Below are 57,671 nucleotides of genomic sequence, written 5' to 3'. Positions count from 1 at the left end.
TATGCGCCACCGAATGGGCATGCGCGATCCGGTCCTGCGCCTGCTGCGTCCAAATCGGGTCGTTGCTCAGCAGCTCAAGCGCGGCCCGCACGAGGGCTGCATTAAAGGGCGACGGGGCGGTGGCAAAAATGAACGGGCGCGCGCGATTTATCAAAGTGTCGATCATCACACGCGGACCGCAGATCAATCCGCCCGCAACACCCAGACCCTTGCCGCAGGTGTGCAAGGTCAGCACATCCGCGTCCAGCCCATGCGCCAGCCCCCGGCCCTGTGGACCAAAGACGCCCGTTGCGTGGGCCTCATCCACCACCAGCACCGCATCGTGGTCCCGCGCCAGCGTTGCGAAATCGACCAACGGGGCCAGATCGCCTTCCATAGAATAGACACTTTCGACCGCAACCCAAACTTGACCCGAACCACCCTCGGTGCGCCATTGCGTCAGAACCCGGCGCGCATCGGCCAAGTCATTATGAGCAAAGCCCCGTGTGTCGGCACGCCCGGTGCGCATCCCTTCGAACGCGCTGGCATGGACCAAAGCGTCATGCAGGATCAGATCCCCCGCGGCGGGGAGGCTGGAAAAGATGGCCTGATTGGCCTGAAACCCGCCACCCATGAACAGCGCGGCCTCGGCCCCAAAAAAACTGGCAGCGAACTGCTCCAAAGCCTCGTGCTCGGGATGGTTGCCACGCAACAGGCGCGACCCGCCCGACCCCAACGGCACCCCGCGCGACAGCGCGTGCTGCGCGGCCTCGGCCAATTCGGGTGACTGAGCCAGCCCCAGATAGTCGTTCGACGCGAAATCCAACCCCCGGCGCGGTGACAACACCCGCCGACGATGCCGGTTGTCCAGCACCTCAAGCATCGAGGACAAGCGCGCCGTAACCGTCATTCGGCCGCGTCAGCCCGGCTGTCCTGCGCAGCGACCTCGGCCTGAAGCCCCAGCTTGGCAAAAAGAACCGCGTCGGTGTCTTCCTCAGGGTTTTCCGCCGTCAGCAGCGTTTCGCCCACAAAGATCGAGTTCGCACCGGCAAAGAAACACATCGCCTGCAGCTCATCGCTCATGTCGCTGCGCCCGGCAGACAGGCGGACATAGGATTGCGGCATCATGATCCGCGCCACAGCGATCACCCGCACAAAGTCAATCGGATCAATCGGCTTGGCATCGGCCAGCGGTGTATCCTGCTGCGGCATAAGCATGTTGATCGGAACTGAATCCGGCGCAGGCGCCATGTTGGCCAGCGTCACAAGCATGTCCATGCGGTCCTGAACGCCCTCGCCCATGCCCAGAATGCCACCTGAACACACCTTGATCCCCGCCTCTTGCACCCGGTTCATCGTGTCGATCCGGTCGGCAAAGGTCCGGGTGGTGATCACTTCGGAATAATAACGCTCGGACGTGTCGATATTGTGGTTGTAGTAATCCAGCCCCGCATCACGCAGTTGCACCACCTGCGTGTCACTCAGCATGCCAAGCGTCATGCAGGATTCCATCCCCATGTCGCGCACGCCTTCGACCATGGCAACCAGCGCAGCCATGTCGCGGTCTTTGGGCTCGCGCCACGCGGCCCCCATGCAGAACCGGGTCGCGCCGCCCTCTTTCGCCTTGCGGGCCTCGGACAGAACCCGCTCGACCTCGATCAGTTTCGAGGCCGACAGCTTGGACCCATTGCGCGCCGATTGCGAGCAATAGGCGCAGTCTTCGGCGCAGCCTCCGGTCTTGATCGACAAAAGTTTCGAGGTCTGGACCTTATTGGGATCGAAATTGGCGCGATGCACTGTCTGGGCGCGAAACAGAAGATCCATCAGCCGCAGATCATACAGCGCCTGAGCCGCGTCACGAGTCCATGAGTTTGGTTGGGTCTGCATTTTATCTATAATCTTTCGTGTAACCCGAGATTGCGGTCATTTTTTATCGATAAATTTTGTGGTTGCAATATTTTTCACTCAAACCAAGTCAGGGCAAATGGACGCGGGCATCGTAAAAATGCGAGCGCCCAATATGCGCACGGGCAGTCAAATCACCGCTGTTTTTGCTGATAAGCTCGTGAGGCTGAACGATCTGCATATTTTTCCGAATGATACGCAATTTGACGCCGGGCCGGCTTGGATAGGCTGGTGTCACATAAACCCGCCCCAAATTCCCGGGCGACGTAAATTTCCAAGCAAGAGGACATCAGCCATGAGAGTATTGAAAATCCTAACATTGGGCGCAGCGATGGGTGTTGCAGCGCTTGGGATCAGTCAGTTCAGCACATCGGTCAACGCGCAAGTGTCCGACGACTGGCAGCCTCAATGGACCGAGGATGGTCAACTGGTTCTACCGACAGGCTACAGGGAATGGGTGTTCCTGGGCTCACCCCTGACGCCGAACGCACTAAACGGCGGGCAGGCCGGGTTCCCGGAATACCACAATGTTTACATGCATCCGACGGCCTATGCTCAGTACAAGGAAACCGGGGAATTTCCCGAAGGCACTATCTTGTTGAAAGAGCTGCAACTGACCCAACCCGGCGAGGAAGCGGACGGATCGCGGCTTGAGGTGTCGGGACAGGGTTATTTCCCGGCCGGGTTCAACGGCATCGACATCGCGGTCAAGGATTCCTCGCGCTTTGCGGAAAGTAACAACTGGGGCTATTTCAACTTTGGCCACCATGCCCCACCCTATGCCGAAACCGCCGCCTCCGCCCCAATCGAGGCCTGCGCCTCGTGCCATATCGACAATGCGGACGAGGATATGGTTTTCACCCGCTTTTACGCGATCCTCAGCGCGAACTAAGCGGATCGACCTCTGAATGCCATCGCGTCAGGTCGGCGCGGTGGCCAATACATTCGCACCCCAAAAACCTCTCTGGATCTTCACGTGTCACATAAGCTCTTTCTCGTCGCCTGTTTTGCAGCCTGCCCCGCTCTGGCGCAGATGGGGGCTGCGGTCGATCACTGCGATGCCCAACCAGCGCCGCGTATGGACTGGCACGGCTGTGATCTGGCGCGTCAGGATTTCTCGGGCTTGGATCTCAGCCACGCCAACCTCAGCGGCGCAAAACTGACTGCAGCCAAGCTGCGCGGGACCAACCTGTCCCATGCCGATCTGACCGGCACCATCCTGATTGGCGCGGATTTGCAACAAGTCAATTTCGCGGGCGCGGACCTGCGCGGCGCCTTCATGACCAAAGCCCAATTGGGGGGCAACAATTTCGAAGGTGCCAGATTTGACGGGGCCTATTACAACGACGCGCGACAATGCGCCGTTGGGTCCGTTGGCAGTTGCAAGTAAACAGACCGCCATGATCTCGCGCCGCCAATGGATGCGGGTTGCGGGCTGTGCCATGCTGTCGGCACTGGCCCGTCCGGCGCAGGCCGATGCGCCGCAACTCGACCGTCACCCGGCCCCAGAGGTCGGCTTTTTCGCCAATGCCTGTCTGATCGAAGGCCCTCAGAGCTGTGTGTTGGTCGACGCAAATCTGAACGTGAGCGAGGCGCAGGATCTGGCGCGTCTGGTCCGCGAAACCGGCAAACCTTTGACCCATATCGTGATCACGCACCCGCATCCCGACCACTATCTGGGCCTGCAATTTCTGGGGCCACAGTTTCCACAAGCAATTGTCGCAAGCGCAGCACAGTCTTTGACATTCATTGAAACCGCGGCCTTGGACTGGCCCAACAGGGGATGGCCAAATCCGAGCGTATTGCTGGCATGTTGACCCGCTACCCCGATCACGTCTTCCCTTTGGCTCCGCACAACAGCATCCTTGCCAGCCGATCCTGACGCTATGGCAAAAGGCAAACGCGCAAGGACCGATAATGGTTTACTTGCGGGGCGGATGTGACAAAGGTCCGACATGACACCATCATCCCCAACAGATTCGCACGACCAGGCCACAACTCATTCGTATCTGTCTGCGCTTAGGGCGACGCTGGGCGAAGCCGCCGTCCTGACCGGTTCAGATATTTCCGAGACCTACACCCGAGACTGGACCCGAGACCGGCACGGACAATGCCTGGCCGTTGTCAAACCCACCACTTCAGCCGAGGTGTCGCAGGTCTGTGCCCTCAGCCACGCCACAGGCATCGGTATCATCCCGCAAGGGGGGCATACCGGTCTGGTCGGGGGCGCGCAGCGCAATCGGGGCGATTGCATTCTGATTTCCACCCAACGCATGACCGCAATCGAAGAGATCGACGCCGACGGCATGACATGCACGGTGCAGGCGGGCGCCGTCCTTGAAACAGTGCAAACGACCCTAGGCGAGCAGGGTTTCCAGTTCGGTGTTGCCATCGGCTCTCAGGGCAGCGCTCAGATCGGGGGGCTGATATCCACGAATGCGGGCGGAGTGAATGTCCTGCGCCACGGCATGATGGGTGCTCAGGTTCTGGGGTTGGAAATGGTGCTGCCCCAAGGGCAGATCCTATCGTCGATCACAGGATTGCACAAAGACAACCGGGGGCCGGACCCGTTGCGGCTTGCTATCGGCGCCGAAGGGGTATTTGGCGTGGTCACCCGTGCCTGCCTGCGCATTCTTCCCCGCCAGACACATAGCGCCACCGCATATGCCGGCTGCACCTCGATGCAGGGCGCGCTGGACCTGCTGCGGCATATTCGCAGCAACGGGCACGAGGTCCTGTCGGCCTTTGAAGTGATGTCCCAAAGCTGTATGCCATTGGCCCAATCCGTTGACCCCTCGATGATCCTGCCGGTCGATGCGCCCGTCCATGTGCTGATCGCGTTTTCATCCGCGATGGACCTACCGCTGCAAGACCATCTGGAGGCACTTCTGGCCTCAGCATTTGAGCAAGGGGTGGTGCAGGACGCCGTCATCGCTCAATCGCAATCTCAGGCCGCCCGGTTCTGGTCCATCCGCGAAGGCCTGGTCGAAGGACAGATCAAGCGCGGCTACCACGTGCGCAGCGATGTGTCGGTTCGCTTGGGGCATGTGCCCCAAGCCGCGGTCGCGCTCGAAACCATGCTGGCTGAGGAGTTTCCGGGCTGGATACCGCAGACCTACGGCCATTTGGGCGACGGCAACCTTCACTTTAATGCCCTACCCCCGGAGTCCAAGTCCGAGGAAGAGGCGCGCGCCGTCGGAAAGACCATCGAAGCGCGCATATTCGACATTGTCACAGAGCTCGGCGGCTCATTTTCAGCAGAGCACGGAATTGGCCGCACCAAGGCCGGGTGGTTCCGAAAAACTCTTCCTGCACGTCATGATCTGTTGGCTCAGTTGAAATTCACGCTCGACCCTAAAGGCATCATGAACCCTGGATGCCTTCTCGTCGAAAACCTGACGCATCCGCCCGACCGGGAAGATCCTAAAACAACCGGCGCAGGCAGTCCTGCAACAAGGTGAGGCCCTCTTGGGCCTCACCTGAGATAAGCACGCGATTGCGCTTTCGTTATTTCAACAGACCCTGCTCGCGGTAATATTTGAGTGCTCCGGGATGAATGGGCGCGGACAGGCCCGCTGAAACCATTTCTTCTTTGGTCAGATTTGCGAATGCCGGGTGGAACGTACGGAAATCGTCGAAATTCTCAAAGATCGACGACACCAGCGCATAGACCGCCTCGTCCGAGACCTTGGCCGAGGTCACAAGCGTCGCACCGACCCCGAACGTGTCCACATCCCCGTCGGTGCCGCGATACATGCCTCCGGGAATGGTCGCTGCCCGGTAATAGGCGTTGTTGTCGATCAACCCGGTCACGGCGTCACCGGTCACCGGAACCAGTTTGGCATCGCAGGTCGTCGCGGCTTCGGTCAGGTTGCCGGACGGGTGGCCCGCAGTGATGATGAACGCGTCAATCTGGTTGTCGCACAGGGCGCTGGACTGTTCCGCCGATTTTAGCTCGGCCGCCAGTGCAAACGTATCCTTTGTCCACCCTTTGGCGTCCATCAGCACCTCCATCGTGCCGCGCTGGCCCGATCCCGGATTGCCGATATTAACCCGCTTGCCTGCCAGATCATCGAAATGCTCAATCCCGGAATCGGCGCGAACCATCACGTTGAACGGCTCGGCATGGACCGAGAATACCGCGCGCAACTCTTCGAATGGCCCGGCCTCTTCAAATTTTGAGGTGCCGTTCAGCGCGTGGAACTGCCAGTCGGACTGGGCCACGCCAAATTCCAGTTCGCCCTCGCGGATCGTATTGATGTTATAGACCGAGCCACCGGTGGATTCGACCGTGCAACGCACCCCGGTTTCCTTGCGATTCTTGTTCATCAGACGGCAGATTGAGCCACCGGTCGGATAGTACACACCGGTCACGCCGCCAGTTCCAATGGTCACGAACTCTTCGGCCAAAGCGGCCACGGTGCCAAGCGCAAGCGTCAGGGTCGACGCCAAAATCAGTTTCTTATTCATAATTTCCTCCCTTTGAGATTGTCTTGAGTGTCGTTTGGTCAGGTTGGTTCAAGCTGGTCCTGATAGCCGAACAGCGCGGGCAAACCGCCCGTGTGCAGCATCACGACCTTCTGGCCCTTGCGGATCGCGCCGCTGTCCAGAAGCCCCAAAAGCCCTGCAAAGGTCTTGGCGGTGTAGACCGGGTCCAGAAATATGCCTTCGGTCTGGGCCATAAGCTCCAATGCCGTGCGGGTCCGGTCCCCAATTTGACCATAGCCGGGGGCAAGCGCACCGTCCCAGACGTGGATGTCTTCCTTCACCAAAGCCGGGTCAAAACCCATCAACGCTGCCAGCTTGCCAAGAACTTTCTCCATCCGGGCCTTCTGCTGGGTTTGGTCACGGCGGACGCAGATGCCGTAGACTTGCGCGCCATGACCTGACAGGCGCAGCCCGGTCAGGAACCCTCCATGGGTCGCGCCACTGCCGGAAGGCACCACCGCCACATCAATTTCCGCCATCTGATCGGCCAGCTCCGCGCCGCCCTGCACATAGCCCAAGGCCCCCAGCGGTGGGTGATCGACGCCAAGATGAATGACATAAGGTGTTCGCCCTTCGGCCCTCAGGCGCGCGGCGCGATCGTGCAACGCATTGTCCGCTCCGACCTCGTCCTCGCCCACCGGAAAGTGCATATGCTCGGCCCCCAGAATCTGCGCCAGCAGAACATTGCCCGAGCGGTAATAGGCCGGCCCCATCCCCGGTACGCGTTCTTCCAGTTGCAGCACCGACGTCATACCCAACCGCGCCGCAGCGGCGGCGGCAGTGCGCACAAAATTGGACTGCACCGCGCCCGTGATCAAAACCGTGTCAGCCTTCTGATGCAGGGCTTCGCCAAAGTAGAATTCAAGCTGCCGGGTCTTGTTGCCGCCAAAACTCAACCCGGTCAGGTCGTCGCGCTTTAACCACAGGTCGATGCCCAACCGGTCCGACATCCGGTTCAGCCGCTCGACCGGAGTGACCTCGGTCATCAACCGGACGCGGGGAAATTCGGTCAGTTTTCGGTCAATCTGCATGTGCATGGTCATCCTGTGTCATCCCATCATCCAGGCCCGTCGAATGAGGGCCACGCAGGCCAGAACCGAAATCATCCGGATCGCCTGCCCAATTACGCGTTGCGGTAACTTCGGGCCAATCAAACGACCCAAAACGCTGCCCAATACCGTCGCGGCGGCAAAAGGCACCAACCACGGCGCACCAGCAAAGGCCGTCCAATCCAGCGCCAAATGCAGCGCAAAGGCGCTGCCATAGGCAATCAGAGCAACGGGTTGCACCAGTTTGCGGGCAGCTTGCGGCGACCGGCCCACCGCCAGCAGACCAAGCACCATCAACGGCCCCGGCGTGGCCGCCCAGACAGTTGCCAGGCCGGACAGACCCGAAATGGTGCGGAATCCTGATGGTCCGATGTTCTGCCCGAATGGGATCAACGAAGTTGCAACCCCAATCAGCAGCAGCGCGGCGGTCAAAAACAGAACCGCGCGTTCGGACAAAAGCGGATAGATCAGCAGCCCCAGCGCGATCCCAGCCAGGCAGGCCAGAACCGCGTCCCGCACAAGCCCCCGGTCGCGCCGCCAGACCTGCGGGTCGGTGGCCACAAGCGACACAAGCGTGTTCAGCATCAACAGCACCGGCACCGCCGTCGCCGTGCCCAGCAACACCATCATCACCGGGGCCACCACGATGCTGAAACCGATCCCGACCCCAACCTGAAGCCCGGCCCCTAAAACGATGGCAATCAGCAAGATCAGCAAATCAGCCGACACGGGGCAAGGTCCTTTCTGCGGTTCGCAGCGATGACCCTAGCGCTCATCTACTATGATGAAAAATCATCTTATTGTATTTATTGATGCTCAAATGTTATCAACTTGCATGCGCATTACCGCCCGCCAGATTGAGCTGTTTCAGATGGCCTACCGCCACAGGTCCACCCGAAAAGCCGCCGACGCCCTGCACATCTCGCAACCTGCAATCAGCCGCGTTGTGGCCGAGCTCGAGGTTGAGATGGGCGTGGCCCTGTTTGACCGCGCCGGACGAAAATTCGAACCCACGGCCGCGGCGCATAGTTTGCAGCAGGCGGTTCAGAAACACTATCAAGGGCTAGATCGCATCCGCGACACCGCCACCCAGATCGCCCTTGGGACCGGAGGGCATTTGCGCGTGGCAACAGTTCCGGCCGTGGCCGATACGCGGGTGGCCATTGCAGCCGGACGGTTGATGGCCGAGTTTCCGGCCTTGCGCGTGGATGTGGTCGTTCTGAATGAAAGGGCTGGTCTTGCGGCCCTACGAGAAGGACGGGTGGATTGTGCGGTCGTCTCCTCGGACCCCGGAGACCCCAACCTCGCCTGCACCCGCCTGACCGATCTGGACCCGGTCGCAATCGTGCCGCGCACCGATGCGCTGGCCGACAGAACCGAGGTTTCGGCGGCTGATCTGGCGACAAGACCGCTGATCACGCTGACCCCGCACAGCCCATTTCGACGCGCGGTCGAGATGATGTTCGACCGCGCCGGCACATCGTTTCAGGTCCGGGCCGAGGCCGAGACACAGACCGCTCTGGTCCATATGGTGGCGCATGGGGCCGGGTGCGCCATTGTCGATGCAAATATCCTGCGCAGCTCGGATACCGCGGGCGTTGCGACGTTGCGCCTAACATCGCCCCTAAGCTGGCCGACCCGAATTGCGACCTTGTCCGCGTCACAAGACATCCCCGGCCTGCGCCGGTTCACCGCAGCGGTTCTGGACACCCAAGCACCCGGATCGTCACCCTAGATTCCGATCATAGCGGGCTCGTCTTCGACGACGATAAAGTGGTTCGCATCCAGATCGGCAACATCGACCCCCTCCAGCAACAGGCTCGAGTCATCGGCATATTGCAACAGCGCACCCTCGCTGGTCTGGATTAAATCGACCATGGGGTCGTAGGTTTCCTGATACCCCACATTGATCACTACGGCGTCAAAGTTAAAGTCGAAATCATCCACCACATCATGACCAAATCCGCTGATCCCGTCCGCTGAGGCATTGCGCGCAACACCAACCATATCGTTACCTTCACCGGTACTGATCGTGTCATTGCCAATATAGCCAGCAATCAAATCGTCCCCGGCGCCGCCCTCAAGGATATCATCCCCGGCACTTCCAAAGATCAGATCGTTGCCTGCGCCAGCTTTGACCGTAGCCGCCGCGCCAGCGGACAGATCAATATGGTCGTCCTGCGCGGTCAATATGAGGGTTTCAAAATTGATGTATTGCGCCTCGGTCGCGCCCTGTTCGACCAGATACTGAGGGTCCTCGGGATCGAAAACGAAATCATAAGCCAATTGCACGCCTTGTGCCCTGCCCGAGAAGTCCAGCGTATCGACCCCGTCGCCACCATCTACCGTGTCCAGCCCGCTCCCGGCAAACGCGATATCGTCGCCGCCCAGCAGATCAACACTATCACCGCCCGCAGTGCCGACCCAAACGTCATTTCCTTCGGTGCCCACGGCGGACCCTCCGATCAGGGTGACGTCTGCGGTGCCACTATTGTTAGACGAGTCCACCTCATTCTGGGCATCCGCCACTAGAATGACCTGATAGTCCCCGGCGGAAAGACCCGCATCCAAACTGGCCGATCCCGTGAGAGTCGCCGAACCTCCAGCCGTCAGAGTGGCCGAACCGCTCCAGATCACAATATCGTCGCCTGACACAGTACCGTCCGTCGACAGATAGGCCGTGAAGCCCGTATTGATTGCCGGGTCAGAGCCCAAGTTCGAGACGTCAAAGCTGAAATCAAGCTGCCCGCCTGTCGGGCCAGACAAATATCCCTCGGGTCCCAGATCCAGATCCGAGGACGCGGCGATGCTGAGCATTCCCAGCGACAGGTCCACCACGGGCGCGGGCGGAGGGGTCAGGGTGACGGTATGCACAATGGTGTTGTTGTCAGGCTGCGTATCGGTCGATCCGTCATCCCATTCGACGACGCTTATCAGGTGATAGGTGCCCGGCGCGAAGCCTTCGGGCAGCCAATGCGTTCCAGTCACATTTGTCGTCATCTCGGGATCGGTGCCGCCAGTGATCACTGAAATACGCTGATCATCTTCGGAAATCGTTGCATCGGTCGAGATATAGGTGGCGACCGTATACCCCGACACATCCATGTTCGAGGCGTCCTGAATGACATAGTCGATCTCGATCCGCGCGCCGCCGTCCAAATCAAGGTCCGATCCGTCGCCAACCGAGGCCGAAAGCAGTTGCAAATCGGTGCTGGGAGCCTCGACTGTGATCTGAACCCACTCTGTCAGGTTGTCGGTCTCATCCTCTTCGGTCAGGGCATCGCCACTGTCCACGCGTACCGCAACCCAATAGGTGCCGGGCTGCAACGCGCCGGGATCAAGCGTGAAGGAAACCGAGCCGCTGCTGCCTGTCGCCAAAGCACCCAGTTGCGCCGTGTCAATTGTGTCGATGATCGCCCCTTCGTCCGGAGCGGTGGCAGTCACAAGGTCAACACTGGACGCGGTAGCGTCGATCACACCGTCGGAAGCGATCGAAACGCTCACATCCGTCACCTCACCCGGCGACAGCACGGTGTCCTCGACTTGCACCGCCTGCGCGCTCAGATTGGCAAAACGAGGCAATATCACATCGGCGGCTGTTTGGGTCATATCCGCAAACTCGAACAGCTCGACATCAGACAGGGTGTCTGTCCCCTCGGGTCCCGAAATCTGAATGCGCCCGTCACCCAGCAGCGTGACCTCATAAGCATCGCGCGCATAGGCATAGACCGCCGTGTCGGTCCCGCTGCCACCCAGGATCGTATCATCGCCACCGCCGCCTGTCAGACGGTCGTTACCACCTTTGCCGTCCAGCACCTCATCCGCGCTGGTTCCGGTCAGAGTGTTGTCCCGCTTGTTCCCTGAGATGACGTTGCTGTCACCCCCGCCCTTGTTTGGCTTCGGCATCGAAAATCTCCTGCAAAAAATCACTTTGAAAGTTGAGTGCCAAGGAATTGCGTCAACAATTTGGCGTTGTGTGATATGTAGATATGATTAATCTTAGATTGTATTTGAACATATTTGTATCTGTGCTTTTCCTGCCTTGTCTGGTCCAAACAGTTTCTCTCATTCTCGGAAAACGCCTTGTTTTGTGCATGCATTTCCTTTGAACTGCTGAATAGACAGGCGACCAATATGACGGCTTCCCGGTTTTCTGGTCTCGCCACGTGGGAGAGCACATAAATGACCCGATCCGAGATCTTGCAGGTTTTGGCAGATTTGACCGCCCGGTTGCAGGACGCCGACGAACTGACCACACGTCTGCAAGCCGCCGGGTTCAGCGAAGATGAGATCGCGCTGACCCAACAGCTCACCACCCAATGCGCGGGTATTAGCCCCAGCTCCGAAAATGGCGCGGCAGAACAGACGCTGGCCCGTCTGGTGGATGCGATCAACACCATCCCCGAGGGGTTCGCCCTTTACGATGCGGATGACAGGTTGGTGCTGGCCAATCAAACATACCGCCAGATGCTGTATCCGGGCCATGAAGATGTAATAAAACCGGGAATGAAGTTTGAGCAGGTCGTCCGCAAAGCCCTCTCGCTGGGCGTGATACAGGACGCAGCCGGTCGTGAAGAGGAATGGCTGACCAAGCGGCTCAAGCGCCACTTCAACCCTGAAGGCACCCAGATGCAAAGCCGCGCCTCGGGCGGGTGGATCAAGATCAGCGAGCGCAAGACAAGCGACAACGGGATTGTCGCTATCTACAGCGATGTCTCGGACCTGAAGAAGGTCGAGGCCCGTAACGCCGAACTGGCGCAGATCCCCGAGGAAAACCCCAACCCGGTCATGTGCATCAGCAATGACGGGGTGCTGATCTATGCCAACCGCTCCAGCGACCCGCTGCTGGACGCGCTGGACCTAAAAGTCGGCCAGCGGGTCGGCCCCGACTGGCTAAAGCGGGTCGAGACAGGCCTGCGCCAGAACGAACGACAGGATTTCGAATGTAAGGCGGGCGGGATGGTCTATGCCCTGCTGCTCTGGCCCCTGCCCGATGCCAAACATGTCAACCTCTACGGCCGCGATGTCACACAGTTGAAACAGGCCGAGAACAGGATGCGTGAACTGTCCCGCATCCCCGAGGAAAATCCCAACCCCGTTATGCGCATCAGCGCCGACGGCAAACTGATCTACGCCAACCGCGCCAGTGCGGCGCTGATCTCGGCGCTTCAGCTCAAGGTGGGCGACCGGGTCGGCACCGGATGGCGCAGGCGCGTTGCCAAGGGCTTGCAAGAAGATCAACGCCAGGATTTCGAGTACGAGGCCGGCGGCTTGATTTACGCCCTGCTTCTGTGGCCCGTGCCCGATGGCGGCTATGCCAATATCTACGGGCGCGACATCACCACTCAGAAACAGGTGGAAAGCGAATTGCGCGTAGCCCGTGACATCGCTGAGACGGCGAACAAGACCAAAAGCACCTTCCTCGCCAATATGAGCCACGAGCTGCGCACGCCCCTGAACGCGATCATCGGCTACAGCGAGTTGATGCGGGAAGACGCCATTGACCAGAATGATGAGGCCAACCTCAGCGATCTGACCAAGATCCAATCCGCCGGGAAGCACCTGTTGGCCCTGATCAACGACGTTCTGGACCTGTCCAAGATCGAAGCGGGCAAGATGGAGTTCAATCTGGAATCCTTTGACATCTGCCAGATGGTCATGGATGTGAGCACGACGGTGCAACCTTTGGCCGAGAAAAACGCCAATGCGCTGGAAATCTCGTGTCCCGAGGATATCGGCGAGATGGTATGCGATCTGACCAAGGTCCGGCAGGCCCTGCTGAACCTTCTGTCCAATGCCTGCAAATTTACCGAAGACGCAAAGATCGCTCTGACTGTGCAGCGCTCGGATGATCCCGATCTGATCGAATTTGCCGTCACCGATCAGGGCATCGGCATGACACCCGAGCAAGTCGAGAAGGTTTTCGAGGCTTTCACCCAAGCTGATTCCTCGACCACCCGGAATTACGGTGGCACCGGGCTGGGGCTGTCGATCACCAAGGTGTTCTGCGAACAGTTGGGCGGCGATATCGGCTGCACCAGCACACTAGGCGAAGGCTCGACCTTCACCATCCGCCTGCCGGGTGTCTGCCGCGATCCCGCGGCCAATCTGCTGCACGGGCCGGGCTATACGGAGGGCGATCCGAACAGTGATCCGACCGCGCCGCTGATATTGCTGGTCGACGATGATCCGACCGTGCATGATCTGCTTGGGCGGCGTCTGCGCCGCGAAGGATACCGGGTGCTGGCCTCGACCAGAGGTGAGGATGCGCTGGAATTGGCGCGCAAGACCCGGCCTGACGCGATCACGCTGGACGTGTTCATGCCCGAAATCGACGGTTGGGCGGTGCTGTCCAAACTCAAGGACGATCCCGAACTGGCCGAAATTCCGGTGATCATGCTGACCTTCGCTGATGACCGGTCCCGCGGGTTGTCGCTGGGCGCAAGCGAGTATCTGGGCAAGCCGATCGACACGGTCGAATTGCTTAACGCCCTGAAACAGCATTGCTCCGCCCAACCCTCCACCCGCGTACTGGTGGTCGAGGACGAAGCCGCCACGCGCGAGATGATCTGTCGTGTTCTGGCCAAAGAGGGCTGGCAGATTGATCAGGCCATAAACGGGCTGGACGCGCTGAACCAGATGTCGAAATCCACCCCGGATGTGATCCTGCTGGACCTGATGATGCCCGAGATGGACGGGTTCGAATTTCTGGCCGGAATGCGCAAGAACCCAGATTGGGGTGAAATTCCAGTCATCGTGGTGACTGCAAAAACCCTGTCGAACGAGGACCGCGCCCGGCTGAATGGTTCGGTCCAGACGCTGATCAGCAAGGACGGGGACGAGGTTGAAACCATCTTGTCCCAGTTAAACGCCATCCTGCCCAACGCGCGAACCGGGAACCGTTAGATCATGCGCCCCGAGCCCGACAATGAAACCCAGCGCGCCAAGGCGGCGTGGCTGGCCAATCTGCGCCAGAGCCTGATCTCACCGGTCAGCGCCATCGTGGGATTCAACGAGCTGCTTCAATCCGAGGTCGACCGGCAGGCGCTGTCGGACGTGGCCTCAGATCTCGACCGGATATCGAAGGCCACCGCCGATCTGAACAAACAGGTGGATCAGCTTTTGCATCCCGAAACGGCGCTAAAACTGACCGTAGGCGGCGATGAAAGCGTGCAGCGTTTGCGCCACGACCTGCGCACGCCCATGAACGCGATCAAAGGCTACAGTGAAATGCTGCTCGAGGATCTGGACGATCTGAACGCAAGCCATCTTCAGGGTGACCTGTTAGGCCTTTTGGACCATACCGACGCGCTTTTGCAGCAGATCGACCATCTTGCCGCCCTGTCCGATGATCCGGCAGGCAATTCGGCGGACATCCCCAACGCGCCGCAGGACACTGCCGCGATGTTCGCCAACTTGGCCGACAGCATGCGCTCGATCGACCCGATTGCCGAGACCGAGCTTTTAACTGGCAACATCCTTGTGGTTGATGACGTCGAGGCCAACCGGGCGTTGCTGGCCCGACGGCTTCAGCGCGATGGTCATCAGGTCTGGACCGCCGATGGCGGTTATTCGGCACTGCAAATGGCGTCCATGCAACCCTTCGATCTGGTCCTGTTGGACCTGATGATGCCTGACATCAACGGGTTTGACGTGCTGGCCCGATTGAAAGAGGATGACGCTCTGCACGACATCCCGGTCATCATGATCTCGGCGCTGGACGAAATAGAAAGCGTCGCCCGCTGTATCGAAGCCGGGGCCGAGGACTATCTGCCCAAACCCTTCAACCCTGTTCTGCTGCAAGCGCGTATCAACGCCGCGCTGGAGAAGAAACGCTGGCGCGTACGCGAACGTCACTATCTGGATCAGATGGAGGCGGAAAAGCAGAAATACAAAGACCTTCTGCACAGCATCCTACCCCAGAAAATCGTGACGCGCCTGAACCAAGGCGAAGCGACCATCGCCGACCGACACAGCGATGTCACTGTCCTGTTTTCCGACATCGTGGGCTTTACCGAGATGTCGGCCAAACTGCCCCCGGCCCATGTGGTGTCTTACCTGAACCGCATCTTCTCGGGCTTTGACCGGACCGCGACGGAACTGGGCGTCGAGAAGATCAAGACTATCGGAGATGCCTATATGGTCGCCGCCGGTGTCCCGGATCACCGCGATGACCACGCCGAGGTGATTGTCGAGATGGCCCACAGGATGCTGGCGCAGGTCGAGGCGCTGAATCGCGAGGTCGATCATCCAATGCATATCAGGATCGGCATCCACAGCGGGCCGGTGGTTGCGGGCATTATCGGCTCGCACCGGTTTCTCTATGACATCTGGGGCGACACTGTGAATGTCGCCAGCCGTCTGGAATCAACCGGTGCACCCGGTCAGGTGCAGGTGTCTGAAGACACCGCGTGGCGGATCGCACACAGGTTTCAAGTCTCGGACCCGATCGAGACCCGCATCAAGGGCAAGGGTCAGGTCAGAACGCACTTCGTCACGGGGCGCAAACCGCCAGCGAAATAGCCGGACTTGTCAGGAGGCAGGCACCAGCTTGTCCATTTTTTCCAGCAGTCGGCTTAGCTCGACCGGTTTGGTGTCGAAATCATCGCACCCGGCCTCCAGCGCCTTTTCCCGGTCGCTGGCCATAGCATGCGCCGTCAAGGCAACAACCGGAATCGCCGCCGTCTCGGGCGTGGCCTTGATGCGGCGCGTCGCTTCCCAGCCGTCAATCTCGGGCAAGCTCATATCCATCAGGATGATGTCAGGGTTTTCCGAACCCGCCATCGACACACCCTCTAACCCGTCTTTTGCAACCACGACCTCATAGCCCTTGCGCTGCAAACGGCGCGACAGCATATCGCGGTTCATCTCGTTGTCTTCCACCAAAAGAACTTTAGTCAAAATTTCCCCCCGCGCAGCCGCGCTTTTTGACTGTGAATGATGCCGGCCAGGCACAAAGCCCCCGTTCAGTCGCCTCCCCTGCGGCTCAACCACCCTAACCTTGCCGGTGACTGCATTGTCTCATCTATTTATTTTCGCGCAACGGGTATTTCAGAGGAGATATTCAATCCTTTGCGACTATTGCTTTCGCAACGCGGACTTCGTCCACCAAAGGTCACATGCCTTCGCTGATAATTTGGTCGCCAGACCGATCCCGACCAACTGGCTTTGCGCCGGTTGTTCGATATCGCCAATGTCAATGTCGCGCCCGGCCACCTGCACCAAAAGACCCGCCCCATCCAGGCCCCTCAACTGCCCTTTGACCCGGAATAGCCCCTCGGGGCGGGCACGCAGGGCGGCTTGCAACGCCGTCCGATCAACCGGATCCGGGCCGGTGAACGACCACTTGGTATAGGCCGGGTGCGGGGTCTGCGGCAGATCAATCGGACCCTGCGGTGCGATCAGCACTTGCGCGATGTCCAGATCCTGCGTCCGGGTCAGCACCGCTGTGGTATTCAGGCCCGACAGGGTTTGTCGCAACGCCGGGGACAGATCACATTTGCTGACCGCAACGATATCGCCGCAGGCGATCTGCCCCTGAACCTGCGGTGCAATCAACGGATCAGCGCACAGCGCCTGCACCTGCTGACCGTCCACAACCGTCACGATCCCTGCATAGTCCAGATCGGGCTCTGCCTGCGCCACGTTTGCAATCCGCGCGGGGTCGGCGATGCCGCTGGCCTCGATGATCAGATGATCGGGCCTTGGGCGACGGTCCAGCACATCGCCAACCGCCAGAAACAGATCAGCGCCCATGGTGCAGCACACACAGCCATTGGCCAGCTCTATCGTGTCCTCTTTGGCCGAAACCAGCAGGTCGGCATCAATGTTGATCGCACCAAAATCATTGACCAGCACAAGAATGCGCAACCCGTGATCGCCGGACAGAATCCGGTTGATCAGTGTTGTCTTGCCGGCACCCAGATAGCCTCCGATCACCGTCATGGGCAGCGGCGTCATAACCGATGCACCTCACCGCCCAGCACCGTGCCCAAGACGGCGACATCTTTCAACGCGTCCGGGGCAACTGCGGTCGGATCCGCGCCCAACAGTACGAAATCAGCGCGCTTTCCGGTTTGGATCGAGCCGATCTCGGCATCCATTTTCAACGTCTGCGCCGCGCCCAGAGTGATGGCATAAAGCGCCTCCTCGACCGAGATACACTGCGCCGGGCCCAACGTCTGGCCGCTCATGGTGCGGCGGTTCACGGCGCACCACGCGGTAAACAGCGGCCCCATAGGCGTCACCGGCGCATCCGAGTGAATGGCGGTGATCACCCCCGCATCCAGACAATCACGCACCGCATCCATCGACTGCGCCCGATCCGGGCCGATGGTCAGAGCCGTGTGCTGATCGCCGAAATACCACAGGTGATTGGCAAAGATGTTGCAGGCAACGCCCAGCTCAGCCGCGCGGCGAAACAGGGCGTCATCCATCATCTGGCAATGCTGCAACACGTGGCGCGCACCCGGCCACGGATGTTTGCGCGCCGCCGCCTCCAACGCGTCCAGCGTCACCTCGGCCGCCTCATCCCCGTTGACATGAATATGCATTTGCAGCCCCTGGCGCTGCATCTCTTCGCACAGCTGGAAAATCTGGTCGGGCGCGGTGTTCCACAGCCCGTTCGGCTGCCCGCCCACATAACCCGGCGCCCGCACACGCGCTGTCCACCCCTGAATGGATCCATCCGTCATCAGCTTAACCGCGCCTAGCCGCAGCTTCTCGGTCGAGCGGTCGCGCATCGCCCGCGCCTGTGCCGCAATCTCGGCCGGGGTGCCGCCCATCGCCCCCAGCGCAGGGACAAGACGCACCGGGAAATCCGACCGCGCAGTCGCAGCGGCCAAACGCGCGACATCCTCATCGCCCAGCGTGGCAAACAGATCGGTCACGGTGGTGACACCCGCGCGCTTGCAGACCTCGCCATAAGACCGCAGTGCCGCATCGGTCTGCGTCAGGTCGCGAAAGTCGATCCCCGTCCGGCGCATGACTGGAAACATCGCGGCCATTTCCTGCAACTCTCCGGTCGGCTGACCGTCCGACCCCTTGATGACGCCCTCGACATTGGTGGCAGCGCCATAGCCCGCCAGTGCAAGCGCTGCGCTGTTGCCGCAGAGCAGGTGAAAATTCGAAAAGATGATAACGATGGGACGCGTGGTGCTGACCTGATCCAGATGATGGCGGCTGAGCCGCTCCGAGGTCAGGAAAATCGGATCGAACCCCCAGCCGATCAGCGGCTGCTCCGGTGCCAGGGTCGCCTCGAACTCTGACAGCCGCGCAATGACCTGATCAATCTGCGTCATACCTTTGTGCATCTGACCCTGCGGGTCGATCCGGTCGTGATAGCCGCAATAGGCATAGTCCCACATGGCCCCAGCCATCATATGCGCATGGCCTTCGACAAAACCCGGCATCAACACCGTGTCAGTCAGATCGACATGGGCCTCGGCCCCGCCCCACGGGTCCGCGCAATTCGGTCCACCTACCGCCAGAACCCGCCCGTCGCGCACCGCCACATGGCTGGCGCGCGGTTGGTTTCTGTCCATCGTGACCACGGATTTCGCATGGAAAAGAAGCGTTTTGCCCATGTCCTCCTCCTCTCGGGTCTCCTACAGCTAGCCAAGCTTGGTCACTTGGAAAAATAGAATTAGTATCAGAGTATCACACAAAAAATACAGGAATTACCCGTGCGCTTTACCCTCAAACAGCTTCAGTATTTCGATGCGGCCCTGCGCACCGGTTCGATCGCGCGGGCCTCGGTCGAAATGAATATCTCGCAATCCTCGATCACGGCCGCCATCGACATGATCGAAAGCACGACCCAGGCCGAACTGTTGCGGCGGATGCCCGCCAAGGGCATTGTCCCCACCGACAAAGGCATCGAGATCGGTGCTCGTATCCGCACCTTTCTGGAACAGGCGCGCATCTTCGAATCCGATCTGCTGACCCTAACCGGAGATCCAGCTGGCACTCTGCGTCTGGGCTGCTATGCCCCCACCGCGCCTTATGTTCTGCCGCCGATCCTCAAGCGCATTTCGCAGGATTTCCCCCAGATCAGAGTCGAGATTAAGGAGGGCGATATGCTCAGCATTGCTGAGATGCTCAACAGCGGCGTGGTCGATCTGGCCCTGACCTATCGCCGCGCCGCGCCCAAGGCGCAGCCTTTCTTGCCCATGTTCAAGGCGGCACCAATTGCGATGATCCCCGATGTCTCGCCCCTGGCCCAAAAGGACCAGGTGGCGCTGTCCGATCTGGCCGACCTGCCGATGATCCTGCTGGATCTGCCTGGTGCCCCGGATTATTTCGAGGCACTGTTCACCACCGAAGGGCTGCGCCCGCGTATTGCCCACACCACCAAAAGCTCCTCGGTTCTGCGCGGGATGGTCGCGGCGGATCTGGGCTATGCCATTCTGAACATCTGCGGGCCGCTGGACCGCAAAGGTCAGAACGGCTATGTCGCGCGGCCGATTTCAGGGGATCAGGATGCGCCTTTTTACGGGGTAGCCTATACCGGCGCGGGCAAACGCTCGGCCCTGGTGCGCAAGGTGCTGGAAACCTGCCGCGAGATCTCGGATCAGGGCGGGTTTGATCACCTCCTGACGCAGCCTACGCCGTACGCGGCGCAATAAACCCAAAAAATGCAATAATACCCCCAGAAAACAACTGTTTTCTGCATCAATGAGGATTGGGTAGCGTTTCCCCGTCCCACTCACAGATCCGAGGGATCAGGCTTTAGCTGCCTGACACTCTTTGGCGCGCTGGGATTTGCAGAATTCTACCGCCCCGTAATAGGCTTACGGAATATCAACAAAATCGGGGCGGCAAACGGCAAGATCAAACAACAAGAACGCACCAACCAGGAGGACTTCATGAAACTTTGGAACTTGAAAACGGTGACGATGCCGGTACTGGCACTCGCACTCTCCGCCACATCCGCACTGGCCGCTGACATCACGATGAATGTCGGCTTTGGCGCGCCAGAGGAATCGCTCTATGGCCGGTTCGGCAAGATTTTTCAGGAAAAAGTGGCCGAGCACTCGGACGGTGCAATCGAAGTCAAACTGCGCTGCTGCAACCAGATCTCCAGCGAGGACGAGGCGTTCAAGGCCATGCAGCTTGGCACGGTTGATGGGTTCTTTATCACCGCCAACAATGTGTCACCCCATTGGCCGCTGATGGATGTCACGGTGCTGCCCTATATCTTCCAGAACGCCGAACATCTGGACCGGGTGCTGAACGGCGAAGTCGGACAGCAGATGAAAGATCAATTGCAAGCCGATACCAGCGTGCATCTGCTGGCCTTTGGTCCGGCGCTTTATCGGGATTTCTACAACTCGGTGCGCCCCGTGAACACCATGGCGGATATGGAAGGTCTGAAAATCCGCGTCCCCAAGAACGAGGTGATGATTGCCACCTTCGAAGCCTTTGGCGCAAACCCAGTGCCGCTTGCGTGGTCCGAGACCCCCACCGCGCTGCAAACTGGCACCGTGGATGGTGGCGACAACGGAACATCCTTCATTCGCGACATGAAGTTCTTCGAGTTCGAGCCGCATCTGGTCATCCTCGAGCATTTCGTGGCCTTCGCACCTCTGTTCGCGTCGGACAATTTCATGAAGAAGTTGAACGATGAACAGCGTGCCCAGATCATGGCCGCCGCTGCCGAGGCCGGGGCCGAATTTGCCGCTCAGGTCGCGACCGAAACCGAAGAGGTCCGCCAGTGGCTGGTTGACGAAGGCGGCATGGCCCGCACCGACCCGGATCGCACTGACTTTATTGCCGCGGCCCAAGGCGTGCAGCAGGAGTTCGCGGAAAAACGCGGTGATGATTTCATCGCCTTGGTGAACGCCATTCAGGCCGCCGCCCAATAAAAAAAACCGGGGCGCCACAAGGCGCCCTTTTTTCGGCCCGGCAAGCGGACGAGGGACAAAATGGCTGCACTCAAGTGGCTCGAACGGCATTTCGAGGAACTGATCTGCTGCACCTGTTTGGCGGTGATCGCCGTGGCAGTCTTTGCGCAGGTGGTGGCGCGCTACGTGTTTCAGGTGGCGCTGCACTGGACCGAGGAAACCGCCGCCATGTGCATGGTCTGGGCGGTCTATATGGGCGCATCGCTATGTGTGCGCGAGCGGTTCCACATCCGAATTATGGTCGCGGTACAGGCGCTACCCACCGGCTTCGGCAAGATCGTCATCTTCATCGCAGATATCTTCTGGGCCTTCTTCTGCCTCTTCATGCTGCGGATCAGTTGGGATTATCTGACCGTCTTCTGGCGCTTTCCCGAAACCAGCCCCAGTTTGGGCATCAACCAATTCTACCCCCAAACCATTCTAGTGATCGGCTATGGGCTGATGCTGATCCGCCTGGCGCAGACCTATGTCAATTGGTGGCGCGACGGGCGCAACGGCCTGCCCGGAATGCTGGATGAGGAATGGGAAGCAACCACCAAGGATCAGGAGCATCAGATATGAGCGCCCTGATGATCCTGGCCATCGCCTTTGTGGTGCTGACCGTCATGGGCGTGCCGCTCTTTGTGTCGGTCGGTCTGACCACGGCGCTGGCGCTGTATCTGATCGACATCCCATATACGCTGATGGCGCAGACCGGCTATGGCAGCCTGACCCCCTTCCCGCTGCTGACCATTCCGCTGTTTGTGCTGGCTGGACGGTTGATGGAAGTGGGCGGCATGGCCACCCGCATGATTTCGATCGCGACCAATCTGGTGGGGGCCTATCGCGGCTCGATGGGGCTGGTGACAGTGTTTGCCTGCATGTTGTTTGCCGCACTTTCGGGCTCAGGCCCTGCCACCACGGCGGCGATTGGGTCTGTAACCGTGCCTGCAATGAAACGCGAAGGCTATGACGTGCCCTTCGCCGCCGCCATCACCGCCAGCGCAGGCGCATTGGGCAGTCTTATCCCTCCCTCGAACCTGCTGATCATTTACGGACTGGTGTCTGAAACCTCGATCCCGCGCCTGTTTCTGGCGGGGCTCATTCCCGGCGTCATGGTCACGATCCTGCTGATGATCACCACCTATATCGTCGCCCGCCGGCGCGGATATGGCGGCGACGGCGAGCGGTTCTCATGGGGTCCTTTCCTGCGCGCGGCTTGGGACGGAAAATGGTCCATCGGCGCGCCGGTTCTGATCCTTGGCGGCATCTATGGCGGGGCCTTCACTCCGACTGAGGCCGCCGGCGTGGCCGTGTTCTATTCGCTATTCGTGGGCTTCTTCATCTATCGCGAACTGACCCTGAAAAAGCTGATCGAAGCGCTGCGCTTTACCTCGCTGCTGACCGGCATCCTGATCCTGCTGACGCCCACGCTGGCCTTCGGGCAACTGACCGCGTTCTATGACGTGCCCACGGCCGTGCAAGACGGCATCACCTCGATCACCGAGAACAAATTCCTCGTCCTGCTGCTGATCGGCGTGTTCTACATCTTCATCGGCACTTTCATGGAGTCGCTGGCTCAGATCGTCCTCTTCACCGCTGTGTTCCTGCCTTTGGTCAGCTCTCTGGGCGTTGATCCGGTGATGTTCGGTATCTTCACCGTCATCACTTGCGAAATCGGGTTCCTGACACCTCCCCTTGGCGCCAACCTGACGGTTGCGGCGCGGATCTCCGGGATATCCATCGAACGCATATCCGTCGCCGTCCTGCCGTTCATCCTCGCCTATATCATCGGCATGGTGATCCTGATATTCTTCCCCGACCTCACCACCTTCCTGCCCGACTGGCTGTACGGAGAAGCGAAATAGGAGGCACCCATGTTCGATCTTGTTCTCAAAGGCGGCACCATTGTCGATGGTACGGGACAGGACGGCTATTTGGGCGACGTGGCAGTCACAGGCGAGACCATCAGCGCCGTCCTGCCCGCCGGTGAGTTGACCGGGCAGAAGTCCGCGCAAGAGATCGACGTCTCGGGCCTGGTCGTCGCGCCGGGTTTCATCGACATGCACACTCATTCCGATTTCACGCTGATCGCTGATGGACGCGCGGAAAGTCAGGTGCATCAGGGCGTTACGACCGAGGTGATCGGCCAATGTGGTATCAGCTGCGCGCCCGTTAACAGCCCAGGCGATATCAGCCGCGTGGCCCCGTGGTACACCGATCAGGCCAAGCATGACACGTGGCTGGGTTTCGGCGACTATTTGGATGTGCTGGATCGCACCGAACTCGGCGTGAATGTCATGGCCTTTGTCGGCCACGGCACCGTGCATCGCGCGGTTCTGGGCGATCAGCTTCATCCGGGCGAGGCCGAAGACGTCACCGAAATGGCCCGGCTGGTCGATCAATGCATGGACGAAGGCGCGGGCGGGTTCTCCTCGGGTCTGGAATATTTCCCTGGCAGCCTCGCCTCGCCGGAACATCTGGTGCCGATGTGTGAGGTCGCGGCCAAATACAAACGCCTCTACGCCACCCATGTGCGCAACCGGGATACGCACTACGATCTGGGCTTTGCCGAAGCTATCGCCACGGCACGCCAATCCGGCTCCAAGCTGCAGATCAGCCATATCCAGCCCAAATTCGGCGCGCCGGACTATGCCATGGACCACACACTGGAAATGATCGACCTGGCTCGCCGCCACGACGTGGACATCGCCTTTGACGTCATCCCGCATGACTGGAACCATACCCTCATGGCGGCGATCCTGCCGAAATGGGCGCAGGCAGGGTCCGTGGACGATGTGCTTGCGCGACTGGCTGACCCTGAATCCCGCGCGCGGATCAAGGCCAACCCCCAACCCATGTGGTTGATCGTCAAGGCCGAGAAATGGTCGGACATCGTCTTGCTGAACGCCACCGTCAACAAGGACATCGTCGGCGCCGACTTCGCCGAGATCGGCCGGATGCGCAATTGCCACCCCTATGACGCAGTGCTCGATATCCTGATGGAGGAAGGCGAGAACCTGATGGCCTGCATGTGGACGTCCAAATCCTTCCGCAACTCGGATGTGGAACTCTGTCTGGAACAACCCGAATGCGCCGTGATCTCGGACACTGTCGCCATCGCCAATGAGGGCGTCCTGAAGGACCACATTGGCTCGCTATCGGGTTACGGCTGGGCCGCTCGGTTCCTGCAATACTACGTGCGGGACAAGTCGACGCTGTCTCTGGAACAGGGGGTGGCCAAGCTGACCTCGATCCCCGCCAATCGGTTGGGACTCAAGAACCGCGGGGTTTTGGCCGCAGGGCAACAGGCCGATATCTGCGTGTTCGATCAGGTCAATATTGCCAGCAACGCAACCGCGAAACACCCCCGCCGTTATGCCTCGGGCATTGCATATGTGCTGGTGAACGGGGCATTGGCGATGCGGAACGGCCTGCGCACATCCAGCAATTCCGGTCAGGTTCTGCGTGATTTCAGTGCTTCTGGTTAACCCTCCTGTCTAGCCGCTGGATTCGATCCGCACTTTTCTGATCTCGGGCGCGATGCGGCTATAGGCGGCTAGCAGACGCTCGGACCAGTTGCGATGGATATAGTCCGCCTCGAACCGCGAGGGGGCGACAAGGGTTACGGTCCCCCCTGCCCTCTCGGCCTCGATCAAATGGCGAAACCAGCTGGCCCAAAGCTCGGGATCGCGCCCGTGCAAAATGGCCTGAACCTGCGTCCAGATATCTCCATCGCTTTCCTCGGGCGCCGGAGGTTTCACTTTAAACGGCACCACATTTGTGCTGGGCTCGGGCGAGTCTGACATCCGCGCGACAAAGTCCGCGCCAATCGTCGGCCAAACCTCGGACGTGTCGATCATCACCTGTTTGAGGTCCAGCTCATACACCGCCACCCTGCCCCGCGCGGCGGGGCGTTTGACCGCAATCCAACCCATAGACCGCAGCTTGGACATCTCACGTTTGACTGTGCGTTCATTCACCGACCATAGCCGCGCAATCTCTTCCCGCCCGATCGACAACTCATTCGCGCGCCAGTTATACCGCGTGGTGATCAACGCAATGATGCGTAGAATACTGCGCTGCCGATGCTTGTCGCCTGACAAAGCGTGCACCGTCATCGCGGACAGGATATCATATTTTATGGCGGGCGCGTTTAGCCCAACCGGTTTTGCAACCTGCATTCCAATCTTACCGCTCTGTCTGCCTCGGGCGGAGTTTCCACCCCTGTTGCGCTGTTTGCCAACGCTTTTCGTCTTGATGCCCTGATTAGCGTCCAAAGCGACGATTCTGTCAAGAGAAGTTTGATTTGACCCGGTTTTTCAGCAACTCAAATCCAATTTCAAAAAAGAAAAATGGTGAAGTATTGGTGATGGGGGACATTCTGGTTGTCCCCTTAAGTGGCATATTTGTCCCCCCAAATCGACCGATAGAGAGTCTAACGCCCCCCTAAATATAGCGTTCTACCTTATTTTCCAGAGGCACTGCGAATCACCGCGATTCGGGTCCTGAAGGACGTTGATTTCCCTTGTTTATGTTACCCATGGGTAAGATCGTGATCTGAGTATATTTTCTTTTGCTTAAAGTGCAAATAGGGCGTAAATAGTGAAATCATAAAAAATAGCGTCCATAATAGTGAGACCCGAGGCATGTATACGCACGAAGACCTGAACGCATTGCGGAACCAGTCCCTTAAGTTGCAGGGCTGGATTCGGCAGCAAACCTTTAGTCCTGAGATGGAGAAGACTCTTCGTCGTTTTTCCAGCTGGGAAGTGTCCGAGCTGATCTTTCGCATTAACCAGTCGACCTTTCGGGGCAAGCTGGCTGCGGATCCCTCGCTGCCGGGTGGTGAGGTGGAACCAGACGGCCGGCAACGCTGGTTCAGCCTGGAAGAGGTGAATGAGCTCCGCCGGCGGCTCAAGGTGAACCGCAAATCTCTTATGCCGCCCCGCCCCGTTGGTAAGCGCGCGATACGTGCGGCGGTGGCAAACTTCAAAGGTGGCGCTGGTAAGTCGACCGTTGCGCTTCACTTGGCTCATGCGGCGGCGCTGGATGGCTACCGCGTGCTGGTGGTGGATTTCGATCCGCAAGCCACTTTGAGCCATTCCATGGGCCTGACCGATGTGGCCGAAGATTTCACGGTCTGGGGCATTATGGCCCGCGACCTGATCCGCGAGACCGAGCGTATGAACAACCGCCCTGTCGCTGCTGAATCAGGCACCGCCCTGCCCCGCCGCGAATTGCCGCCATCGATCACGGATATGGGCTTGGGCGATCTTCGGATTGGGGATTTCATCAAGCAAAGCTCGTGGTCGACCATTGACGTTGTCCCCTCCTGCGCCAACGCCGCCTTTGTCGAGTTCGCCTCGGCCCAGTATCGTCACTTGAACCCAGAGTGGTCTTTCTTCGCGGCTGTTTCGCGTTATCTCGATCAGATCCCCGATGATGCCTATGACCTTATCCTGTTCGATTGCCCCCCGGCGATTGGGTATCAATCCATGAACGCGGTGTTCGCGGCAGACATGCTCTATATTCCCTCAGGGCCCGGCTATTGGGAATACGACTCGACAACCTCTTTCATTGGCCAGCTGGCCGAAGCGCTTGAAGATCTTGCCTACGGTTTCGACAAGACCTTACCCACGGGTAAGATCAGCTTACCCAAGACATTCTGTGAAATGCGCTTTTTGCTGACCCGGTACGAGCCGGGCAACGCGTTGCATTCGGCTATGTTCGAAGCGTTCAAGAAAGTGTTTGGCGAACATGTGGCCGAGCATCCGGTTGAAATGACCCGTGCGGTCGAACAATCCGGTCGGTTCCTGAGTTCGGTCTATGAGATGGACTACCGCGAAATGACGCGCGAGACATGGCGCAGGGCGCGGTCTACATTTGATAACGTGTACGAGGAATTCCGGGGCGTGATGCTTTCGGCCTGGGACCAATTGGAGGATGACGCATGAGCCGCAAACGCAGAATGTTCGACATCGACATGCCTTCCATGGAGGATATCCCGGTTGGCAAAGTTCCTGACAAGGTCTTGGAAAAACGCCGCGGCCCGATGGCCGCCGCGATCTCGGAAAACGCCGAAGCGTTGCGCGGGCAACAATCGACAGAGGACACCATACGCGCCGAAAACGATCGCCTGGCCCATGAGCTTGTTCGTCTGCGGTCCGAAGGTCTGGTGACTGAGCATGTACTTCTGGCTGATGTGGTAACTGAAAAGCTGACCCGGGATCGCAAGGACGGCCCGGATCCTGAATTGGACGAGTTGAAGGATTCGATCCGCGAAATCGGATTGTCGAACCCAATCCGGTTGGAGCGTCGGGCTGATGGTCGGTACGAGCTCATTCAAGGGATGCGGAGATTGTCTGCCTATCGAGCTCTGTATCAGGAAACCGGCAATGAAGTGTATGCGGCTATCCCGGCGGGCATTTCGGAAGGCGCGGATCTGAATGACAGCTACCGTCGCATGGTAGATGAAAACCTGATCCGCAAGGATATCTCATTTGCGGAAATGGGTGCATTGGCGCGGGCCTTTGCCGAGAACCCTGCGAATGAATGCCCGGACGTGGACAAGGCCGTTGCGCTTTTGTTCAAGTCCGCCAGCTATACCAAACGCAGCTATATCCGATCTTTCGCCAGCCTGCTGATGATGCTGGACAAGGTGCTGATGCATCCTAACGATATTCCGCGCAATGTCGGCGTTGAGCTGAAACGTAAGTTGGATGCCGATCCCGGTTTGGCGCGTCATGTGAGCACCAGTTTGATGAACGAACCGGATCGCGACGGCGCGCGCGAGGTTGCTATTCTCCGCTCGTTTTTAGAGCCGACAGCTGACAACCCCAAGAAAGTGCCAGGTGCAAGCGGTGGAAAGACGCGGCGAGCGAAGACTACGTTTCAAGTTTCGGGCAGGGCAGGGGTGGCGAAGTGCTCGGCCTCAAGCGGGCGAATTGAACTGCGCTATAATCTGGACTTCACTCGGGTGAACCGTGCCAAGCTAGAGCAAGCGATCGCCTCATTGCTGGACGAGTTGCAGGAAGACGACGACCTTACCCACGGGTAAGATCAGCAACATGCTAACAAACAGAAACGCCGGGCTAGTGTCTGGCGTTTTTCGTGCGCCATTTTTAGAGCGGGTTTTCCCATAAGCTGTTTTGGACTTGATGGTAGTTGGCAGAGAATCTTGTGGCCGAGCCCAGGCACATGATGCGAGCTTGGGATTGGATGCTTGGAACGCAATGACTGGGTCTGTCTACAAAGGAGGGGTTCGTGGACCCAGTAAGCACAGCGGTCGGTAGGGCAACGGCGCAACATGTAAGGGCAGGGGGGGCTGCAGGAGGTGGACACAAGGGGATGTATTGGAGTCAAATCCTTATTTAGTAGGCTTGAATGCCGCTTTGGCTGTCTAGTTCGTGACAAGGATAGATTATGTGCTCAATCATGTAGTGCGCAAAAAGTCTCTATTATGATCATTACAAGACTGGTTGGCTGATGCATAACACAAACTCGATCAGGAGTATCAGGTGCATACTTATGGGTCTTGACGCTCATAAGAGCTACGAGTGCCAATCGCTGGGATCAGTTTCTCGTTGGCAAAAAGATTGCTATCAAATGAGAACGACTTAACGGTTCCGATCATCCGAATGTGGGAATAAATGCGCTTAGCTCTTTTCATTCTCTTTCCGATTATGTTTGTCGGTTTGGTTGTTTTTCTGATCTTTGGTTTGAAACCGCCCAACAATATTAAGCTGGCTGCTGGCATAAACGGCGGCGGATACTGGCAAGTTGGACAACTCTATAAAGCAGAACTTGCACGTGACGGCATTCAGGTAATTCTGGTTGAAACCGAGGGGTCCGTTGAGAACATTCAAAAACTTGTTTCCGGCGAAGTGGATGCCGCTTTTGTTCAAGGCGGTCTTGAACTACCTCAGGACGAAAACTTGCAGTCCCTGGGTGCCATTTTTCTTGAACCCATGGTGGTGTTCCGTGGAACGTCTAGTTCAGTTGGGGCCAATGCAGGCGAATGGGGAGACATACGTTTAGCAGCAGGAACCAAGGCGTCTGGTACTCGCGCCGCTGCTTTATCGCTAATTGAGGCCGCAGGTTTGCAAAATGTCGGCATAACCCTAGTCGATGCCGGGGGAAACGATGCAATAGAGGCGTTGTATTCCAACGAAGCGGATGCAGCGTTGTTTGTCGCACCCCTCGATGCGCCTTATCTTATGGACGCAATTTTTGATCCAGAAATCGTTTTCGTTCCCATGGCTTTGGTCGATGCTCTGGCATTGAAACTTTCAGGCGCAAATTCGGTAACTGTACCGGCAGGATCAATCACACTGGACCCTCCGAGGCCGCCGGAGGATGTCAAAATCTTAGCGTTGAGGGCTTCACTTATCGCCGCTTCCGATCTTCATCCTGCAGTAACCGATAGGTTGGTGAATGCAGCGAAGAACATTCATAGCGAAGCCACTATTTTGCAAAGTGCGCGCGAGTATCCAAACACGGCTTCACCGCCTGTGCCACTAAACAAAATTGCGACAGAACTCATAAATTCTGGGCCAAACTTTTTGCATGGCGTCTTGCCATATTGGATCGCAGCGCAATTTGGCAGTGTATTGCTGTTGTTATTGCCTTTGTTGTTCTTAGTTCCTTTTCTGCGGATCGTCCCGTCTGGCTACGTTTGGTTTCAAAAGCGTAGGGTCTGGCGTTTTTACCAGCGCATCGCTGCGCTTGAGGAAGAACTCAGCAAGACACAGACTTTGGCTGAGGTGGAAGAGGTCGCCAATAAATTCGAAGAAGTGGACACCGCACTTGCAAATCTGAACCTGCCGCTCGCATATCGCCAAGGCGCATATGATGCACGTTTGCACATAGACCTAATTCGACAGGAGATTGCACGCCGTCGAAACGCGAAATTGATGGGCCCTCAGCAATAGCAGGCAATGCGCTAAAATTTCTTTTTGATTTGAGCTTTCGATACGGTCTTGCGCTTTAGTTAGTGCGGATATGGTTGCTTTGGGCTCACAGGTAGTACCCGAGCAAACGCGGCAATCCAGGAAAACCCCTTCGCACTCCGCTGAGGTACAGAGCCGAAGTTTAGAGCGTCGTTTCCGTTTGAGTGTCATCTCAACACTCGTGGCCGGACAAGGCACGGGCGTATACTATCGTCTACTGCGCGAATTGCTGAAACGGTAAGAGCCCGGACATAATTCGCCCGTTTTTGAGCAAACTGGTGCGTGTTCATCGTTCTGTGACGCAGCGTAGGCAGAATTGCACCGCAATCGTCTTTCCCGAATCGAGGAAAAGGCGCTATGCTGCACTGCAGAAAAAGGCATGCTATGTTTCGATTGGACGGATACAAAGCAGTTGTTATCGGTGTCGCAAACGATCAGTCGATTGCGTGGGGATGCGCGCGTGCGCTTCATGCACAAGGCGCAGAGATCGCGCTGACTTATGTAAACGAAAAGGCCAAACCATACGTCGTCCCGCTGGCTGAAGAGGTTGATGCAAAAATCTGTCTGCCGCTGGATGTGCGGGATGCAGACCAGACAAACGCCTTGTTTGATGCAATTCGGGCGCAATGGGGCCGGATTGACACTCTTGTGCATTCTATTGCCTTTGCGCCACGCGATGATCTGCACGGAAGGGTTATCGATACCTCGGCCGAAGGGTTTGGGGTGGCCATGGATATTTCTGTTCATTCGTTTCTGCGCATGATCCGCATGGCCGAACCGCTGATGGCGCGTGGCGGAACATGTATGACGGTCTCGTTTCTTGGGGCGACTCGGGTTGTTGAAAACTACAATATCATGGGGCCGGTGAAGGCCGCTTTGGAAGCCTCGGTCCGCTATGCCGCTGCAGAACTGGGGACCAAAGGCATTTCAGTGCACGCGCTGTCGCCTGGCCCTCTGAAAACCCGCGCGGCCACCGGGCTGTCCGATTTTGATGCACTGCTGAGCGCCGCTGCCGAGCGTGCACCCACCCATCAGTTGGCGACCATCGAAGATGTCGGTGCCTATGCCGCGTTTCTTGCAAGCCGCGAGGCGTTCAACGTGACTGGCGGCGTACACCCCATCGACGGTGGGTACAGCATCGTCTGAGGAAGGATTGACCTATGGCCCGGAATTCAATTGCGAAAGAAAATGCGTCGCACCCTTCAACCGGTGAAAAAACCACAGCGACCGTAAACAGCAACGTGCTTGATGCGATTTCTGGTGTGCTTGATCAATCTGGTATACAGTACCAAATTTTGTCGCAAGCCGCCACTAATCAGGCACAGAAAATAACTGAGCACCATTCAAACCGGTCTACGAAATGGTCAAACGATCTGCGAGATCTTGCGGTGCAATTCGCGCAGACGAAATCCGCAGGTTCGGCATGGACGGACTATATCAAGGATGCAGGTCAGCGCGTCGCCCTGACGATGGACGTCTTGCGCGAGCGCGGAGACGTTTTCCTCGAACATGAAGCGGCCGGTTGCCCGCCAGTGCTTGTCTATGACTACGAAGTGATGGTTGACGGGAGGGAGCTCGACCGACCCTGCAACTATCAGCTTTTGCGCATTGTTCCCCCGCAAGGGATCAACGTAGACGATCACAAACGCCCCTACATCATTATTGATCCTCGTGCTGGACATGGCGGTGGTATTGGTGGGTTCAAGTCCGACAGCCAGGTCGGCGTGGCGCTGGCGAAGGGCCACCCGGTATACTTTGTGAGTTTTGGCCGTGACCCGGTCGAAGGACAGACACTGGCGGATGTGATGCATGCCGAAGCTGGATTTGTTCGCACCGTCAGCGCGCGTCACCCAAAAAGCCCGCAACCTGTTGTGACAGGAAACTGCCAGGGCGGCTGGGCGACCTTGCTGATGGCGGCCTGCAACCCCGATCTGACTGGGCCTCTGGTGCTCAATGGTGCGCCGGTCGCACCTTGGTCGGGTGAAGTTGGTGAAAATCCAATGCGCTACAATGGTGGGATGCTTGGCGGTACATGGCAGCCGATGCTCTGGTCAGATTTGGGGAACGGCAAATTTGACGGTGCCAATCTGGTGATGAATTTCGAGCAGCTAAATCCCAGCCGCAACTACTTTGGCAAGTATTTCGACCTGTACCGCGATCCCGAAGCTGGCCGTCAGCGTTTCATCGATTTTGAGCGTTGGTGGGGCGGTTTCTTTCTTCTGAACGAGGCCGAAATTCGATGGATTGTCGAACAACTGTTCGTTGGAAACCGGCTCGTCAAGAATACCGCACAACTGGAACCCGGAGTTCCCGTAGATCTCAAGGCGATCAAAGCGCCGATTTTTGTCTTTGCAAGTCATGGCGACAATATCACGCCGCCGCAACAGGCTTTGAACTGGATCGCTGAAACGTATGCGGACGAAGAAGAGATACGAGTACGCGGCCAGCGCATTATCTACATGCTTCATGATGAAGTGGGGCATCTGGGCATTTTTGTTTCCTCCAAGATTGCGCGCAAAGAGCACACAGGCCTCGCCTCTACACTTGAAACAGTTGAGGCAATGGCACCCGGTCTTTATGAAATGGTCATTGATAACATCGAAGGGGACGGGGTCGAAAAATCCTTCGAAGTTCGGTTCGTCGATCGAACGCTTTCAGATGTCGCTGCATTGGATGACGGTCGCCAGGATGAAACCAGCTTTGCCGCCGTGGCGCATATGTCGGAAGTGCAAGCGGGTGCCTATGAAACCTTTGGTCGCCCAGTCGTGCAAACAATGTCGACACCGGTGACGGCGCAGGCTTTGCGCGACGCGCATCCGCTGCGCGTACAGCGTTCTTCGATGTCTTCGAACACAGTTATGGCGAAAGGGATCGAGAAACTGGCGCAGGACGCCAGAGCGCAGCGCGCGCCAGCCGATGCTGACAACCCGTTTCTAAAATGGGAAAAACTCACCGGTGAATGGATCGAGCAATCGATGGATTTGGGCCGTGATTTGCGCGACGCATGGTATGAGGCAACCTTCTTCGCCACTTGGGGCGGGCCGTTCGCAACTTGGTTCGGGCAAGAGTATTCCAAGCGCCGAACCCTGCCGGACCCAGCGTCTTTGCGCAATTTGCCAGTGGTCAACACGGTGCTTGCGCATATACGGCAAGGAGGTCTGCCCGAAGCGGTCATTCGAATGCTGATCTTATTGGCCGACAGCCATAAAAGCTTTCGCGCTGAGATTCTGCACCGCTGGGCGCATATCTTTCGGCACGAAGCGCCGTTCAAATCCATTTCGGTTGTAGAACGTCAACGTATGTTGCACGAGCAGACTCTGGTCGTCACTTTCGATCCGAAGGGTGCAGTCGAGACGTTGCCTTATCTGTTGCCTGACGAGGAGCAGCGCACTGAAGCCGTTGATCTGGTCAAACGCATCATAGGGGAAGTCAAAACACCTTCCAAAGAACTTGAAGAAATGGCCAACTTGCTTGTGCGCGTTTTGGACTATCGTCCCGATGCTGAAACGGGGCCAAAGGCGGCGTCGCAGACGTCAATGGCAAAGTCTTGAAATCGAATGGCGACACAAAATCCAGTCAGAATTGAACTGATTTCATTGCTTTAGGCCTGCAATCTCTATTAGCTTGGAGGCAACCGGATTTACCAAATCAATATTAAACCCTCCGAGCGCACTGGTTCGGTGGGCAGTTTGAAGGTGGAAAGAAAAATAAACTCTTAATCATGCGACTTAGGGTAGGCGATGTCTCAGAGTCTCTTGAAATATACTCGTGTTCTGGAAATCGTTGGGGATACGATCAAAGTTAGGGTTCCGTTGGACGGATCGGCTGAAGCAACCGTTAGGTTCAACGATCTGGCAGTGATCGAAACCATCGACGGACACAAAACGCTGGCGCAGGCGATTTTCATCGACCGGGATGTGGTGACGCTGCAGGTGTTCTCGGGCACCAAGGGTATCTCGACCGAGGCGACAGCCACTTTTCTGGGTCATCCTATGCAGACGCCCTATTCGGCCAATATTCTTGGCCGCGTCTTTGACGGGGCAGGGGTGGCAATCGACGGTGGGCCGGATCTGTCATCCGAGCCGCGGATCGAGATTGGCGGGCCGACCGTAAACCCTTCGGAACGTGCAGTGCCCAACAAGATGATCCGCACGGACGTGCCGATGATCGACGTGTTCAATACTCTGGTCGAAAGCCAGAAAATCCCGATCTTTTCGGTCTCGGGCGAGCCGTTCAATGCCTTTCTCAGCCGGATCGGCATTCAGGCGGATGCGGATATCGTAGTCTTTGGCGGGCTGGGGCTGATCTTTGACGACTATCACACGTTCCGGACGTCGTTCGAGGATGCGGGCGTGTTCTCGCGAACGGTGATGTTCGTCAATCAGGCGATGGACCCGCTGGTTGAACGGCTGCTGGTGCCCGATATGGCGCTGGCGGTGGCCGAGAAATTCGCGGTCGAAGAAGGCAAACGGGTGCTTGTCTTGTTGACCGACATGACCGCCTATGCCGACGCGATGAAAGAGGTGGGGATCAGTCAGGAACGCGTGCCCTCGCAGCGCGGCTATATGGGCGATCTCTATTCCCAACTGGCGCGGCGGTACGAGAAGGCATGTGACTATGCCACAGGCGGTTCGGTCACTGTACTGACTGTCACGACGATGCCCGGCAATGATGTGACCCATCCGGTGCCGGACAACACGGGCTATATCACCGAGGGGCAGTTTTACCTGCATTCGGGGGTGATTGATCCGTTTGGCAGCCTGTCACGCCTCAAGCAGAACGTGATCGGCAAGACCACGCGTGAAGATCACGGGCAGATCATGAACACGATGATCCGCTTCTATTCCGAAAGCCGCGATGCGGCGCAGAAACAGGCGATGGCCTTTGATCTGTCGGATTACGATCACCAGTTGCTGAAATTCGGCGCGCTGTTCCGGGCGCGGTTTATGGACATCAACGTCTCGATCCCGCTCGAGGACGCGCTGGATCTGGGGTGGAAGACGCTGGCCGAGTGTTTCCAGCCTGAACAGTTGCTGATGAAGCAGGCTTTGGTCGAGAAGTATTTCCCAAAGGATACCGATGGCGCGGTTGCAGCTGAATAAATCGTCGCTGGCTCGCCAGCAGACCCAGCTGAAAAGCTATGAGCGGTTCCTGCCGTCGCTGGACCTCAAGCGCCAGCAGTTGATGGCGGAACGTGCCAAAGCCCGCGAAGACGTCCACCGCCTGCAGCAAGAGGTGCACAATCTGGCGCAGCAGGTCGGGGAAAAACTGCCGATGCTGGCGCAGCAGGGGGTCGACCTGAACGGGTTGGTCGAGTTGAAGGATTACCAGTTGAAAGAGGTCAACGTGGTCGGCGTCAAGATGCCCGATCTGGACCGAATCGAAGTTGCCGTGCGACCCTATTCGCTGTTGGCCAAACCACATTGGGTCGATGCCGCCGCCAACCTGTTGCATGACATGATCGAGGCGCGGCTACGCGTGAAGGTCGCCGAAGAAAGGGTGCGCATTTTCGACAAGGCCGTGGCCACGATCACGCAACGGGTCAACCTGTTCGAAAAGGTTCTGATCCCACGCGCCAAGGCCAATATCAAGAAAATCCGCATCTATCTGAGCGATGAGCAGATGCAGGCGGTTGTGCGCTCGAAAATCTCCAAACGCAAACATGCGCAGGAGGCGCTGACATGAGCGTCGCGCGGCTGAAGAAACTGTCCCTCGTCGGACCCGCCGCGCATAAGGGCGACACGTTAGAGGCGCTGCAAGGGCTGGGCTGTATGCATGTACTGCCGCTGGCGCCTCCACCCGCCGAGCCGGAAAAGATCAGCGAACGGGGTGCGCATGATGCCTATAAGGCGCTGCGCTTTTTGACCGACGTGGCCGACCCGCGCCGCCAGATACAACGTGACTCTGCGTTCGATATGGACCAGTTCGTGCGCGACGTGCTGGACCTGATGCAGCGCACCCGAGAGGCAACAGATCGGCGGGATTTTCTGGCGCACCGGATTGGGCAAGTGCGCCCGTGGGGGGATCTGGATTTTCCGCCCAATGACGTTCTGGCGGGCAATCGGCTGTGGTTCTACCAACTACCGGTGAAACACCGTGAGGCGCTGTCCGAGGTCATACTGCCCTGGGCTATTTTGGAACAGGATCACCGATATATCTACGCGGTGCTGATCGCGCCCGACGATCCGGGCGACGATATTCTGCCGGTACCGCGCACCCATACCGGATCACTGCCTATTCATGAGCTTGAAGCGCAGCTGGAAGAGGCCGAGATCGCCATTGAGGCGCTTGAGGCGGAACGCATCGCCCAGACCCGTTACCTGACCCTGATGCGCCGAAACCTGTCGGCGGCGGAAAGCGCGGCGGAACTGGCCCACGCCACGCAGAAGGTCCGCGACGAGGGCGCGATGTTTGCCCTGCAGGGCTGGGTGCCCGAGGATCGTGTGGATGCGGTGCTGGAGATGGCGCAGGCGCGAGACGCCGCTGTTCTGATCGAGGAACCGGGCCCGGATGACGCCCCTCCGACGCTGTTGGAGCAGCCCGAAAACCGCAGCGCAGCGGTCGATCTGGCGCTGTTTTACCAGATACCGAGCTACCGGGATTGGGATCCCAGCATCATCGTTGCGGCCTCGTTCGCGATCTTCTTTGCGATGATCGTGGCGGATGCGGGCTATGGCGCGGTGATCCTGCTGGGCCTGCTGGCCTTCTGGAAAAAGATGGACAAGTCCCCGGCGCAGCGGTCGTGGCGGCTCTATGGTGTGATCATAGCGGGTGCGACGGTGATTTATGGGGTCATGGTCGGCAGTTATTTTGGCGCGTCCCCGGCACAGGGGTCGATCTGGGCGCGGCTCAAGATACTGGATCTGAACAATTTCAACGTGATGATGATGATCTCGATCGTTGTTGGCGTGTTCCATCTGGTGCTGGCCAACGCACTGGCCGCGCGGGCGGCGTGGGGGCGGCGCAGAGCCATTGCCAATCTGGGTTGGATTGCCGTGCTGATCGGCGGGTTTGTTCTGTGGTTGGCCTACATGAACGACGGCGCGACCCTGCCCGGAGCGGTCCTGATGGTCGCAGGCTTTCTGACCATTCTGCTGTTCACCAGCGAGCGACAGATCACCAAACCAACCGACTGGCTGTGGCGTCTGATCGAAGGGCTGCAGGGGCTGGCGGGTGCGATGGGGGCGTTTGGCGATGTCCTGAGTTACATGCGCCTGTTTGCGCTGGGACTGGCCTCGGCCTCGCTGGCGATCACGTTCAACGATCTGGCCGTGTCAGTGATGCAGGCGCTGAAAGGGCCGGGCATTCTGTTTGGGCTGCTGATCCTGATTGCCGGGCATCTCCTCAATTTCGCACTCGCACTGATGAGCGGCGTCGTCCACGGGTTACGTCTCAATTACATCGAATTCTTTAAATGGGGTCTGCCGGATGAAGGCATCGTCTTTCGCCCGTTCGCCCGCAAGGAGGTTCAGGAATGAATGAGCTTGTACTGACATTGGGTTGGCTGGGAATCTATGCGCCCATGGCTTTGGGTGCGGCGTCCAGCGCCATTGGTTGTGCCATCGCGGGGCAGGCCAGTATCGGCGCGATGACCGAGACCGAGGGCGGCTATGGCCGGTTTATTGGCGTCTCGGCCTTTCCGTCGACCATGGTGATCTACGGCATCGTGATCATGTTTACCCTGAACCGCGATGTGACGCCGGAAAACGCGGGCGGGTTGTTCGGCATCGGCATCCTTTCGGGGATTGCGCTGATGTATTGCGGCATCTGGCAGGGCCGGGCCTGTGCGGCGGCGATCAATGCCACGAAGGAGAAACCGGAAATCTTCGGCCTGTCACTGGCCCCTGCGGCGATCATCGAAGGCTTTGGCGTTTTTGCCTTTGTCTTTGCCTTGGTCATTAGCGCGGGGATCAGCTGATGGCACAGGACGGAATGATCTCGCACGGGGTCGATGCGCTGATCGACAAGCTGCGCAGCGACGGTGTGGCGGCGGGGCAGGCGGATGCGGACAAGTTGCGTTCTGAAGCCAAGGCCGAGGCGGCGAAGATTCTCGCCGATGCCAAGCGCGAAGCGGATGAGTATCAGAAAAAGGCGCGCACCGAATCCGACAATTACCGTGCCGCCGGGGAAGAGGCGCTGAACACCGCCATGCGTGATGCGGTGCTGACCATGAAGGCGGGCCTGACCGACCGGTTCCGCGAAGATGTCGAACGCCTTGTCACCAAAGAAATGGCTGACCCCGAGATGCTGAAACAGATGATCCTTGAGGTCGTCGGGCGCGCGGCTGAAGGGGCCAAGCTGGGCGGTAAGGTGCAGGTGATCCTGCCTGCTAGGGTGGCCACGCAAGAGGATATCAAGCAGAACGCTGACGATATCCAGTCGGGCAAGCTGACGAAATACGTGCTGGGCCTGACCGCCGACATGCTACGCGAACAGGTGGAACTGCACACTGCAGACAGCACGCAGGATGGCATCCGGGTGCGGGCCGAGGATCAGGGCGTGGTGCTGGACCTGACGGACAAGTCTGTTGCCTCCTTGCTGATGGAGCATCTGCAACCCCGGTTCCGCGCTGTGCTGGAAGGGGTGATCCGCTGACATGTCGGACCCCGACGCCTATATCGCGCTAATCAGCAGCCTACCGGGCTCGGAGCGGTTGTTTGTTGCCAAACAGCCCCCAATCTCGCGCCTTCGGCTGGACCGTCGGTTGCGCGCGCTGACGCCTGACGATGCGAAGGTGCTGCGGGTGTTGGAGCACGCTCTGAATTGGGGCGACTATGATATGGACGTGACAGACGTGCAGGCCGTCGAACGGTGCAAAGCTGCGTTGGGCGATATCCCGCAGCCGACCCTACAGAAGCTGTTTCTGGAGCGGATGGATTTGCGTACCGCCGTAGCCGCATTGCGCCTTCGCAAACAGGGTGGCAGCTCGCCCGCCGGAACCTTCGGCATGGGCCGCTGGGCTCGCCACATCCCGGCAAACTGGAGTGATCCAACCTTTAAGCTTGAGAGCTCGATGCCGTGGCTCAAGGAAGCGCAGCAACTGCTGGAGGCCGAGGACCCGCTGGGTCTGGAGAGGCTTCTGCTTTCGGTCAGCCATAAGCAGCTGAAACGCCACGCCGCCCGCCATCTGTTCGATTTCGAGGCCGTAGCGATTTACGTTCTGATCTGGAATATTTTCGACCGCTGGGCGCAGAGCAATGCGCAGGATGCGGCAACGCGATTTGAAAAACTGGCGCAACAGGCCATGGCCGACGTCGCCGATATCGACTTTGAGGGAGCCTACGCATGACCGCCCCAACCCCCGTCACCCAAACCGCCACTGCCCGCGTTGTCTCGGTGCAAGAGGGGCTGGTGCAAATTCAGGCCAACGCAGATGCCTCGGGCGCGCCGGGGCAATTGGTCAAGAACGAGGTGGTCTTCATCCTGCCCACGCGCCCCGGCCCCGGCGGTCGTCAGGAGCGTTTGAAAGCCGAAGTGCTGCGCGTGCGCGGCGACACGGCGGATGTGCAAGTCTATGAAAGCACCGACGGCGTGGCCGTGGGCGATCCGGTAGAGCAATCGGGCCAGTTGTTGTCGGTTGAACTGGGGCCAGGTCTGCTGGGTCAGGTGTTTGACGGGTTGCAGTCGCCACTGCCCAAGGTCGCTGCTGAGTTTGGCACTTTCCTGCCGCGCGGCGCGGACGTGGCCCCGCTGGATACGCTGGCGAAATGGTCGTTTACACCTTCGGTCAAGGTGGGCGACACGGTGACAGCGGGCGACAGCATCGGCACGGTGCCCGAGGGGCGGTTCGAGCATAAGATCATGCTGCCCTTCAACTGGGTGGGCGACTACAAGGTCGTCTGGGTTCAGAAAGGGGCTGCCACCATTCACGACATCGTGGCCCGGCTTGAGGATGAACAGGGCGGCGAACACACGCTGACCCTGTCGCAAAAATGGCCCGTCCGACGCGCGCTGCCAGAAAGCATCCTGAGACGCGCCTTGTCTGAACGTCTTTACCCGACCGAGCCGGTTCTGACCTCGCAACGCCTGATCGACACGTTCTTCCCTATCGCGCGCGGCGGGACGGCCTGTATTCCCGGCCCGTTCGGTGCAGGCAAGACCGTGCTGCAGAACCTGATCGCACGGAATTCCAAGGTCGATATCGTGATCGTTGTCGCCTGCGGCGAGCGCGCGGGCGAGGTGGTGGAAACTATCGCGGAATTCCCCAAGATGACCGACCCGACCTCGGGCGGCAGCCTAATGGACCGGACGATTATTATCTGTAACACATCCTCGATGCCGGTTGCTGCGCGCGAGGCGTCAATCTTTACAGGCATCACACTGGGCGAATATTACCGCCAGATGGGCTATGACGTGCTGCTGATTGCCGACAGCACCAGCCGCTGGGCGCAGGCCATGCGCGAGACTTCGGGCAAGCTGGAGGAAATTCCGGGTGAGGAGGGCTTCCCGGCCTACCTGGAAAGCTCGATCAAGGGGCTGTACGAGCGCGCAGGCGCGATGAAGACCAATGACGGCGCGTTGGGCAGCCTGACGCTGATTGGCACCGTGTCCCCCGCCGGGGGCAATTTTGACGAACCGGTCACGCAGTCGACCCTGTCTACGGTCAAGTGTTTCCTCGGCCTGTCGTCCGAGCGCGCTTACAAGCGGTTTTACCCGGCGGTGGACCCGATGCTCAGCTGGTCACGATATCTGGATCAGCTGTCCGACTGGTATGACAAGAATGCCGAAGCTGGCTGGACCGGCAAGGTCCGCGATCTGCTGGCGCTTATCGAAAAGGGCGAACAGGTCGATCAAATGATGCAGGTGACGGGCGAAGAGGGCGTCACGATCGAGGACTTTGTCACCCAGCAAAAAGCACTGTTTGTGGACATGGTTTATCTGCAGCAGGACGCCTTTGATCAGGTGGACGCAACCGTCCCGCTGGAGCGGCAGAAGATGACCTTCAAGCTGGTCTATGGCGTGACCCAATCCACCGCAGATTTCGCCGATAAAGCCGAAGTACGTCAGGTGTTTACGCAGCTGACAGGCTTGATGAAGAACTTCCACTACGCGGCCGAAAATACACCTGAATTCAAATCAACTTGGGCACAGATTGAAAGCCTGTGCCGGGAAAAGTTCGAAGTGTGACACGCCAAAAGCCGGCCCCTTAGACAGCTACTATTGTGAGCGAGCCGGTGGCCGATGTCACCGTCAACGCAGCTGAGGTCGACGCGCGTGTCGATCTGTCATCGGGAACGTTCGATCCGGATAACGTGAACAGCTAGCCCGCAAAAAACGGCTTTTGTCTGCGCATGCAAAATTCCTAGGGCTAAATTTCACAAATCAGTTACATCTTTTTGGGTTTTTAATGATCCAAGTCAAAGTCCTGTTTGATTTTGCTTTGCACATTTCACGCAACAGCTTGCAACGAACCCGGCCGGACTGAACGGAAGATCATCGGGCACGCAGGCAGCTTAGCTTTCATTCTCGGTATTTTCAGAGGATCGTTTAAATGAAGTTCAAGTTCCCTACTGCATACACCATTCTCTTTGCTTTGATCGCAGTGGTTGCGATCGCCACTTGGTTCGTGCCCGCCGGTTAGTATGACCGAGTCGCAAATGAACAGCTGGGCAAGGATGTCCCGGTTCCAGGCAGCTATCAGGTAGTTGACCCGCAGCCGCAGGGCTTTTTCGACGTGGTTCTGGCACCGATTGCGGGGTTCTACAATCCCGCCACCTATGAGGCTCAGGCCATCGACGTTGCGCTGTTTGTTCTTGTGATTGGAGGCTTTCTGGGGATCGTGGCCCATACCGGAGCCATTGACGCAGGCATCGCCAAAGCGATGGCAAGGATGGAGGGGCATGAAAAGTGGATGATCCCCATCCTGATGGCGTTGTTTGCTGCAGGCGGCACCATCTATGGCATGGCTGAGGAATCGCTGGCCTTCTACACCCTGATCATTCCGGTGATGATTGCGGCGGGTTATGACGCCGCTGTAGGTGTGGCGATCATCATGCTGGGCGCGGGCGTGGGTACGCTGGGGTCCACCATCAACCCCTTTGCCACCGTGATCGCTTCGGACGCGGCGGGGGTGCCGTTCACCAATGGGATCATGCTGCGCTTTGGACTGCTTGCGGTCTGCTGGCTGGCCTGTGTCGCGTTTGTCATGCGCTACGCGGCGCGGGTCAAAGCCGACCCTCAGCTGTCGATCGTCGCCGACAAACGCGAAAGCAATGAAACACATTTCCTCAAAGGCAAACGCGAGGGCGATGCGCCTGTCACCTTTACGGGCACCCATGGTGTAATCCTTGTGATCTTTGCAGCCAGCTTCGGCGTGATGATCTGGGGCGTATCCGTCGGAGGTTGGTGGATGGCCGAGATGTCGGGCCTGTTTCTTGTGGCCGCCATCGTCGTCGGGCTGATCGCGCGGATGGGAGAAGAAGAGTTCACTTCGACTTTCGTGGATGGCGCGCGTGATCTGTTGGGCGTGGCGCTGGTGATCGGGATTGCACGTGGCATCGTTATCGTGATGGATGCTGGCAGTATAACGGACACGATCCTGTATTGGGCCGAGGGTGCAGTGAACGGGTTGGGTCAGGTGGCTTTCATCAATACCATGTTCGGGCTGCAGGGGCTGTTGTCTTTCTTGGTGCCGTCCTCATCGGGTCTGGCGGTTCTGACCATGCCGATCATGGCGCCACTGGCGGATTTTTCGAACGTGGACCGTTCTTTGGTCGTCACGGCCTATCAGTCCGCTAGCGGTCTGGTGAACCTGATCACGCCGACCTCGGCTGTGGTGATGGGTGGCTTGGCGTTGGGACGTGTGCCCTATGAACGGTGGTTGAAATTCACCCTTCCGCTGCTGGGTGTACTGATCGTGATCATCATGGTCGGTCTCAGCCTGTCGGCAATTGCGTAAGGCTGTCCGATGACCTCTTCTGATACCCCACACGCTCTTGGGTTTTGGATGTGTACCGCCTTGGTGGTGGGCAATATGATCGGGTCGGGAATTTTCCTGCTGCCGTCGTCTCTTGCAGCGTTTGGGCCGATCTCGATGGCGGGATGGGTTCTGACCGCCGGAGGAGCCATCGTCCTGGCGCTGATCTTCGGACGGCTGGCGCGCCTGTCTTCTGATACCGGTGGGCCATATGCCTATGCCCGCGAAGGCTTTGGGGATTTTGCAGGGTTCATCATCGCGTGGGGCTATTGGATCGCCCTTTGGTCGGGAAATGCCGCCGTGGCCGTGGCCTTTGCTGGATATCTCAGCGTTATGGTCCCTGCCGTGGGCCAAAGCGCATTGGCCGGGTTGGCCACAGCACTGGGGTCGATGTGGTTGCTGACTTGGATCAACGTGCGCGGTGTGCGTGAAGCGGGGATCATTCAGGTCGTGACCACCGTGATGAAACTGGCTCCGCTGCTGGTGCTGATCGTTTTGGGCTTTGCATATGTAGACAGCGCTAATTTCAAACTGGTGAATGTCAGCGGAATGTCCAACATCTCGGCGATTTCAACTTGTGCTGCGCTGACACTGTGGGCCTTTGTGGGGCTGGAATCGGCGACCGTCCCGGCAGGTGAGGTCAAAGATCCCAAGCGCACCATTCCCCGCGCCACGATCCTTGGCACATGCGTGGCGGCTTTGATCTATATCGCGACAACCTATGTGGCGCTCGGTGTCGTGCCCTCGTCACTTTTGGCGGGAAGCAATGCGCCGCTTGCCGATGTCGCCACGGTCATGTGGGGCTTCGGTGGCGCTGTCTTTATCGCCATCGGGGCCTGTATCTCAACCTTTGGGACGCTGAACGGTTTTGTTCTTCTGACTGGGCAGGTGCCCCTAGGCGCGGCCCGCGACGGGTTGTTCCCGGCCTATTTCGCGCGCCTGTCCCGCTCAGGTACACCGGCCTTTGGGTTGATCGTGTCCAGCCTTCTGGCCAGTGCCCTCATTGCCATGAATTACACACGGTCGCTGGCCGAGCAGTTCGAATTCATCATCCTGCTGGCCACGCTGTCGACCCTGATCCCCTATCTGCTATGCGCCCTGGCCGAGATCATGATCCGTGCGCGTCGGGGCGACCACATCCGGCTGTCACCCAACATCCTTATCCTTGCCACGTTGGGCTTTGCCTACGCGCTCTGGGCGATCTACGGCGCGGGTGAGGATGTGGTTTTCTGGGGCGTTCTGCTGCTTTTGGCAGGTCTGCCCATCCATGTCTGGCTGCGCTGGCAGTCCGGCAAAGCAACACCGAAGGAGACATCATGACTGGATTTGGAGCCCATTCCGAGATTGGCAAACTTCGCAAGGTGATGGTGTGCGAACCGGGCCTTGCCCATTCCCGCCTGACCCCGGGCAACGCAGCCGAGCTTTTGTATGATGACGTTCTATGGGTGCACAAAGCCCGTGCCGATCACGCTGATTTCCGCATGAAAATGGAAGAGCGCGGGGTCGAAGTGCTGGAATTCCACGCTTTGCTAGAGACGACACTAAAGGACAAAGATGCCCGCAACTGGGTGCTGGAACGGCGGATCACGGAAAATCAGGTTGGCGTCGGCATGCTGACTGAGTTGCGCGGATGGCTTGATGAAATGCCGGCCAAAGAACTGGCCAGGTACCTGATCGGCGGCATCGCGGTCGAGGATATGCCCTTCAAGCCCTCGGGCATGTTCGGCAGCTACCTTGGCCCTCTGGGATTTGTGATCCCCCCAATCCCCAACACGCAGTTTACCCGCGACAACAGCTGCTGGATCTACGGCGGTGTGACGGTGAACCCGATGTATTGGCCCGCGAGGCGGCCTGAAACGCTGCTGGTCACCGCGATTTACAAGTTCCACCCTGATTTCAAGAACGGGGATTTCGAAATCTGGTGGGGCGACCCCGACGAAGATCATGGCGCGGCCACGGTCGAGGGCGGCGATGTCATGCCCTGGGGCAATGGCAGCGTGTTGATCGGTATGGGCGAACGCACCAGCCCGCAGGCGGTGGGTCAGGTGGCACGCGCGCTGTTCGCCAAGGGTGCGGCGGAACGGGTTGTGGCCTGCCAGATGCCACGCAGCCGGGCGGCCATGCATTTGGATACGGTGTTTAGCCATTGCGACCGCGAAACCGCGACCGCTTTTGTGGATGTCTGTAACGAGATCCAGTGTATCAGCCTGCATCCGGGCAACAAAGAGGGCTCGATCGAGTTCCGGCGTGAGGACAAACACCTGTTTGATGTCGCGGCAGAGTGCCTTGGCATCAAATCGCTAAACATCGTGCAGACCGGTGGTGATGCGTTCAATCAGGAACGCGAGCAATGGGACGATGGCAACAACGTGGTCGCGCTAGAGCCCGGCGTGGTCGTGGCCTATGACCGCAACACCTATACCAACACGCTGCTGCGTAAGGCGGGTGTCGAGGTGATCACCATTTCCGGGTCCGAACTGGGCCGTGGACGTGGCGGAGGGCATTGCATGACCTGCCCGATCTGGCGCGACCCCGTAGATTATTGAGACTGATGACGAAAAGGAGACGAAGACGATGGCATTTAACCTCAAGGGCCGCAGCTTCCTCAAACTGCTCGACTTCAACCAGCGCGAACTGCGCTATCTTTTGGACCTGTCACGCGACCTGAAACGTGCGAAATACGCCGGATCCGAGATTCAGCACCTGAAGGGCAAGAATATCTGCCTGATCTTTGAAAAGACTTCGACCCGGACCATGTGTGCCTTTGAAGTGGCGGCGATGGATCAGGGCGCGGGCGTCACCTATCTTGGGCCCTCGGGGTCGCAGATCGGGCATAAGGAAAGCATGAAAGACACCGCCCGCGTGCTGGGCCGGATGTTCGACGGGATCGAATACCGTGGCTTCGGTCAGGATTTGGCCGAGACGCTGGCCGAATACGCAGGCGTGCCGGTCTATAACGGCCTGACGGACGAATTCCACCCGACCCAGATGCTGGCCGACCTTTTGACCATGCAGGAATATGGCGAAAAACCCTTGCATGACATCAAATATGCCTATGTTGGTGACGGGCGCTCGAACATGGGTCATTCGCTGATGATCGCGGGCTGCATGATGGGTATGGACGTGCGCATCGGCGCCCCGAAAGAGCTGTGGCCCTCGGACGAATTCCGAGGTCCTGCCGAAGAGGCCGCCGCGCGCTATGGCGCCAAGCTGACCATTACCGACGATCCGAAAGAGGCGGTGGACGGCGTGGACTTTATCCATACCGATGTCTGGGTCTCGATGGGTGAGGCAGCCGAGGTCTGGGAAAGCCGGATCAAGGAGCTGACACCTTATCAGGTCAACAGCGATCTGATGGCGGCGGCGAACAATCCGAACGTCAAATTCATGCATTGCCTGCCCGCTTTCCACAACACGGAAACCAAGGTAGGCGAGGACATCCATCAGAAATTCGGCATCACCGAAATGGAAGTGACCGAAGAGGTGTTCGAAAGCCCCGCCGGGATCCAGTTCGAGCAGGCGGAAAACCGGATGCACACCATCAAGGCGGTTCTGGTCGCCACATTAGGGAGCTGAGCCATGCGCATTGTCGTCGCCCTTGGGGGCAATGCGCTGCTGCGCCGCGGTCAGGCCTTGACCGCGGAGAACCAGCGCGAAAACACCGCCATCGCCGCCGAGGCGCTGGCCACCATCGCCGAAGGCAACGAGCTGATCGTGACCCATGGCAATGGCCCACAGGTCGGCCTGCTGGCGCTGCAAGGCAATGCTTACAAACCGGACGAAGCCTACCCGCTGGACGTGCTGGGGGCCGAGACCGAAGGCATGATCGGGTACATGGTCGAACAGGAGCTGGGCAACCGCCTGCCGCAGGAAACCCCTCTGGCCACGCTGCTGACCATGATCGAGGTCGACGCCAAGGACCCCGCCTTTGACAACCCGACCAAGTTCATCGGGCCTGTTTATGAAAAGGCCGAGGCCGAACGGCTGGCCTCTGACAAGGGTTGGGACATCCGTGCCGATGGCGACAAATGGCGGCGGGTGGTCGCCTCACCCCTGCCCAAGCGGATTTTCCAGATCCGGCCGATCAAATGGTTGTTGGAGAAACAGTCCGTGGTGATCTGCGCCGGTGGCGGCGGAATCCCCACCGTCTATAATGACGCGGGTACGCTGGAGGGGATCGAAGCGGTGATCGACAAGGATCTGGCCTCGGAACTGCTGGCTCGCGAAGTGGGGGCGGACCTGTTCATTTCAGCCACCGATGCGGACAGCGTCTATTTGGACTGGGGCACTGATGATCAACGTGGCATCAAGACGGCAACACCTGATGCGATCGACGCCTATGATTTCGCCGCAGGCTCGATGGGTCCCAAGGTGGATGCCGCGGTTCAGTTCGCCCGCTTGACCGGCAAATCCGCCGCCATCGGCGCCCTGGCTGATCTGGCTGGGATCGTGGCCGGTACCAAGGGAACGACCATCCGCGACGACGCTGGTGAAACCGTGTTTCACTAACAGGGAGACGTCGCAAGCAAAGCAGAACGGGCCGTCGTGCCCGTCAATTGGCGTCCGAGTGTTTCGGCACATTCGGGTTTTCTTGCCAACCCGCGGCTTTCAATTGCGACAGCACAGCGCTCGCGTGATCGGGATTGATGTATAGCCTGTTCAGCGCGACAGAAGGATGAAAATCGGGCCAAATCTGTGCCAGTTCTGAAAGAAGCACTTTTGCCATATCTGTCTGACCATCAGCTTGATAGGAGGCGGCTTTGAAAAGCAGTGTCAACTCACTGACGGGACCTCCGGAAGCAATGGCCGTATCAAAGGCGGAGATAGCGGCTTCGTAGTTGCCCAAATGGAAACTCGCGACGCCAAAAATGTTTCGATGTGCGTGATGCAATCCCGCAGCTCTGCGTGGCTGTTCCGGGTCAGAAATCATCTGAGCGGATTTAAAATCACCTGTCAGTAAAAAGATCACCGCGCTGAAATCCAAAACCCGCGCATCCATGTCGCTGAGTTTGAAAGCCCGATCCGCTAATTCTTTTGCGGTTTCCAAGTCGCCCGAAGCAAAAGCCAGCCATGCTTGAGACGAGATTGACCAACCATTCGTCGGGTCAAGATCGACCGCCTTTTGTGACATCTGCGACGCTTCGCGAAGCATTGCCTGCCGCCGGGTTTCTTACGGGGACAGAATAGCCAGAGTTGACAGGCTGTGCGCAGCACCTGCATAGCCGCCTGAATACTCGGGATCGATCCGGATGGCCTCTTTGAACATTTGCGTGGCCGAATTCTGATGATCTGTATCCGCTATGGGAAACAAAAGTTCGCTGGCCTATTGCGACATGTTGGCAGCCTGCAATGTTGCCATTGATTTTGCCGCCAGAGCCAGCCGTTCCTGCGCAGCATTGCTTGCGTTTTCTGTTTCTGAGGGTTGCGGCGTTTCCTTAAAAGACATCCAGAATACAACTGCCAAACTGACAATCGCGCCGACCATCAGAATGGGCCAGAGCGCTGACATTCGTCTTCCCAGAGCACGCGCATGTTGTGGTCCTGGCCGATCTGCCTGCGACCGTGCTTCGAACCGCGGCGTATAGTGGCCTTTGTCGATATGGATATGCACTGGGTCATCCGCACCATCCGCGCCATAATATTCCGCGAGCGCCCGTCGCAACCTACGCGCATCAACCCGAACAACGTTGTCGCTGCCCTTGGTGGGGTCGCGCCCATAAACATCCTGCGCGATAATTTTGCCGACAATGGCTTGCCCCCGACCGTGCAGGCTTTCGTCGACAACGTAAGTCAGAAAGTCCTGCAACCGCGCCGAGGCTGACAACTGCGGGCTGTTGAGAACTCTGGCCAACGCCTCTCGGATCTGGGCTTCGGCCAAAGGCTCGTCACGCTTTTCCATATTCGATGCGCCGCTCATCTCAGAGTCGCTTAAGTCAACAAAAACAAGTTTCTAAACCGGTATGAAGTCACGGTTTCACGTCGTATTTCACCGTATAACCCCTATCGGGTCCTTTCAACCGCGCTCATGCTGCCATGCATGGCTCTGCATATTGACAGATCGGAACTATACCCTTCGACGGTCGAATTGTACCTGCCGGACCGGCAGGTGCTTATCACGCAGCTTCGGCAATCCAACGTAGTCTTCGCCGAAATCTGCCGCGACTACGAGCTGCTGGCCGGTGACCTGAACGCTCTGATCCGATGCCGTCCCAGCTCGCATCCGGGAACACAGGCCGAACGCGACCTTCTGCTTGAAAGCCTGCAGGGGCTGGTCCGCGAAATCGAAACCGTACTTGAACGCAATCTTGGGGGCTGAACGCCAGCCGCGCGGATCCGATCAACTTATTGGAAACAGCATAGAGGAAAGGGAAACTGAAATGAAATTTAGTCTGGCAATCTGTGGCGCAGCGGCAGCTGTGCTTTCGTCGGATGTGGCGGCTCAGCCTATCATCCACGACGCCGAACATTACATCCTTCATGCTCAGCACGGCGAGCGGTGGGCGACCGAAGATGCCGCGCTTCAGGAAAAACTCGATGCGCTTGCGGCTGAACACGGCACCAAACCCAACATCATCCACATCATGTGGGACGACACCGCCGTGGGCGAGGTTGGCATCCCCGAAATTCAGGCCGTGCGTGGGTTCGAGACCCACAATATGAACCAGATGGCGGATGAAGGGATCAACTTCATGCGCATGTATACCGAACCCGCTTGCACCCCCACGCGGGCAGCATTTCAGACCGGTCGCTACGCCGTGCGCAGCGGGATGCACACAGTGTCCTTCCCCGTTGAATATTCAGGCATGGATGCTGAGGAGGTGACCATTGCCGAGGTCCTCTCGGGCGCCGGGTACAACACCGCGTTTTACGGCAAGTGGCACCTGGGGGATACCGAGTTCTCATACGCCCACAACCAGGGTTATGACGAGGCCTTGTTTACCCCCTACAATCAGGTTCCGTCGATGTGGATACCGCAGGCCGAGGTCGGCAACGTGATCACCGGCCTCTATCCGGACTTCTATGGTGAAGACAAATATGACATCGACAACTCCTGGCAGCCGTTGGGTCAGGTCTGGACGCTTGAGGGAACCAAAGGCGGCGAGACGCTGGAATGGGGCCCGCCGCCCAATATCGAGAACTATTGGGATATCGAAACAGAAGCGCAGCGCCGGACACTGGCGTTCATCGACAAGAGTGTCGAGGAGCAAAAGCCTTTTTTCATCGCTTATCACCCGATCCTGGCGGCATTTTTTCCTGATCCGCGCAAGACGCAGAAAGACACGGCCAACAAGAACCTTGCGCAAGAAGGTCTGGTTGCAATCGATCAATTCGTGGGAGAGTTGTTTGACCATCTCGAGGCCAAGGGTATCGCTGAAAACACGCTGGTGATCGTGATGGCCGACAATGGTCCATTCATTCACTACGGGCCGCGTGGCATGGTCGAGACGCTGTATACAGGCGGTAAGGGTGACTTTACCGAAGGCGGTGTGCGGGTTCCGGCAATCGCGAAGTGGCCGGGTGTGATTGAGCCCGATCAGATCGTGGGGGACATCTTGCATGTCAGCGACCTTTTCACCACCTTCGCGCGCCTTGGTGGTGCGATGGATGCCATCCCAACCGACCGGGTGATCGACGGTGTCGATCAGACCTCACTGTTGCTGAACGGAGACGGCTTCAGCCGCCGCGACTATGTCATGATCTATCAGGGTCCCAACCTGTCGGCTGGCGTCAAGGGCCGGTTCAAGCGGGATTGGAAAAACGCAACTCCCGGCCTGTCGAAGAACGAGTTCTATGATCTCTATACCGACCCGCGCGAGAAAACCGGCGAGATGATCGAGCAGTTCCACATCAAGTCGATGTTCAATCGCCAACGCGCTCGGCACGAGCTGTGGATGGACCAATATCCGAACCGTCCCGATCCGACTCCGGGGCCTGCCCTGACGGGTATCGCAAACGAACGGCCCGAAACGCGGCAGCTTTATACCGCGCCAGTCGAGGTCGAGAATTTGCCCTTCACGCCCGAGCAGATCAACAACTATCCGCGTCCGTTCTCGGATAGTGACATGTAACGCCGCTGGTACGGGTCAGAGCCCCTTGGGGCTCTGACCTTTTCAAGCTGGAAACAGGTTTCTCAACGTGATTTTGCAACTCAGCACCCCTGGAGTTCTATCGCTTTTTATAAACGATCATCCGGCGCTTGCTGAAATCAGTCATCAGTTTCATCGAGTGAGATTTTGCAGGCATGTTGCAGGGCACCTTTGTGCTGACCCAGTACTTTTTGTATCCCACCCGGCTATTTCCAACTTAACTCTGGTGAATTTGTATTTGTGTGTCCGTCGATATGGATTTTGAAAACCCTGACGTCGTGCCCGTTGCTTGCAGCGGGCCTCGACAATTCGAGATTGAACCCATCGCTGGGTGATCGAAAACGTCAGATCCTCAAGGATTTTCATCTGGTTGCGGTCGGCTGGACCAGAGGATCAACAGCAGGAAGGAAATGTTGAGGGCAACGTTTAAGGGCGCTCCGACCAAGACCGAGCCAGTGCTGTCGGTGCAAAACCAGACCCATGCGGTGATCTGTGCCACTTTGGCTGCGGCGGCAGGGGATATCGGCACAACGTAGGTTCCCAACGCCCATTGCATCGCGCCTAGCCCGGCCGTCAGACCGCCAACAATTGCAAGCAACAATGGCGCTGGGACCGTGATTTCGGCTGCAACCGAGTGGATCGGCCAATACGCCACTGTCAGAAAGATATGCGCCAGACTGTGCAAGGCAGGCAGTGCGGTCAATGTAAATAGAACTCCGGTGGCGACCAATGCCGTGCCGGACCGTCGCATCGCGATGTGTTGTGGGGTCATGACGCCCTCCTTTCGATGGTGTCCTTCATGCGGTCGGGGCGGGTCGAGATCAATTACGTCAGAGGTAAGTGATTTCTACCTGCAGGGTCACTAAGGTGGCACCATGACCCCTTATTCCAGTTTGCTGAAAGAATGGCGGAAGCTTCGGCGGATGAGCCAGCTTGACCTGGCGACCGAAGCCAATGTCAGTGCGCGACATATATCCTTTCTCGAAACCGGTCGTTCCCGGCCCAGCCCAGATATGATCCTTCATCTTTCGGACGTTATGGATGTACCTGTCGACGCTAGAAACCAGATGCTGCAGGCAGAAGGTTTTGCCGCCCGTTTTGCCAAAACTCCCTTTGATGACGCCGCCATGGCCCCGATCCGCGATGCCGTAGAATGGACACTGAAACAGCATGACCCCTACCCGGGGATTGTGCTGGATCGGGTTTGGAGGATCGTCAGATTGAACAAAGCGGCCGAGCTTCTGTTTACACCGCTTGGGATCGAAACCGGGCAAAGCCTGTTGGCGCTTGTTACAAGCCCGGTCATGGCCGAGCTGGTAGAAAACTGGCCTGAGGTTGCGCATCATACAATGCTGCGTTTGCGCTCGGAAAGCGCGAATGCTGGCGGGTTGCCCGAATTGGACGCTGCGGCCAAGGCGCTTGCGCCCTATGCAAGCATCCACAGGGATATGGTTCCCGGTCCAACGGTTCCGGCGATCTATCGTTTTGGGGAGCAACGGGTGTCGATGTTTGGGACTGTTGCGCAATTCAGCACCGTGACGGATGTCACTCTGGATGACTTGAAGATCGAACTGTTCTTTCCATCCGACGAAGCAAGCGCAAGTTTTCTGAGGGAAATCTCAAGTCCGAGACATGGCGGGTAGAATACGGTCGAGCGTCTTGACGGCGCACCCCTGATCAAATGATCATCGGTTCACTGTCATGGGGTGCCCTGAAGGAAAACCGATGGAAGTGTTTGGTAGTGAAGCCCAGCGACATATGTCCACCACGGGCGAGCATCTTTTGCATCTGCTGGGGGACGACCCTCGGTTCTGTAGCCATGGGCGGGGTATTCAGGTTTCCAATGAGTATAGCGGGGCATTGGATGATGCCTATGCAATGGCCCGGATCCTTGGCGTGACCGCGATAGAGAGCATACCACGTCCTGAGGTTGCGAAAACGCTGGCAAAAATTGAAAGCCAGGGTTTCAAAACAGATACGATAGCCTGCTATCTGGGAGGCCTGAATTGCGTTGACGTCGCGCGCCACGTTGTCGAGACGCGGACGCTGCCCGAGGATTTGACCGTGCGCGTGATTGATCGCGACTCTCCGTCGGAATGGCTGGAAGCTTTTGCCGAAGTTGCATTGAGCCACGGAGTTTTGCCGCCGATCGGACCGGTTATGCGTGGAGTGTCCCGGCCCGGGTTTGCCATGGTCGCCGTTGACAGGTCGGGTACACCGGTCGCAACCGCGGGCTCGGTTCTGTGTCATCCACCCAGCAGCCCGTTGCATCGTCGCGCGCAATGGGGTCAGCTTTCGACCCAACCCCAGCGTATGGGCGAGGGGATTGCGACAATCTTGGGTGCAATGGCTCTGATACACTCTCATGATCAGCTTGGCGCCACCGGGTTCAAGACGGGCATCGCGCCTGGCAATGTTGCGTCTGCCTATTTGTGTGAAAGGCTTGGATTGCAGGACAGCGGCAGCGACATTGTCGCGATCATTGACCCTAAGCTTTTCGCAGAAGAACGGTTGACCAAATGAGCCGTGCAAAAGGGAAATGCAGTATTCTGTCACCAACACGTGAAAGGGCCCGGCTGAAACGTTTTTGAAAACCAATGTGGGGCGCAAAATTGTTGCACTGGCAAAGCTTAGGAACCTTGGGCCCGCACCTGTGATGCAGCAGAAATCAAACCCGACAGGTCGGGCCTGAGTGAACAAACCCCGGAGTCGCAATATGTCAAAATCCAATCAGATTAAGAAAATTCAAACGCAGGGCGTACACCACATCACGATCAACGGAGCGGACCGACAGACGTCGATTGATTTCTGGGAAGGGGTTCTGGGAATGCCGTTCATTTTTGATCAGCCGAACCTCGACAACCCTAACGAGGGGCATCTGTATTTTGACCCCGGCGATGGGCGCCTCATCACAATTTTTACCAATGAAGACCGGAAACCGGATGCGTCCCCTGTACCAGAGGCCATCGGGTCTTTGCATCATCTCGCGTTCAACGTCAGCCAAGCCACATTCTGGCAAGTGGCAGCGCGTTTGGATGCGCGGGGCGTTGATAACACGGGTCCCGTCGATCGGGGCTTCATGGATTCGATCTATTTCCGCGATCCGCTGGGGCTCCGTCTTGAAATTGCAAGCTATAGGTTCGAACCGCCCGAAGGCTGTCGCCATGCCGATGTACTGCTAAAAGCGCATAAACTTCGCGTCGCGCGCGGGGATCATCACATCAACCGGGAACATCTGGCAGATGCAATCGAAATGCTGGTTGAACAGAGTCAAAATTCGCTGTCGGCGGATCGCTCTGTGCGCAAGGGATACTGAAGATCTTTGGCCTTTCGCACTAAAGAGTGAGGCGGTGATCCGGTAGGGTTCTGAAGCCGCCAGAATTGGAAAGAAAAGACCGGGCTTGCGTTGAAGCCCGGTCTTTTCTTTGGTGCCGCGGGGTCAGATCCTGCCCGATAAGGTCAGGAAATCTCTCCCATGCAGAGGTATTTGATCTCGAGGAAATCCTCGGTCCCGTATTTCGAGCCTTCGCGGCCCAGACCAGATTGTTTGACACCGCCGAAGGGCGCGACCTCGGTCGAGATCAGACCGGTATTGATGCCCACCATGCCCGATTCCAGCCCTTCGGCCACGCGCCAGACGCGCGCCAGATCACGGCTGTAGAAATACGAGGCCAGACCGAACTCGCTGTCGTTGGCCATGGCGACGACGTCGTCCTCGTCCTCGAACTTGAACAGGGGCGCGACAGGGCCGAAGGTTTCATCCTTTGCCACCACCATGTCGCGGGTCACACCGGTCAGAACGGTGGGTTCAAAGAACGTGCCGCCAAGGTCCGAGCGTTTGCCGCCCAGCGTGACCGTTGCGCCCTTGGACACCGCGTCCGAGATATGTTCCTCGACCTTGGCGACGGCCGCGTCATTGATCAGCGGGCCGGTGGTGACACCGTCACCGAAACCGTCGCCCACGTTCAGGGCTTTGGTCTTCTCGGCCAGCTTGGCGGCGAATTCGTCATAGACGCCCGCCTGCACATAGATGCGGTTGGCGCAGACGCAGGTTTGGCCGTTGTTGCGGAATTTGGCGATCATTGCACCATCCACGGCAGCGTCCACGTCGGCGTCGTCGAACACGATGAACGGCGCGTTGCCACCCAGTTCGAGGCTCATCTTTTTGATCGTGCCTGCCGCCTGACGCATCAGGATCTGGCCAACACGGGTCGACCCGGTGAAGGTGATCTTGGCCACCTTGTCATTGGTGCACATCTCATTGCCCACGCCCGAGCTGTCAGTGCCGGGGATGACGTTGAACACACCTGCCGGGATGCCCGCACGTTCGCCCAGAACAGCCATCGCCAGCGCAGACAGAGGCGTCAGCGTTGCCGGACGGGCCACAAAGGTACAGCCTACAGCCAGTGCCGGACCAACCTTGCGGGCAATCATAGCGTTGGGAAAGTTCCACGGGGTGATCGAACCGACCACGCCCACAGGCTGTTTCAGAACGACAATGCGTTTGTCACGCTGATGGCCGGGGATGACGTCGCCGTAGACCCGCTTGGCCTCTTCCGAGAACCACTCGATGAAAGACGCCCCGTACAGGATCTCGCCCCGCGCTTCGGCCCAGGGTTTGCCCATCTCGGCGGTCAGGATCGTAGCTAGATCGTCGGCGTTTTCCACCATCAGATCGAACCATTTGCGCAGGATTGCGGCGCGCTCCTTGCCGGTTTGCGCGGCCCATTCTTTCTTTGCCGCATAGGCCGCGTCCACGGTTCGCGCGGTGCCTTCGATGCTGACATCGGTCACATTGGCGATCAGATCGCCGGTTGCAGGGTTGTAAACGGGAAAGGTCGCTTCACCCTCAACCCATGTGCCGTTGATATAGGCGCGGGTTTCCAGAAGGCTGGGATCTTTCAGCTCCAGCTTGGTCACTTTGGTATCCAGCATGTTCAGGCTCCTTTGGCAGCGTCGACCGAGGCTTCGAGGATATCCATCGCCTCGGCGAAGATCTCATCCTGCACCGTCAGCGGTGCGAGGAAGCGGATTACGTTCCCATATACGCCACATGTCAGCAGGATCAATCCGCGCTTAAGCGCCTCGGCCCGCACGGCGTTGGCCATCTCGGGGTTTGGTGCGCTACCGTCGGTGGTGTTGAACTCGGTCGCGATCATGAAACCGGGGCCACGAATGTCGACGATCTCGGGTGTACGGGCGCGGATCGATTCCAGACGTTGTTTCAGACGCGAGCCCAGCTCGTTTGCGCGGGCGCACAGGTCCTCTTCTTCGATCACGTCCATCACCGCATGGGCGGCGGCGATGCCCAGCGGGTTGCCGCCATAGGTGCCGCCCAGACCGCCGGGTTGCGCCGCATCCATCAGGTCGGCACGACCCGTGACCGCGGCCAACGGCAGACCGCCCGCCAGACCTTTGGCCATGGTGGTGATGTCGGCGGCCACGTCATAGGCTTCCATCGCGAACAAATTGCCGGTGCGGGCAAAACCCGTCTGCACTTCGTCTGCGATCATAACGATGCCGTGTTCGTCGCACAGGGCGCGCAAGCCGCGCATTAGCTCGGCCGGGGCGGGGTAAAAGCCACCTTCACCCTGAACCGGCTCGATGATGATGGCAGCAACGCGGCCCGGGTCCAGATCGGCCTTGAACAGTTTGGTCAGCGCGCCCAGCGAATCCTCGGTCGAGGTGCCGTGCAGCTCAACCGGGAAAGGGACGTGATAGGTGTCGGGCATCATCGCGCCGAAGCCGGCCTTGTAGGGCTGCACCTTGCCGGTCAGCGACATGCCCATGAAGGTGCGGCCATGGAAGCCGCCGCCAAAGGCGATAACGGCGGGGCGGCCGGTGGCGGCACGGGCGATTTTGACAGCGTTCTCAACCGCTTCGGCGCCGGTGGTCACAAAGACGGTCTTCTTGGTGAAATCACCCGGCACCTTTTCATTCAGACGCTCGGCCAGACGGATGTAGTTTTCGTAAGGCAGAACCTGATGGCAGGTATGAGTAAAGTTCGCGGCCTGCGTCGTGACCGCCTCCATCACCTTGGGGTGGCAATGCCCGGTATTCACAACGGCTATGCCTGCGGCGAAATCGATGTAACGCTTGCCTTCGACGTCCCACACCTCGGAGTTCGCAGCGCGGTCCACATAGACCTGCGTCTGCATTCCCACGCCTTGCGCGATCGATGTGTTGCGGCGTTCAGCAATCTGAGCATTCAGCATATTGCGTCCTTTCGGGTTGTCGGGCGCGCGCCCGTAAATCTGATCGCGTGACTGTAGTAGCCACAGGTTTGAGCGAAAGCCTGTTTCTTGCCAACCATAAGCCCTTGATTTACGGTCTCGGCACCCCTCAAGTGATGCGGATAGTGAACATGAAGAACGCCAATCAGGATGATCTGACCCTTGGATTGCGCCTGCGCG

General features: G+C 58.4%; 50 protein-coding genes (2 of these 50 running past the window's edge). 35 read left to right on the top strand and 15 right to left on the bottom strand.

The window, feature by feature from the left end:
* Both ACR0C5_RS12620 and bioB read right to left on the bottom strand, forming a co-directional pair.
* On the bottom strand, window positions 1-889 hold the 5' portion of the coding sequence (locus tag ACR0C5_RS12620; protein ID WP_480877038.1) for an 8-amino-7-oxononanoate synthase. It extends 245 nt beyond the left edge of the window; the window shows 889 of its 1,134 coding nt (coding positions 1-889); the start codon lies at window positions 887-889; its stop codon lies off the left edge, out of view.
* Window positions 886-1,866: a biotin synthase BioB gene (gene bioB, locus ACR0C5_RS12615; RefSeq protein WP_480877035.1), complete on the bottom strand. Its 981-nt coding sequence runs from the start codon at window positions 1,864-1,866 to the stop codon at window positions 886-888. The genes ACR0C5_RS12620 and bioB overlap by 4 nt, the downstream gene beginning before the upstream one ends.
* 313 nt (window positions 1,867-2,179) lie before the next feature.
* Between bioB and ACR0C5_RS12610 the strand changes: the two genes are divergently transcribed.
* The 4 genes from ACR0C5_RS12610 (at window position 2,180) to ACR0C5_RS12595 (ending at window position 5,345) form a co-directional block, all read left to right on the top strand.
* Complete coding sequence (locus ACR0C5_RS12610; RefSeq protein WP_480877032.1) at window positions 2,180-2,776, top strand: cytochrome P460 family protein; 597 nt, start codon at window positions 2,180-2,182, stop codon at window positions 2,774-2,776.
* A gap of 84 nt (window positions 2,777-2,860) precedes the next feature.
* Window positions 2,861-3,274 carry a pentapeptide repeat-containing protein gene (locus ACR0C5_RS12605; RefSeq protein WP_170785652.1) on the top strand — a complete coding sequence of 138 codons (414 nt, stop codon included), beginning with the start codon at window positions 2,861-2,863 and terminating at the stop codon, window positions 3,272-3,274.
* The gene (locus tag ACR0C5_RS12600; RefSeq protein WP_480877028.1) at window positions 3,210-3,701 is read left to right on the top strand and encodes an MBL fold metallo-hydrolase; all 492 of its coding nucleotides are present in this window, start codon (window positions 3,210-3,212) and stop codon (window positions 3,699-3,701) included. Before ACR0C5_RS12605 ends, ACR0C5_RS12600 begins: the two co-directional genes overlap by 65 nt.
* 138 nt (window positions 3,702-3,839) lie before the next feature.
* Window positions 3,840-5,345 carry an FAD-binding oxidoreductase gene (locus ACR0C5_RS12595; protein ID WP_480877025.1) on the top strand — a complete coding sequence of 502 codons (1,506 nt, stop codon included), beginning with the start codon at window positions 3,840-3,842 and terminating at the stop codon, window positions 5,343-5,345.
* 46 nt (window positions 5,346-5,391) lie between these two features.
* Here the strand turns inward: ACR0C5_RS12595 and ACR0C5_RS12590 are convergent, their stop codons facing one another.
* Genes ACR0C5_RS12590 through ACR0C5_RS12580 form a run of 3 tightly spaced genes read right to left on the bottom strand, consistent with a single transcriptional unit; the run spans window position 5,392 to window position 8,150 of the window.
* Entirely contained in the window at window positions 5,392-6,354 is a 963-nt protein-coding gene (locus ACR0C5_RS12590; protein WP_480877022.1) for a TAXI family TRAP transporter solute-binding subunit, read from the bottom strand.
* Between the two features lie 38 nt (window positions 6,355-6,392).
* Complete coding sequence (locus ACR0C5_RS12585) at window positions 6,393-7,415, bottom strand: D-cysteine desulfhydrase family protein (RefSeq protein WP_480877019.1); 1,023 nt, start codon at window positions 7,413-7,415, stop codon at window positions 6,393-6,395.
* A 6-nt stretch (window positions 7,416-7,421) separates the two neighbouring features.
* Window positions 7,422-8,150 carry a TSUP family transporter gene (locus ACR0C5_RS12580; protein ID WP_480877016.1) on the bottom strand — a complete coding sequence of 243 codons (729 nt, stop codon included), beginning with the start codon at window positions 8,148-8,150 and terminating at the stop codon, window positions 7,422-7,424.
* 106 nt (window positions 8,151-8,256) lie between these two features.
* Between ACR0C5_RS12580 and ACR0C5_RS12575 the strand changes: the two genes are divergently transcribed.
* Window positions 8,257-9,156, top strand: a complete 900-nt coding sequence (locus tag ACR0C5_RS12575; protein WP_480877014.1) for a LysR family transcriptional regulator — start codon at window positions 8,257-8,259, stop codon at window positions 9,154-9,156.
* Here the strand turns inward: ACR0C5_RS12575 and ACR0C5_RS12570 are convergent.
* The gene (locus ACR0C5_RS12570; RefSeq protein ID WP_480877011.1) at window positions 9,153-11,327 is read right to left on the bottom strand and encodes a CARDB domain-containing protein; all 2,175 of its coding nucleotides are present in this window, start codon (window positions 11,325-11,327) and stop codon (window positions 9,153-9,155) included. The two genes, ACR0C5_RS12575 and ACR0C5_RS12570, sit on opposite strands and share 4 nt — an antisense overlap.
* A 276-nt stretch (window positions 11,328-11,603) precedes the next feature.
* Here ACR0C5_RS12570 and ACR0C5_RS12565 point away from each other — a divergent pair, with 276 nt between their 5' ends.
* Window positions 11,604-14,327, top strand: a complete 2,724-nt coding sequence (locus ACR0C5_RS12565; RefSeq protein ID WP_480877009.1) for a response regulator — start codon at window positions 11,604-11,606, stop codon at window positions 14,325-14,327.
* Window positions 14,328-14,330: 3 nt separating this feature from the next.
* Window positions 14,331-15,944 (top strand): adenylate/guanylate cyclase domain-containing protein, encoded by a 1,614-nt coding sequence (locus tag ACR0C5_RS12560; protein WP_480877006.1) that lies wholly within the window; start codon window positions 14,331-14,333, stop codon window positions 15,942-15,944.
* 9 nt (window positions 15,945-15,953) lie between these two features.
* Here the strand turns inward: ACR0C5_RS12560 and ACR0C5_RS12555 are convergent, their stop codons facing one another.
* The 3 genes from ACR0C5_RS12555 to ACR0C5_RS12545 form a co-directional block, all read right to left on the bottom strand.
* Window positions 15,954-16,322, bottom strand: coding sequence for a response regulator (locus ACR0C5_RS12555; RefSeq protein ID WP_170773197.1), 369 nt, complete (start codon window positions 16,320-16,322; stop codon window positions 15,954-15,956).
* 177 nt (window positions 16,323-16,499) lie between these two features.
* Window positions 16,500-17,381: a CobW family GTP-binding protein gene (locus tag ACR0C5_RS12550; RefSeq protein ID WP_480877003.1), complete on the bottom strand. Its 882-nt coding sequence runs from the start codon at window positions 17,379-17,381 to the stop codon at window positions 16,500-16,502.
* Window positions 17,378-19,006, bottom strand: coding sequence for an amidohydrolase (locus ACR0C5_RS12545; protein ID WP_480877000.1), 1,629 nt, complete (start codon window positions 19,004-19,006; stop codon window positions 17,378-17,380). The genes ACR0C5_RS12550 and ACR0C5_RS12545 overlap by 4 nt, the downstream gene beginning before the upstream one ends.
* A gap of 99 nt (window positions 19,007-19,105) precedes the next feature.
* Here ACR0C5_RS12545 and ACR0C5_RS12540 point away from each other — a divergent pair, with 99 nt between their 5' ends.
* From ACR0C5_RS12540 to ACR0C5_RS12520, 5 genes are all read left to right on the top strand, one after another.
* Window positions 19,106-20,047: a LysR substrate-binding domain-containing protein gene (locus ACR0C5_RS12540; RefSeq protein ID WP_170773203.1), complete on the top strand. Its 942-nt coding sequence runs from the start codon at window positions 19,106-19,108 to the stop codon at window positions 20,045-20,047.
* Between the two features lie 240 nt (window positions 20,048-20,287).
* Window positions 20,288-21,286 carry a TRAP transporter substrate-binding protein gene (locus tag ACR0C5_RS12535; RefSeq protein ID WP_170773205.1) on the top strand — a complete coding sequence of 333 codons (999 nt, stop codon included), beginning with the start codon at window positions 20,288-20,290 and terminating at the stop codon, window positions 21,284-21,286.
* A 60-nt stretch (window positions 21,287-21,346) separates the two neighbouring features.
* On the top strand, window positions 21,347-21,886 hold the full coding sequence (locus ACR0C5_RS12530; RefSeq protein WP_480551158.1) for a TRAP transporter small permease: 540 nt from the start codon (window positions 21,347-21,349) through the stop codon (window positions 21,884-21,886).
* A complete protein-coding gene (locus tag ACR0C5_RS12525) occupies window positions 21,883-23,172 on the top strand; it encodes a TRAP transporter large permease (RefSeq protein ID WP_170785678.1) in 1,290 nt (429 codons plus the stop codon). Before ACR0C5_RS12530 ends, ACR0C5_RS12525 begins: the two co-directional genes overlap by 4 nt.
* Before the next feature lie 9 nt (window positions 23,173-23,181).
* Window positions 23,182-24,795, top strand: coding sequence for an N-acyl-D-amino-acid deacylase family protein (locus ACR0C5_RS12520; protein WP_480876995.1), 1,614 nt, complete (start codon window positions 23,182-23,184; stop codon window positions 24,793-24,795).
* Window positions 24,796-24,804: 9 nt separating this feature from the next.
* On the opposite strand, the gene ACR0C5_RS12515 is transcribed toward ACR0C5_RS12520, so the two are convergent.
* Window positions 24,805-25,488: a DnaA N-terminal domain-containing protein gene (locus tag ACR0C5_RS12515; RefSeq protein WP_480876993.1), complete on the bottom strand. Its 684-nt coding sequence runs from the start codon at window positions 25,486-25,488 to the stop codon at window positions 24,805-24,807.
* Between the two features lie 465 nt (window positions 25,489-25,953).
* On the opposite strand from ACR0C5_RS12515, the gene ACR0C5_RS12510 reads away from it, so the two are divergent.
* The 17 genes from ACR0C5_RS12510 to arcC all read left to right on the top strand — a co-directional run bounded on the left by ACR0C5_RS12510 (window position 25,954) and on the right by arcC (window position 47,680).
* A complete protein-coding gene (locus tag ACR0C5_RS12510; protein WP_480876990.1) occupies window positions 25,954-27,261 on the top strand; it encodes an AAA family ATPase in 1,308 nt (435 codons plus the stop codon).
* Entirely contained in the window at window positions 27,258-28,364 is a 1,107-nt protein-coding gene (locus tag ACR0C5_RS12505) for a ParB/RepB/Spo0J family partition protein (protein ID WP_480876987.1), read from the top strand. Before ACR0C5_RS12510 ends, ACR0C5_RS12505 begins: the two co-directional genes overlap by 4 nt.
* Window positions 28,365-28,956: 592 nt before the next feature.
* Window positions 28,957-30,237: a TAXI family TRAP transporter solute-binding subunit gene (locus ACR0C5_RS12500; RefSeq protein ID WP_170773219.1), complete on the top strand. Its 1,281-nt coding sequence runs from the start codon at window positions 28,957-28,959 to the stop codon at window positions 30,235-30,237.
* Between the two features lie 402 nt (window positions 30,238-30,639).
* The gene (fabI, locus tag ACR0C5_RS12495) at window positions 30,640-31,401 is read left to right on the top strand and encodes an enoyl-ACP reductase FabI (protein WP_170773221.1); all 762 of its coding nucleotides are present in this window, start codon (window positions 30,640-30,642) and stop codon (window positions 31,399-31,401) included.
* A gap of 242 nt (window positions 31,402-31,643) precedes the next feature.
* On the top strand, window positions 31,644-33,806 hold the full coding sequence (locus tag ACR0C5_RS12490; RefSeq protein ID WP_480876984.1) for a DUF3141 domain-containing protein: 2,163 nt from the start codon (window positions 31,644-31,646) through the stop codon (window positions 33,804-33,806).
* 189 nt (window positions 33,807-33,995) lie between these two features.
* Window positions 33,996-35,357 (top strand): V-type ATP synthase subunit B, encoded by a 1,362-nt coding sequence (locus ACR0C5_RS12485; protein WP_170773225.1) that lies wholly within the window; start codon window positions 33,996-33,998, stop codon window positions 35,355-35,357.
* Window positions 35,335-35,940 (top strand): V-type ATP synthase subunit D, encoded by a 606-nt coding sequence (locus ACR0C5_RS12480; protein WP_170773227.1) that lies wholly within the window; start codon window positions 35,335-35,337, stop codon window positions 35,938-35,940. Before ACR0C5_RS12485 ends, ACR0C5_RS12480 begins: the two co-directional genes overlap by 23 nt.
* Window positions 35,937-37,733, top strand: coding sequence for a V-type ATP synthase subunit I (locus tag ACR0C5_RS12475; protein ID WP_480876981.1), 1,797 nt, complete (start codon window positions 35,937-35,939; stop codon window positions 37,731-37,733). The genes ACR0C5_RS12480 and ACR0C5_RS12475 overlap by 4 nt, the downstream gene beginning before the upstream one ends.
* Window positions 37,730-38,173 (top strand): ATP synthase subunit C, encoded by a 444-nt coding sequence (locus ACR0C5_RS12470; RefSeq protein ID WP_170352721.1) that lies wholly within the window; start codon window positions 37,730-37,732, stop codon window positions 38,171-38,173. Before ACR0C5_RS12475 ends, ACR0C5_RS12470 begins: the two co-directional genes overlap by 4 nt.
* A complete protein-coding gene (locus tag ACR0C5_RS12465; protein WP_480876978.1) occupies window positions 38,173-38,850 on the top strand; it encodes a hypothetical protein in 678 nt (225 codons plus the stop codon). The genes ACR0C5_RS12470 and ACR0C5_RS12465 overlap by 1 nt, the downstream gene beginning before the upstream one ends.
* A gap of 1 nt (window position 38,851) precedes the next feature.
* The gene (locus ACR0C5_RS12460) at window positions 38,852-39,544 is read left to right on the top strand and encodes a hypothetical protein (protein WP_480876976.1); all 693 of its coding nucleotides are present in this window, start codon (window positions 38,852-38,854) and stop codon (window positions 39,542-39,544) included.
* The gene (locus ACR0C5_RS12455) at window positions 39,541-41,382 is read left to right on the top strand and encodes a V-type ATP synthase subunit A (RefSeq protein ID WP_480876973.1); all 1,842 of its coding nucleotides are present in this window, start codon (window positions 39,541-39,543) and stop codon (window positions 41,380-41,382) included. The genes ACR0C5_RS12460 and ACR0C5_RS12455 overlap by 4 nt, the downstream gene beginning before the upstream one ends.
* Before the next feature lie 547 nt (window positions 41,383-41,929).
* The gene (locus tag ACR0C5_RS12450) at window positions 41,930-43,153 is read left to right on the top strand and encodes a YfcC family protein (RefSeq protein WP_480876970.1); all 1,224 of its coding nucleotides are present in this window, start codon (window positions 41,930-41,932) and stop codon (window positions 43,151-43,153) included.
* A gap of 48 nt (window positions 43,154-43,201) precedes the next feature.
* Window positions 43,202-44,491 carry an amino acid permease gene (locus tag ACR0C5_RS12445; RefSeq protein WP_480876967.1) on the top strand — a complete coding sequence of 430 codons (1,290 nt, stop codon included), beginning with the start codon at window positions 43,202-43,204 and terminating at the stop codon, window positions 44,489-44,491.
* Window positions 44,488-45,717 (top strand): arginine deiminase, encoded by a 1,230-nt coding sequence (locus ACR0C5_RS12440; protein ID WP_170789896.1) that lies wholly within the window; start codon window positions 44,488-44,490, stop codon window positions 45,715-45,717. Before ACR0C5_RS12445 ends, ACR0C5_RS12440 begins: the two co-directional genes overlap by 4 nt.
* Window positions 45,718-45,745: 28 nt before the next feature.
* On the top strand, window positions 45,746-46,747 hold the full coding sequence (gene argF / locus ACR0C5_RS12435) for an ornithine carbamoyltransferase (protein WP_480876963.1): 1,002 nt from the start codon (window positions 45,746-45,748) through the stop codon (window positions 46,745-46,747).
* A 3-nt stretch (window positions 46,748-46,750) separates the two neighbouring features.
* Complete coding sequence (gene arcC / locus ACR0C5_RS12430; protein WP_480876960.1) at window positions 46,751-47,680, top strand: carbamate kinase; 930 nt, start codon at window positions 46,751-46,753, stop codon at window positions 47,678-47,680.
* 43 nt (window positions 47,681-47,723) lie between these two features.
* Here arcC and ACR0C5_RS12425 read toward each other — a convergent pair whose 3' ends face one another.
* Window positions 47,724-48,323 (bottom strand): tetratricopeptide repeat protein, encoded by a 600-nt coding sequence (locus ACR0C5_RS12425; RefSeq protein ID WP_480876957.1) that lies wholly within the window; start codon window positions 48,321-48,323, stop codon window positions 47,724-47,726.
* 171 nt (window positions 48,324-48,494) lie between these two features.
* The gene (locus ACR0C5_RS12420; protein WP_480876955.1) at window positions 48,495-49,088 is read right to left on the bottom strand and encodes a hypothetical protein; all 594 of its coding nucleotides are present in this window, start codon (window positions 49,086-49,088) and stop codon (window positions 48,495-48,497) included.
* Between the two features lie 120 nt (window positions 49,089-49,208).
* Between ACR0C5_RS12420 and ACR0C5_RS12415 the strand changes: the two genes are divergently transcribed.
* Both ACR0C5_RS12415 and ACR0C5_RS12410 read left to right on the top strand, forming a co-directional pair.
* Window positions 49,209-49,487 (top strand): hypothetical protein, encoded by a 279-nt coding sequence (locus tag ACR0C5_RS12415; protein WP_170789900.1) that lies wholly within the window; start codon window positions 49,209-49,211, stop codon window positions 49,485-49,487.
* A gap of 61 nt (window positions 49,488-49,548) precedes the next feature.
* A complete protein-coding gene (locus ACR0C5_RS12410; protein WP_480876951.1) occupies window positions 49,549-51,240 on the top strand; it encodes a sulfatase-like hydrolase/transferase in 1,692 nt (563 codons plus the stop codon).
* A gap of 370 nt (window positions 51,241-51,610) precedes the next feature.
* Here the strand turns inward: ACR0C5_RS12410 and ACR0C5_RS12405 are convergent, their stop codons facing one another.
* On the bottom strand, window positions 51,611-52,030 hold the full coding sequence (locus ACR0C5_RS12405) for a hypothetical protein (RefSeq protein ID WP_480876948.1): 420 nt from the start codon (window positions 52,028-52,030) through the stop codon (window positions 51,611-51,613).
* 103 nt (window positions 52,031-52,133) lie between these two features.
* Between ACR0C5_RS12405 and ACR0C5_RS12400 the strand changes: the two genes are divergently transcribed.
* The 3 genes from ACR0C5_RS12400 to ACR0C5_RS12390 all read left to right on the top strand — a co-directional run bounded on the left by ACR0C5_RS12400 (window position 52,134) and on the right by ACR0C5_RS12390 (window position 54,574).
* Entirely contained in the window at window positions 52,134-52,901 is a 768-nt protein-coding gene (locus tag ACR0C5_RS12400; protein WP_480876945.1) for a helix-turn-helix domain-containing protein, read from the top strand.
* Between the two features lie 82 nt (window positions 52,902-52,983).
* On the top strand, window positions 52,984-53,781 hold the full coding sequence (locus tag ACR0C5_RS12395) for a hypothetical protein (protein ID WP_170773257.1): 798 nt from the start codon (window positions 52,984-52,986) through the stop codon (window positions 53,779-53,781).
* A 211-nt stretch (window positions 53,782-53,992) separates the two neighbouring features.
* Window positions 53,993-54,574: a VOC family protein gene (locus tag ACR0C5_RS12390; protein ID WP_480877062.1), complete on the top strand. Its 582-nt coding sequence runs from the start codon at window positions 53,993-53,995 to the stop codon at window positions 54,572-54,574.
* Window positions 54,575-54,717: 143 nt separating this feature from the next.
* Here the strand turns inward: ACR0C5_RS12390 and ACR0C5_RS12385 are convergent, their stop codons facing one another.
* Together ACR0C5_RS12385 and ACR0C5_RS12380 are read right to left on the bottom strand one after the other, a co-directional pair.
* Window positions 54,718-56,193 carry an NAD-dependent succinate-semialdehyde dehydrogenase gene (locus tag ACR0C5_RS12385; protein ID WP_237215846.1) on the bottom strand — a complete coding sequence of 492 codons (1,476 nt, stop codon included), beginning with the start codon at window positions 56,191-56,193 and terminating at the stop codon, window positions 54,718-54,720.
* Window positions 56,194-56,195: 2 nt separating this feature from the next.
* Window positions 56,196-57,473, bottom strand: a complete 1,278-nt coding sequence (locus ACR0C5_RS12380; protein ID WP_170773259.1) for a 4-aminobutyrate--2-oxoglutarate transaminase — start codon at window positions 57,471-57,473, stop codon at window positions 56,196-56,198.
* 149 nt (window positions 57,474-57,622) lie between these two features.
* Here ACR0C5_RS12380 and ACR0C5_RS12375 point away from each other — a divergent pair, with 149 nt between their 5' ends.
* Window positions 57,623-57,671 carry the start of a cupin domain-containing protein gene (locus ACR0C5_RS12375; RefSeq protein ID WP_170773261.1) on the top strand. It continues 518 nt past the right edge of the window, so 49 of the gene's 567 nt are visible here — the first part of the coding sequence; its start codon is at window positions 57,623-57,625; the stop codon falls past the right edge of the window.

The organism is Ruegeria sp. N8, assembly GCF_056531325.1.
The sequence above is the reverse complement of the archived record's forward strand: the minus strand, read 5'-3'. Positions and strand labels throughout refer to the sequence as shown.

What these genes read in the sequence shown, in the direction of transcription:
- bioB (WP_480877035.1), bottom strand. Translation starts at nt 1,866, where the DNA reads ATGCAGACCCAACCAAACTCATGGACTCGTGACGCGGCTCAGGCGCTG.
- ACR0C5_RS12610 (WP_480877032.1), top strand. Translation starts at nt 2,180, where the DNA reads ATGAGAGTATTGAAAATCCTAACATTGGGCGCAGCGATGGGTGTTGCA.
- ACR0C5_RS12595 (WP_480877025.1), top strand. Translation starts at nt 3,840, where the DNA reads ATGACACCATCATCCCCAACAGATTCGCACGACCAGGCCACAACTCAT.
- ACR0C5_RS12590 (WP_480877022.1), bottom strand. Translation starts at nt 6,354, where the DNA reads ATGAATAAGAAACTGATTTTGGCGTCGACCCTGACGCTTGCGCTTGGC.
- ACR0C5_RS12585 (WP_480877019.1), bottom strand. Translation starts at nt 7,415, where the DNA reads ATGACCATGCACATGCAGATTGACCGAAAACTGACCGAATTTCCCCGC.
- ACR0C5_RS12575 (WP_480877014.1), top strand. Translation starts at nt 8,257, where the DNA reads ATGCGCATTACCGCCCGCCAGATTGAGCTGTTTCAGATGGCCTACCGC.
- ACR0C5_RS12570 (WP_480877011.1), bottom strand. Translation starts at nt 11,327, where the DNA reads ATGCCGAAGCCAAACAAGGGCGGGGGTGACAGCAACGTCATCTCAGGG.
- ACR0C5_RS12565 (WP_480877009.1), top strand. Translation starts at nt 11,604, where the DNA reads ATGACCCGATCCGAGATCTTGCAGGTTTTGGCAGATTTGACCGCCCGG.
- ACR0C5_RS12560 (WP_480877006.1), top strand. Translation starts at nt 14,331, where the DNA reads ATGCGCCCCGAGCCCGACAATGAAACCCAGCGCGCCAAGGCGGCGTGG.
- ACR0C5_RS12550 (WP_480877003.1), bottom strand. Translation starts at nt 17,381, where the DNA reads ATGACGCCGCTGCCCATGACGGTGATCGGAGGCTATCTGGGTGCCGGC.
- ACR0C5_RS12545 (WP_480877000.1), bottom strand. Translation starts at nt 19,006, where the DNA reads ATGGGCAAAACGCTTCTTTTCCATGCGAAATCCGTGGTCACGATGGAC.
- ACR0C5_RS12535 (WP_170773205.1), top strand. Translation starts at nt 20,288, where the DNA reads ATGAAACTTTGGAACTTGAAAACGGTGACGATGCCGGTACTGGCACTC.
- ACR0C5_RS12530 (WP_480551158.1), top strand. Translation starts at nt 21,347, where the DNA reads ATGGCTGCACTCAAGTGGCTCGAACGGCATTTCGAGGAACTGATCTGC.
- ACR0C5_RS12525 (WP_170785678.1), top strand. Translation starts at nt 21,883, where the DNA reads ATGAGCGCCCTGATGATCCTGGCCATCGCCTTTGTGGTGCTGACCGTC.
- ACR0C5_RS12520 (WP_480876995.1), top strand. Translation starts at nt 23,182, where the DNA reads ATGTTCGATCTTGTTCTCAAAGGCGGCACCATTGTCGATGGTACGGGA.
- ACR0C5_RS12515 (WP_480876993.1), bottom strand. Translation starts at nt 25,488, where the DNA reads ATGCAGGTTGCAAAACCGGTTGGGCTAAACGCGCCCGCCATAAAATAT.
- ACR0C5_RS12510 (WP_480876990.1), top strand. Translation starts at nt 25,954, where the DNA reads ATGTATACGCACGAAGACCTGAACGCATTGCGGAACCAGTCCCTTAAG.
- ACR0C5_RS12505 (WP_480876987.1), top strand. Translation starts at nt 27,258, where the DNA reads ATGAGCCGCAAACGCAGAATGTTCGACATCGACATGCCTTCCATGGAG.
- ACR0C5_RS12500 (WP_170773219.1), top strand. Translation starts at nt 28,957, where the DNA reads ATGCGCTTAGCTCTTTTCATTCTCTTTCCGATTATGTTTGTCGGTTTG.
- fabI (WP_170773221.1), top strand. Translation starts at nt 30,640, where the DNA reads ATGTTTCGATTGGACGGATACAAAGCAGTTGTTATCGGTGTCGCAAAC.
- ACR0C5_RS12485 (WP_170773225.1), top strand. Translation starts at nt 33,996, where the DNA reads ATGTCTCAGAGTCTCTTGAAATATACTCGTGTTCTGGAAATCGTTGGG.
- ACR0C5_RS12480 (WP_170773227.1), top strand. Translation starts at nt 35,335, where the DNA reads ATGGCGCGGTTGCAGCTGAATAAATCGTCGCTGGCTCGCCAGCAGACC.
- ACR0C5_RS12475 (WP_480876981.1), top strand. Translation starts at nt 35,937, where the DNA reads ATGAGCGTCGCGCGGCTGAAGAAACTGTCCCTCGTCGGACCCGCCGCG.
- ACR0C5_RS12470 (WP_170352721.1), top strand. Translation starts at nt 37,730, where the DNA reads ATGAATGAGCTTGTACTGACATTGGGTTGGCTGGGAATCTATGCGCCC.
- ACR0C5_RS12465 (WP_480876978.1), top strand. Translation starts at nt 38,173, where the DNA reads ATGGCACAGGACGGAATGATCTCGCACGGGGTCGATGCGCTGATCGAC.
- ACR0C5_RS12460 (WP_480876976.1), top strand. Translation starts at nt 38,852, where the DNA reads ATGTCGGACCCCGACGCCTATATCGCGCTAATCAGCAGCCTACCGGGC.
- ACR0C5_RS12455 (WP_480876973.1), top strand. Translation starts at nt 39,541, where the DNA reads ATGACCGCCCCAACCCCCGTCACCCAAACCGCCACTGCCCGCGTTGTC.
- ACR0C5_RS12445 (WP_480876967.1), top strand. Translation starts at nt 43,202, where the DNA reads ATGTGTACCGCCTTGGTGGTGGGCAATATGATCGGGTCGGGAATTTTC.
- ACR0C5_RS12440 (WP_170789896.1), top strand. Translation starts at nt 44,488, where the DNA reads ATGACTGGATTTGGAGCCCATTCCGAGATTGGCAAACTTCGCAAGGTG.
- argF (WP_480876963.1), top strand. Translation starts at nt 45,746, where the DNA reads ATGGCATTTAACCTCAAGGGCCGCAGCTTCCTCAAACTGCTCGACTTC.
- arcC (WP_480876960.1), top strand. Translation starts at nt 46,751, where the DNA reads ATGCGCATTGTCGTCGCCCTTGGGGGCAATGCGCTGCTGCGCCGCGGT.
- ACR0C5_RS12425 (WP_480876957.1), bottom strand. Translation starts at nt 48,323, where the DNA reads ATGCTTCGCGAAGCGTCGCAGATGTCACAAAAGGCGGTCGATCTTGAC.
- ACR0C5_RS12420 (WP_480876955.1), bottom strand. Translation starts at nt 49,088, where the DNA reads ATGAGCGGCGCATCGAATATGGAAAAGCGTGACGAGCCTTTGGCCGAA.
- ACR0C5_RS12415 (WP_170789900.1), top strand. Translation starts at nt 49,209, where the DNA reads ATGGCTCTGCATATTGACAGATCGGAACTATACCCTTCGACGGTCGAA.
- ACR0C5_RS12410 (WP_480876951.1), top strand. Translation starts at nt 49,549, where the DNA reads ATGAAATTTAGTCTGGCAATCTGTGGCGCAGCGGCAGCTGTGCTTTCG.
- ACR0C5_RS12405 (WP_480876948.1), bottom strand. Translation starts at nt 52,030, where the DNA reads ATGACCCCACAACACATCGCGATGCGACGGTCCGGCACGGCATTGGTC.
- ACR0C5_RS12400 (WP_480876945.1), top strand. Translation starts at nt 52,134, where the DNA reads ATGACCCCTTATTCCAGTTTGCTGAAAGAATGGCGGAAGCTTCGGCGG.
- ACR0C5_RS12395 (WP_170773257.1), top strand. Translation starts at nt 52,984, where the DNA reads ATGGAAGTGTTTGGTAGTGAAGCCCAGCGACATATGTCCACCACGGGC.
- ACR0C5_RS12385 (WP_237215846.1), bottom strand. Translation starts at nt 56,193, where the DNA reads ATGCTGGATACCAAAGTGACCAAGCTGGAGCTGAAAGATCCCAGCCTT.
- ACR0C5_RS12380 (WP_170773259.1), bottom strand. Translation starts at nt 57,473, where the DNA reads ATGCTGAATGCTCAGATTGCTGAACGCCGCAACACATCGATCGCGCAA.